General features: G+C 31.5%; 49 protein-coding genes (1 of these 49 only partly in view). 11 read left to right on the top strand and 38 right to left on the bottom strand.

Features of this window, described 5'->3' with window-relative positions:
- The 6 genes in view from IDG66_RS10565 to IDG66_RS10540 are tightly spaced (at most 20 nt apart) and all read right to left on the bottom strand, a layout consistent with a single transcriptional unit that may run on beyond the window.
- On the bottom strand, positions 1 to 1,543 hold the 5' portion of the coding sequence (locus IDG66_RS10565; RefSeq protein ID WP_000395164.1) for a monovalent cation:proton antiporter family protein. Its footprint begins 302 nt before the window's first position; 1,543 of the gene's 1,845 nt are visible here — the first part of the coding sequence; it begins with the start codon at positions 1,541 to 1,543; the stop codon falls past the left edge of the window.
- Between the two features lie 9 nt (positions 1,544 to 1,552).
- A complete protein-coding gene (gene mgtE / locus IDG66_RS10560) occupies positions 1,553 to 2,938 on the bottom strand; it encodes a magnesium transporter (RefSeq protein WP_000062407.1) in 1,386 nt (461 codons plus the stop codon).
- 20 nt (positions 2,939 to 2,958) lie between these two features.
- A complete protein-coding gene (locus IDG66_RS10555; protein WP_000669935.1) occupies positions 2,959 to 3,813 on the bottom strand; it encodes an RluA family pseudouridine synthase in 855 nt (284 codons plus the stop codon).
- The gene (locus IDG66_RS10550; protein ID WP_001270834.1) at positions 3,810 to 4,619 is read right to left on the bottom strand and encodes an NAD kinase; all 810 of its coding nucleotides are present in this window, start codon (positions 4,617 to 4,619) and stop codon (positions 3,810 to 3,812) included. Before IDG66_RS10550 ends, IDG66_RS10555 begins: the two co-directional genes overlap by 4 nt.
- Positions 4,620 to 4,635: 16 nt before the next feature.
- Positions 4,636 to 5,271, bottom strand: a complete 636-nt coding sequence (gene yjbM / locus IDG66_RS10545; RefSeq protein WP_001077683.1) for a GTP diphosphokinase — start codon at positions 5,269 to 5,271, stop codon at positions 4,636 to 4,638.
- A 16-nt stretch (positions 5,272 to 5,287) separates the two neighbouring features.
- Positions 5,288 to 5,635, bottom strand: coding sequence for a UPF0738 family protein (locus tag IDG66_RS10540; RefSeq protein ID WP_001242102.1), 348 nt, complete (start codon positions 5,633 to 5,635; stop codon positions 5,288 to 5,290).
- A 185-nt stretch (positions 5,636 to 5,820) separates the two neighbouring features.
- On the opposite strand from IDG66_RS10540, the gene IDG66_RS10535 reads away from it, so the two are divergent.
- The 3 genes from IDG66_RS10535 (at position 5,821) to yjbH (ending at position 7,712) form a co-directional block, all read left to right on the top strand.
- Positions 5,821 to 6,414, top strand: coding sequence for a CYTH domain-containing protein (locus tag IDG66_RS10535; RefSeq protein ID WP_000224612.1), 594 nt, complete (start codon positions 5,821 to 5,823; stop codon positions 6,412 to 6,414).
- Between the two features lie 103 nt (positions 6,415 to 6,517).
- Positions 6,518 to 6,883 (top strand): truncated hemoglobin YjbI, encoded by a 366-nt coding sequence (locus tag IDG66_RS10530; RefSeq protein WP_000214070.1) that lies wholly within the window; start codon positions 6,518 to 6,520, stop codon positions 6,881 to 6,883.
- Positions 6,884 to 6,905: 22 nt separating this feature from the next.
- On the top strand, positions 6,906 to 7,712 hold the full coding sequence (gene yjbH, locus IDG66_RS10525; RefSeq protein WP_000896697.1) for a protease adaptor protein YjbH: 807 nt from the start codon (positions 6,906 to 6,908) through the stop codon (positions 7,710 to 7,712).
- Between the two features lie 459 nt (positions 7,713 to 8,171).
- On the opposite strand, the gene pepF is transcribed toward yjbH, so the two are convergent.
- The 4 genes from pepF to spxA all read right to left on the bottom strand — a co-directional run bounded on the left by pepF (position 8,172) and on the right by spxA (position 12,620).
- Positions 8,172 to 9,980, bottom strand: a complete 1,809-nt coding sequence (gene pepF, locus IDG66_RS10520) for an oligoendopeptidase F (protein ID WP_000082725.1) — start codon at positions 9,978 to 9,980, stop codon at positions 8,172 to 8,174.
- Positions 9,981 to 10,027: 47 nt separating this feature from the next.
- Positions 10,028 to 11,014 (bottom strand): competence protein CoiA, encoded by a 987-nt coding sequence (locus tag IDG66_RS10515; protein ID WP_000959293.1) that lies wholly within the window; start codon positions 11,012 to 11,014, stop codon positions 10,028 to 10,030.
- Between the two features lie 120 nt (positions 11,015 to 11,134).
- Positions 11,135 to 11,854, bottom strand: coding sequence for an adaptor protein MecA (gene mecA, locus IDG66_RS10510; protein WP_001217728.1), 720 nt, complete (start codon positions 11,852 to 11,854; stop codon positions 11,135 to 11,137).
- A gap of 370 nt (positions 11,855 to 12,224) precedes the next feature.
- A complete protein-coding gene (spxA, locus tag IDG66_RS10505; RefSeq protein ID WP_000258003.1) occupies positions 12,225 to 12,620 on the bottom strand; it encodes a transcriptional regulator SpxA in 396 nt (131 codons plus the stop codon).
- Positions 12,621 to 12,914: 294 nt separating this feature from the next.
- On the opposite strand from spxA, the gene trpS reads away from it, so the two are divergent.
- Positions 12,915 to 13,904: a tryptophan--tRNA ligase gene (gene trpS / locus IDG66_RS10500; protein ID WP_000448934.1), complete on the top strand. Its 990-nt coding sequence runs from the start codon at positions 12,915 to 12,917 to the stop codon at positions 13,902 to 13,904.
- Positions 13,905 to 13,945: 41 nt separating this feature from the next.
- Here the strand turns inward: trpS and opp4C are convergent, their stop codons facing one another.
- The 10 genes from opp4C to opp3b form a co-directional block, all read right to left on the bottom strand.
- Positions 13,946 to 14,827, bottom strand: a complete 882-nt coding sequence (opp4C, locus tag IDG66_RS10495; protein WP_001180274.1) for an oligopeptide ABC transporter permease — start codon at positions 14,825 to 14,827, stop codon at positions 13,946 to 13,948.
- Positions 14,828 to 14,838: 11 nt separating this feature from the next.
- Positions 14,839 to 15,801 (bottom strand): oligopeptide ABC transporter permease, encoded by a 963-nt coding sequence (opp4B, locus tag IDG66_RS10490; protein WP_000239820.1) that lies wholly within the window; start codon positions 15,799 to 15,801, stop codon positions 14,839 to 14,841.
- Complete coding sequence (locus tag IDG66_RS10485; RefSeq protein WP_000427769.1) at positions 15,794 to 16,774, bottom strand: ABC transporter ATP-binding protein; 981 nt, start codon at positions 16,772 to 16,774, stop codon at positions 15,794 to 15,796. Before IDG66_RS10485 ends, opp4B begins: the two co-directional genes overlap by 8 nt.
- Before the next feature lie 2 nt (positions 16,775 to 16,776).
- Positions 16,777 to 17,763 carry an ABC transporter ATP-binding protein gene (locus IDG66_RS10480; protein ID WP_001067042.1) on the bottom strand — a complete coding sequence of 329 codons (987 nt, stop codon included), beginning with the start codon at positions 17,761 to 17,763 and terminating at the stop codon, positions 16,777 to 16,779.
- A gap of 50 nt (positions 17,764 to 17,813) precedes the next feature.
- A complete protein-coding gene (gene opp4A / locus IDG66_RS10475; protein ID WP_103143732.1) occupies positions 17,814 to 19,529 on the bottom strand; it encodes an oligopeptide ABC transporter substrate-binding protein in 1,716 nt (571 codons plus the stop codon).
- Positions 19,530 to 19,740: 211 nt separating this feature from the next.
- The gene (locus tag IDG66_RS10470) at positions 19,741 to 21,396 is read right to left on the bottom strand and encodes a peptide ABC transporter substrate-binding protein (RefSeq protein WP_103143733.1); all 1,656 of its coding nucleotides are present in this window, start codon (positions 21,394 to 21,396) and stop codon (positions 19,741 to 19,743) included.
- Between the two features lie 18 nt (positions 21,397 to 21,414).
- Entirely contained in the window at positions 21,415 to 22,356 is a 942-nt protein-coding gene (locus IDG66_RS10465; RefSeq protein WP_000786736.1) for an ABC transporter ATP-binding protein, read from the bottom strand.
- The gene (locus IDG66_RS10460; protein WP_000140050.1) at positions 22,346 to 23,428 is read right to left on the bottom strand and encodes an ABC transporter ATP-binding protein; all 1,083 of its coding nucleotides are present in this window, start codon (positions 23,426 to 23,428) and stop codon (positions 22,346 to 22,348) included. Before IDG66_RS10460 ends, IDG66_RS10465 begins: the two co-directional genes overlap by 11 nt.
- A 15-nt stretch (positions 23,429 to 23,443) precedes the next feature.
- Positions 23,444 to 24,514, bottom strand: a complete 1,071-nt coding sequence (opp3C, locus tag IDG66_RS10455; protein ID WP_000829645.1) for an oligopeptide ABC transporter permease — start codon at positions 24,512 to 24,514, stop codon at positions 23,444 to 23,446.
- Positions 24,514 to 25,440 (bottom strand): oligopeptide ABC transporter permease, encoded by a 927-nt coding sequence (gene opp3b / locus IDG66_RS10450; RefSeq protein WP_000521533.1) that lies wholly within the window; start codon positions 25,438 to 25,440, stop codon positions 24,514 to 24,516. The genes opp3C and opp3b overlap by 1 nt, the downstream gene beginning before the upstream one ends.
- A gap of 242 nt (positions 25,441 to 25,682) precedes the next feature.
- Between opp3b and IDG66_RS10445 the strand changes: the two genes are divergently transcribed.
- Positions 25,683 to 26,054 (top strand): DUF3899 domain-containing protein, encoded by a 372-nt coding sequence (locus IDG66_RS10445; RefSeq protein ID WP_000915155.1) that lies wholly within the window; start codon positions 25,683 to 25,685, stop codon positions 26,052 to 26,054.
- Between the two features lie 54 nt (positions 26,055 to 26,108).
- On the opposite strand, the gene fabF is transcribed toward IDG66_RS10445, so the two are convergent.
- Both fabF and IDG66_RS10435 read right to left on the bottom strand, forming a co-directional pair.
- The gene (gene fabF, locus IDG66_RS10440; protein ID WP_000081240.1) at positions 26,109 to 27,353 is read right to left on the bottom strand and encodes a beta-ketoacyl-ACP synthase II; all 1,245 of its coding nucleotides are present in this window, start codon (positions 27,351 to 27,353) and stop codon (positions 26,109 to 26,111) included.
- Between the two features lie 11 nt (positions 27,354 to 27,364).
- A complete protein-coding gene (locus tag IDG66_RS10435) occupies positions 27,365 to 28,306 on the bottom strand; it encodes a beta-ketoacyl-ACP synthase III (RefSeq protein ID WP_001100525.1) in 942 nt (313 codons plus the stop codon).
- Positions 28,307 to 28,600: 294 nt separating this feature from the next.
- Here IDG66_RS10435 and IDG66_RS10430 point away from each other — a divergent pair, with 294 nt between their 5' ends.
- On the top strand, positions 28,601 to 28,786 hold the full coding sequence (locus IDG66_RS10430; RefSeq protein WP_000682089.1) for a YjzD family protein: 186 nt from the start codon (positions 28,601 to 28,603) through the stop codon (positions 28,784 to 28,786).
- A 256-nt stretch (positions 28,787 to 29,042) separates the two neighbouring features.
- Here the strand turns inward: IDG66_RS10430 and IDG66_RS10425 are convergent, their stop codons facing one another.
- From IDG66_RS10425 to IDG66_RS10405, 5 genes are all read right to left on the bottom strand, one after another.
- A complete protein-coding gene (locus IDG66_RS10425; RefSeq protein ID WP_000769689.1) occupies positions 29,043 to 29,477 on the bottom strand; it encodes an MAP domain-containing protein in 435 nt (144 codons plus the stop codon).
- A gap of 310 nt (positions 29,478 to 29,787) precedes the next feature.
- Positions 29,788 to 30,303 (bottom strand): YbhB/YbcL family Raf kinase inhibitor-like protein, encoded by a 516-nt coding sequence (locus IDG66_RS10420; RefSeq protein ID WP_000695342.1) that lies wholly within the window; start codon positions 30,301 to 30,303, stop codon positions 29,788 to 29,790.
- Complete coding sequence (locus IDG66_RS10415) at positions 30,287 to 31,405, bottom strand: MFS transporter (protein ID WP_001037436.1); 1,119 nt, start codon at positions 31,403 to 31,405, stop codon at positions 30,287 to 30,289. The genes IDG66_RS10420 and IDG66_RS10415 overlap by 17 nt, the downstream gene beginning before the upstream one ends.
- Positions 31,398 to 32,039, bottom strand: coding sequence for an L-threonylcarbamoyladenylate synthase (locus IDG66_RS10410; RefSeq protein ID WP_000404422.1), 642 nt, complete (start codon positions 32,037 to 32,039; stop codon positions 31,398 to 31,400). The genes IDG66_RS10415 and IDG66_RS10410 overlap by 8 nt, the downstream gene beginning before the upstream one ends.
- Entirely contained in the window at positions 32,023 to 33,168 is a 1,146-nt protein-coding gene (locus IDG66_RS10405; RefSeq protein WP_000619360.1) for a LeuA family protein, read from the bottom strand. The genes IDG66_RS10410 and IDG66_RS10405 overlap by 17 nt, the downstream gene beginning before the upstream one ends.
- Positions 33,169 to 33,277: 109 nt before the next feature.
- Between IDG66_RS10405 and IDG66_RS10400 the strand changes: the two genes are divergently transcribed.
- On the top strand, positions 33,278 to 34,147 hold the full coding sequence (locus tag IDG66_RS10400) for a LysR family transcriptional regulator (RefSeq protein ID WP_001047066.1): 870 nt from the start codon (positions 33,278 to 33,280) through the stop codon (positions 34,145 to 34,147).
- Between the two features lie 58 nt (positions 34,148 to 34,205).
- Here IDG66_RS10400 and clpB read toward each other — a convergent pair whose 3' ends face one another.
- The 3 genes from clpB to IDG66_RS10385 form a co-directional block, all read right to left on the bottom strand.
- Entirely contained in the window at positions 34,206 to 36,815 is a 2,610-nt protein-coding gene (gene clpB / locus IDG66_RS10395; RefSeq protein ID WP_000353955.1) for an ATP-dependent chaperone ClpB, read from the bottom strand.
- A 202-nt stretch (positions 36,816 to 37,017) separates the two neighbouring features.
- Positions 37,018 to 38,832 (bottom strand): acyltransferase family protein, encoded by a 1,815-nt coding sequence (locus IDG66_RS10390; RefSeq protein ID WP_032099325.1) that lies wholly within the window; start codon positions 38,830 to 38,832, stop codon positions 37,018 to 37,020.
- 547 nt (positions 38,833 to 39,379) lie between these two features.
- Positions 39,380 to 39,688 (bottom strand): metal-sulfur cluster assembly factor, encoded by a 309-nt coding sequence (locus IDG66_RS10385; RefSeq protein ID WP_000390575.1) that lies wholly within the window; start codon positions 39,686 to 39,688, stop codon positions 39,380 to 39,382.
- A 113-nt stretch (positions 39,689 to 39,801) separates the two neighbouring features.
- Between IDG66_RS10385 and IDG66_RS10380 the strand changes: the two genes are divergently transcribed.
- Together IDG66_RS10380 and IDG66_RS10375 are read left to right on the top strand one after the other, a co-directional pair.
- The gene (locus IDG66_RS10380) at positions 39,802 to 40,626 is read left to right on the top strand and encodes a Cof-type HAD-IIB family hydrolase (protein ID WP_001182436.1); all 825 of its coding nucleotides are present in this window, start codon (positions 39,802 to 39,804) and stop codon (positions 40,624 to 40,626) included.
- A gap of 51 nt (positions 40,627 to 40,677) precedes the next feature.
- Complete coding sequence (locus IDG66_RS10375) at positions 40,678 to 41,994, top strand: CoA-disulfide reductase (RefSeq protein ID WP_001124511.1); 1,317 nt, start codon at positions 40,678 to 40,680, stop codon at positions 41,992 to 41,994.
- A gap of 171 nt (positions 41,995 to 42,165) precedes the next feature.
- Here IDG66_RS10375 and IDG66_RS10370 read toward each other — a convergent pair whose 3' ends face one another.
- The 8 genes from IDG66_RS10370 to IDG66_RS10335 all read right to left on the bottom strand — a co-directional run bounded on the left by IDG66_RS10370 (position 42,166) and on the right by IDG66_RS10335 (position 54,593).
- The gene (locus tag IDG66_RS10370) at positions 42,166 to 42,555 is read right to left on the bottom strand and encodes a YisL family protein (protein ID WP_000902805.1); all 390 of its coding nucleotides are present in this window, start codon (positions 42,553 to 42,555) and stop codon (positions 42,166 to 42,168) included.
- Between the two features lie 328 nt (positions 42,556 to 42,883).
- Complete coding sequence (locus tag IDG66_RS10365) at positions 42,884 to 43,786, bottom strand: fumarylacetoacetate hydrolase family protein (RefSeq protein WP_000670752.1); 903 nt, start codon at positions 43,784 to 43,786, stop codon at positions 42,884 to 42,886.
- A gap of 165 nt (positions 43,787 to 43,951) precedes the next feature.
- A complete protein-coding gene (addA, locus tag IDG66_RS10360; RefSeq protein ID WP_000154931.1) occupies positions 43,952 to 47,605 on the bottom strand; it encodes a helicase-exonuclease AddAB subunit AddA in 3,654 nt (1,217 codons plus the stop codon).
- Positions 47,606 to 51,082, bottom strand: coding sequence for a helicase-exonuclease AddAB subunit AddB (gene addB / locus IDG66_RS10355; RefSeq protein WP_000172347.1), 3,477 nt, complete (start codon positions 51,080 to 51,082; stop codon positions 47,606 to 47,608).
- A gap of 159 nt (positions 51,083 to 51,241) precedes the next feature.
- The gene (gene lepB, locus IDG66_RS10350; protein WP_000711896.1) at positions 51,242 to 51,817 is read right to left on the bottom strand and encodes a signal peptidase I; all 576 of its coding nucleotides are present in this window, start codon (positions 51,815 to 51,817) and stop codon (positions 51,242 to 51,244) included.
- A gap of 15 nt (positions 51,818 to 51,832) precedes the next feature.
- On the bottom strand, positions 51,833 to 52,357 hold the full coding sequence (gene lepB, locus IDG66_RS10345; protein ID WP_000758209.1) for a signal peptidase I: 525 nt from the start codon (positions 52,355 to 52,357) through the stop codon (positions 51,833 to 51,835).
- Positions 52,358 to 52,361: 4 nt separating this feature from the next.
- Entirely contained in the window at positions 52,362 to 52,937 is a 576-nt protein-coding gene (locus IDG66_RS10340; RefSeq protein ID WP_000007967.1) for a TVP38/TMEM64 family protein, read from the bottom strand.
- 324 nt (positions 52,938 to 53,261) lie between these two features.
- The gene (locus tag IDG66_RS10335) at positions 53,262 to 54,593 is read right to left on the bottom strand and encodes a glucose-6-phosphate isomerase (RefSeq protein WP_000148855.1); all 1,332 of its coding nucleotides are present in this window, start codon (positions 54,591 to 54,593) and stop codon (positions 53,262 to 53,264) included.
- 350 nt (positions 54,594 to 54,943) lie between these two features.
- Here IDG66_RS10335 and IDG66_RS10330 point away from each other — a divergent pair, with 350 nt between their 5' ends.
- Together IDG66_RS10330 and argH are read left to right on the top strand one after the other, a co-directional pair.
- Positions 54,944 to 56,149, top strand: a complete 1,206-nt coding sequence (locus IDG66_RS10330) for an argininosuccinate synthase (RefSeq protein WP_000660041.1) — start codon at positions 54,944 to 54,946, stop codon at positions 56,147 to 56,149.
- Positions 56,139 to 57,518: an argininosuccinate lyase gene (gene argH / locus IDG66_RS10325; protein ID WP_000066067.1), complete on the top strand. Its 1,380-nt coding sequence runs from the start codon at positions 56,139 to 56,141 to the stop codon at positions 57,516 to 57,518. Before IDG66_RS10330 ends, argH begins: the two co-directional genes overlap by 11 nt.
- Positions 57,519 to 57,671 lie beyond the last annotated feature (153 nt).

Genomic DNA, 57,671 nt, shown 5'->3' with positions numbered 1-57,671 from the left:
TGAAAATTTCAATACCTGAATCAACTAACTCTGTATCGTCCGTTGTGCTTTCAAGTCTGCAAATGACACGCTCAACTTGATGTGCTTTGGCTAATTTAGCAACTTTTCGGTTAATATCATCGTCATTCGTGGCACAAACAACTATGTCTCGGTCAAACAGACCTAGTCGTTCTAAAACATCTTGTTCATAATCAGCAATTTCTATCATCGTGATATCATCCGACAATTGACGACGATCACTCAAGTCTTTGCGATAATATAATGTCACGTCATATAACTGAGATGTTAAATTTTGCGCTATAGGAATCGTTAATTGATTTTTACCAATTAAACTAACTTCAATTTTACGGTTAAACTCATCTGGAACTGGAAACAGTTTTTTGAAAATAATCGGAACGAATACACATGTAATGACTGCGCTTAAAATTAATATACCTGACGTTTCAGCTGAAATAGCATTTAATCTTTCTGAAATTTTGGCTGCAGCTATCACGAGCGATAATGTTGATGTTAATAAAAATGCTGATGCAATCGTTGTTTTCATATCAAACCAACGTCGAATAAACATGACTGGAATTAATTTTGAAACGATAAATGCAACGATTAAAATCGGTATGATAATTAGTAATTTCGGTTCTTTAATTAATGAAGGTATGTTTAAATCTACACCAACCATTATAAAGAAAATAGGAATAAAGAACCCATAACCAAATGAGTCTAACTTTTCAACCATTTCTTCATCTGGATTTAATAATGAAACAACGACACCTGCTAAGAATGCACCTAATATATTTTCTGCGCCAACTCCCTCTGCTAGGGCTACTAATAATATTATTAATGCAAATACCGCACGAATACCGATTTGCGTCGTACCATCCATCAATTTTTGTAAAAATGACATTCTTTTAAATTGAACACCTAAAATATATGAAATTGCTGTGAAAACAACTAATATACCTATTAACCATATTGTACTGCCGCCTTGACCATTGATTGCACCATAGACCGTTAATAAAATCATAGTTACTAAGTCCGCAAGTACTGCTACTAATAGGATAAATTGCCCTATAGTTGTTCTCATAATATTCATTTCTTTTAAAGTTGGAACAACTACGCCTAAGGAAATAGTTGAAATGATAATGACCATTAATAACACATCATCCACTAATCCAAGCCATTTAAATACATACGCTAAAAGAATCGAAATAATCATAATAAATGCAAATACAGTTAACGCTAGATTAAGATGCCCTGGAATTGAGGATTCATCATTATTTTGTCCTTGACGTGCGCGTTTATCTTTTTTAAAAGCTTTAAAATCAATTTCTAAACCACTTAAAAACATTAAAAAGATAAAGCCTAATGTTGATAAAATATTTAGAATTGAATCCCTTTCTACTATATTTAGAAATGAATTTCCAATCACAATCCCCATCAAAATTTCTGCAACAACAACTGGCAAGAAATTAATATTTAATCGATTGACAATTATTGGAGTTAAAAACGCTGCTAAAACAACAATAACTAAAGATAAAAACTCCATAACTCCTCCTTAAATTAAGTAAGCCATAAATGATGTAGCTAAACCAAAATAAATCAACATACTAATAATATCATTAATTGTTGTAATAAATGGTCCACTAGCCACTGCTGGATCGATATTTAATTTATTCATCAATAATGGAATCATCGAACCTACAAACGTCCCCACCGTCATCGCACAAGTTAAACTTCCTGCAACGATTAATGCTAAAAGTGGCTGATGATATATTGCAACAATAATTGTAAATAATATTGTTGAACATACAACACCCGATAATACACCACTTCCTGCTTCTCTTAATGCAATTCTAAATTTACTTTGCTCATTAATTTCCCCTGTCGTAATGTTACGAACTGAAACGGCTAAAGATTGTGTACCTGAATTTCCTGACATACCACTAATAATAGGAATAAACGCTGCGAGTAGCGCTACATTTTCTAATGTTTTTTCGAATCTCCCTAAAATTGTCGCAGTAATCATTCCTAAAAATGTTAAAATAATCAACCATGGTAAACGTTTTAATGCTGTTTTAATGATTGAATCATTAGTCGAATCGATATCTGATACCCCGGCTAAACGAGAGTAGTCTTCACTAGCCTCTTCATCCATAACGTCTAAAATATCATCAATCGTGATGATACCAAGCAAATGTTCTTGGTAATCTATAACAGGTACAGCCATGAAATCATAGTCTCTCATAACTTGAGCAACATCTTCTTGGTCGTCTGCTACATTCACACTAATGACACGTTCATTCATAATATCTTCAATATAAGCATCATTTTCAGCTACAATTAAATCTCTTAGCGATAAAACACCTACTAATTTACCATCATCATCAACGACAAATATAACATATATTGTTTCTGCGTCTGGTGCTTGCGCTTTGACCAATAATAATGCTTCTTTAACAGGCGTATGCGCTTTAAGTGATAAATACTCCGTCGTCATAATACCGCCGGCCGTATCCTCATCATAGTGAAGTAATGCTTTGATTTCATTCGCGTCATCTTTATTCATCAATGTTAAAAGACTAGCAACTTTTGGTTTAGTCAACTCATTTAAAATATCTACTGCATTATCGTATGACATTTCTTCTAATATGTGACTTGCGTATGTCGCATTCATTTTATCAAATAGCAACTCATATTCATCGTCATCAATATCTAATTGATCAAAGAAATTTGCAACCTCTTCAGGTGATAAATATTGAAAAATCTTTTGTCTATTTTCATCGGTAGTATCTTCAAAATACTCACTTTGTTCATATGTGTGTAATGCTAGAAATTCATCTCTAAATTGATCAATATCATCATTTTCTAAGTATTGATCTAATAATGTCTCATCATATAATTCCTCTTGAACACGCTCTTTTTCATCTGTGTTCATTGACATACTTACACCCCCTGTGTGAATTAGAGTTGATTGAATAATTTAAGTAATTGCTTATAATCAATTGTAATATAAATATTGTTCTTATTGATTGGATGAACAAAATATATTTGCGTACATTGCAGTACTTGACCATGAATTTTGTCATGAAAACCATCATACAAAGAATCTCCCACAATTGGATGCCCAATATGTTGAAAATGTACACGAATTTGATGTGTACGTCCCGTATGCAAATGAACTTTGCATAAACTGTATTTATCATTCTGATTTATTACTTCATAAGATGTTTTAGCGTATTTACCATCCGAGGCAACTTCTCTAGTTATAATACTATCCTTTGACCGTCTAATATTAGCTTCAATAATACCAGATGTATGGGTTTTACCATATACAAGGCAAGTATATATTTTTTTCAAGTTTACTTTAGAAAATAAATGATGGATATATCCATATTTAGCGAATATCACAATACCAGTTGTATTACGATCTAGACGCGTAACAATATGTGGGTTAATATTTTCACCATTTTCCTGACAATGATATAGTACTTGTTCGATTAAACTTTCATGAGGATGTTCTCTCGAAGGTGTACAATTTTGATTGTTTGGTTTAGTAACTATGATGATAAAAGCATCTTCATACAATACTTCTAGCTTACGAGCATAAGGTATTAAATTAACACTCGGTATTTCTCGTGGTAAATGAATTTCTAATATATCATTTGGCATTAATTGCTTACGCACTGTGACTGGTTCATCATTAACAATTAAAGCGCCATTATTTTTAATGGCGCTCACTGTCTTCTTAGAAAAATCATGTCGTGCTAAAAAAGTTTTAACAGTTTCCTGTTGTGATATATGATACTTAAATTTCATCGTTCTTCATCACTTGATATGAAAGAATCGTGTACACGTTTCCAGAATGGGAATGGTCTAAAACGTGCAAACCTCACTTTTTCATTTGCTACACGGTATTGTATTGAATTAACATTTTTATGTTTGATACTAACATGATCTATCGTCATTCTAATGGTATCATGATTAACTGGTGATATTAAACATGTATGATGCTTTGGTAATACAAGTGGTGATCCTACCGTTCTAAACACACGATTATTTATTGAGGCAATTTCTGTAATTTGCATTGCTTCAAGTGAAGGATGTATCAGTGCGCCACCTAGCGCTTTGTTATAAGCCGTTGAACCCGAAGGTGTTGATACACATAATCCATCGCCTCTAAATCGCTCAAAGTGTTTCCCTCTTAAGTTAACATCCACAACAAGTGTTGAGCCATTTTCAGTTTTCATCGTTGCTTCATTTAATGCTAAATACCTTGTTTCATAGCCGTTGTCGTTGTATCTCATAATAATTTCAAGCAATGGATATTCAATGACCTGAAACTCTGAATTATTAATTTCGATGATTAATTTTTCAACTTCATGAGGTAACCAATCCGCATAAAATCCTAAATGACCTGTATGAACTCCAACAAATGCCACTTTTGATAACATGTGGCTATACTGATGGAATGCTTGTAGTAATGTACCATCACCACCAACTGAAATAACAATTTCAGGATTTTCACTATCCTCAATCATGCGAAAATCTTTCATATAGTTCATCATTTTATGCTTTAAGGCATTAGACTTGGAGTCACCTTTAGTTAAAATTGTATAACGCATGATTTATAACACCTCGTTAATCATTTTCATGTTTTTTAGAACGTTTTTGCGTGTAATATTTTTGAGCTTCCTGAATTTCATCTTTAATTTCAGACATCTCTTCATCAAGTAAATACGCTGCTTCTGCCGCTCTTTCCAAACGATGTTGAATTTCATCCGGATAAGCACCATCATATTTATATCGTAAAGTATGTTCAATCGTTGCCCAGAAATTCATTGCTAATGTACGAATCTGAATCTCAGCCAATATAAATTTTTGGCCTTGTAATGTTTCAATTGGATATTCAATAATGACATGATACGAGCGGTAACCACTTTCTTTAGTGTTACGAATATAATCTCGTTCTTCAATTACTTTAAAATCTTTTCTTTGTCTTAAAATATTGACGACAACATCAATATCTTCAACAAATTGGCACATCATTCTTAAACCAGCGATATCGTACATTTCTTCTCTTAACCTATCAAATGGTATTTGTCGTTTGTTTGCCTTATCTATAATACTAGCGATTGGTTTAACACGACCAGTAACAAATTCTATTGGCGACGCTTGTTCACCAACTTCATATTGTTTGCGCATGCCTTTAAGTTTCACTTTCAACTCATCAACCGCTTGCTTATAAGGTGTTAAGAACTGATCCCATTGATTCATAGTGCTTCACCCCGCTTTATTCAATGTCGAATGTTTCTTCAACGGTTGCAACAAATTCCTTACCATAATTATTATTCCCTTTTATGTTGTCTAAAATATAAGTAAGTTCTTGGTGGAATTCAGTCAATTCTAGTTCATCATTGATAATAATTTTTTTAGTCATGTTTTCATGCAACATCGTCCATGTTTCTTGTACGAAAATGAGATAAGCATACGCTTTACCATCATCTAATGTATACGCAAAGGCATAATTATCACTATCAACGAGCATTTGTCCTACTTCAGATAATCCTTTAATAGAATCTTCTGTATAACAATAAAGTATGTCATCTTTAATTTTAATTTCATTAATATATAAACGCATGCTTAATCCTCCTCTTATTCCATAACATTTTAACACAATTCAATAATACAAAACACTTACGAACACTATTTTTAATGGTCAAATTAACATTGATAATAGATAAAGGAAATTGCTTTTAAAATTCAACTTTGTCATTCATAATATAGTTAAGATAAATTGAATTTGATACGAGGTGTATACATATCATGGCAACAAATCATGAAATAGAATTTAAACAAATGATAACTGCATCAATCTATAATAAATTGCAAGAGAAATATTTTAAAGACAGTGTGCTTTTTAAGCAAATCAATTACTATATTGATACACCCGATTTCAAATTAAAGGAACATCGCTCTGCACTACGCATAAGAGTTAAAGACAATCAATATGAAATGACTTTAAAGACACCAGCAAAGGTTGGTCTATTAGAATACAACTATATCGTCGACATTAAACCAGAGATGAACTTGATTATTTCAAACGACAATCTTCCAGATGACATTCGTCAAATTATAGTTGAACAGTTTGGTGTAAAGGATACAACTTTATCAATACTTGGTGCATTAACGACATATCGCCAAGAAACTAAATATAAAGGTGATTTACTCGTTTTAGATAAAAGTGAGTATTTCGATACTACGGATTATGAGTTAGAGTTCGAAGTTAAAGACTATAATCAAGGTTTACAAAAGTTCCAATCTTTATTAAACGAACTAAACCTCGAACATCATCAACCTTTAAATAAAGTTCAACGTTTTTTCAAGAAAAAAGAAACACTTTCAAACAATATAAATTAAATTGGCAAATATGCATATTTCTTTCAAATGTTTAAAATCATGTTATATTAGTTATATATTAACTTAAGTTCGTAACAGTAAATTTTTGAAAATGGGTGATTAAATGACAACAACACCATATGACATCATTGGTAAAGAAGCGTTATACGATATGATTGATTATTTTTACACCCTTGTAGAAAAAGATGAACGACTTAATCACCTGTTTCCAGGAGATTTTGCAGAAACAAGTCGTAAACAAAAACAATTTTTAACACAGTTTTTGGGCGGTCCAAACATTTATACCGAAGAACACGGACATCCTATGCTAAGAAAAAGACATATGGATTTTACAATCACTGAATTTGAAAGAGATGCATGGTTAGAAAATATGCAGACAGCAATTAATCGCGCTGCGTTTCCACAAGGTGTTGGAGATTATTTATTTGAGCGCTTAAGATTAACTGCTAATCATATGGTGAATTCCTAAAATTAATTGTAGGTGAATAAACATGGCTGGAGAATTACGAATAATGGAAAATAAGAGTCGTGAAGATATTAATCTATCACCTGTAAGTAAAATCGAAATTTATTCATTTTTCGATCCATTTAGCTCCGATTGCTTCAAATTATCAGCAATCTTATCCAAATTAAGAATTGAATATAATCAATATATACGTATCAGACATATATTAAATCCTTCGTTAAAAGTATTAACGAAATGCCAAGCTCAAAGTACATCCAACTTTGATAACATCGCCCTAGCTTATAAAGCAGCTGAGTTACAAGGTCGTGTACGTGCCGAACGATTTATACATTTAATGCAAAATGAAATCATACCTAAAAGAGATATTATTACAGAATCAATGATTTGTGACTGTATTCAAAATGCAGGTATTGATTTAGAAGTATTTAAAGACGACTTACAAAAAAGTAAACTAACCGAAAGCTTGAAAATTGATTTGCATATTGCAAGAGAAATGGAAATCGAACAAGCCCCTTCTCTCGTTTTCTTTAGTGAAGATGTTCATGAAGAAGGTTTAAAAGTCGAAGGATTATACCCATATCACATCTATACTTATATAATTAATGAATTGATGGGTAAACCTATCGAAAAGAATCTTCCTCCTAAATTAGAAACTTATATACAGCAACAACAACTTGTAACGATGGAAGAATTACTTACTATTTATGAATGGCCAGAAAAACTTTTAAACAAAGAGTTAAAGAAGTTAGCCATTCAACAAAAAATTGAAAAACTTAAATATCCAGATGGCGATTTCTGGAAATCTAAAATGCCTAAAATCAAATCAAAATAAATAAATTAAAGACCTCGTACACCATAAATGTAACGAGGTCTTTTTACTGACTCTTAATTTTGCAACATTAAATTATTAGAACGTAATGTTACACATCGATCTAAATATATTAGTGATATTTTCCGAATTTAACCAGTTCGAAAATTATACAAATTATAAATTTGGTACATAATAGACTTATATTAATCGTTAATGTATAAAAAGTGCATATTTAATACATTTTTATACAACTTCACTTCCCTCTTATTAAAAAAGAACATAAAAAAACGTCGTGTCTGAATACACGACGCTAAACAAAGGGGATGGGAGAAATTTTTCACTTCAAACAAAGGGGTATGTTTGTTATGTGATTAATTTCATGTTCATAATATAACATGCTATCTCTACCATTTCAACCTTTTAATAGTACTTAATTTAAATTGTCACAATCTGTTCATAATGTAAGCGAATACAATAGTACTAAGCTTTCATTAATTTTTCAAAAGCGTTCAATTTTTGTTCAAAAACTTCACAAGCTTGTTCAATTGGTTCAGGTGTTGTCATATCTACACCAGCATTTTTTAATATCTCAATTGGATAATTTGAGCTACCTTTTTTCAAGAATTCATTAATATATCTATCTACTGCTGGCTTACCTTCTGTTAAAATTTGATGACTTAAGCTTTGAGCTGCACTGTAACCAGTTGCGTATTGATATACATAATAATTCATATAGAAGTGTGGAATACGTGACCATTCCTTACTAATATCTTCATCAGTTTCTACAGAATCACCGAAGTATAATTTATTTAATTTGGCATATTCTTCATTCATTCTAGTTGGTGTTAAAGGTTCACCTGCTTCTTCAATTGCATGAATTTTATGCTCAAATTCTGCGAACATTGTTTGTCGGAATAATGTAGCTCTGAAACGTTCTAATTCTTGGTTTAATAATAATAAGCGTTTTTCATCATCAAGATGTTTATCCATATAATCACTTAAAAGTGCTTCGTTACAAGTTGATGCAACTTCAGCGACAAAAATAGTGTAGTCACTAGAATTTGACGGTTGGAATTTTCTACTGAAGTAACTATGTGCTGAATGCCCAAATTCATGAACTAATGTGTATAAGTCTGAAATAGTATTAGACCAGTTAAGTAGAATAAATGGATTAGTTAAATGTGCACCTGATGAATAGCCACCTGAACGTTTACCTTTATTCTCATAGACATCGACCCAACGATTGTTTAAGCCTTCTTTAACTACATTTAAATATTCTTCACCCATTGGTTCTAAAGCTTTTAACATCCACTCTTTAGCTTCTTCATAAGGCATTTCAAACTTAATATCTTTAATTAATGGTGTATATAAATCATACATTTTCAAGTCATCTAAACCTAGCAATTCTTTGCGCAATTCAGTATATCTATGTAGCAATGGTAAATATTTATGTACAGTTTTTACTAGATTGTCATATACATTTTCTGGAATATGATTATTACTCAATGCTTTTTCTCTTGCAGTTTTGTAATTGTGTGTACGAGCATTAAATACATTTTTCTTCACTTCACCTGCTAGCGTAGCGCCAAGCGTATTATTATGAGCACCATATGCTTTATATACATTTCTAAAAGCACTTTCTCTTAGTTTGCGATCATCTGATTCTAAATACTTAATAAATGTACCTTGTGTTAACGGGTGTGCATTTCCATCTTTATCAATCGCATCTTCAAATACTAAATCAGCGTTGCTAAACATACCGTATACATTTGATGGCGTTGATAACGCGTCCTGCGCTTCTGTTAATAACTTTTCAGTTTCAGCATCTAAAATATGAGGACGTTTTTCATTAATCAACTTCAAATCAAATGCGAATTTTTGTAATTTATCATATGAATTTACAAATGATTGAATTTTATCTTCATCAATTTGTAAAATCTCTGGCACTAAGAAACTCCATGCCGAGCTAAATTTAATAATTAATTGATGTGCTCTTGACTCCATACCAGTATACTTGTCGTTCGTTGTATCTTGGTCTTGTTTTAGGTGCGCGTATACATATACTTTTTCTAATTTAGTACCTAATGTATCTTCTAATTCTAATGCATTGTATAATGTCTCAGCACTATCACCAATGTGTCCTTTAAATTGTTCTTCTTTGCCTAACTCATTTTCAACTTCTTTAAATGCAGCCTCAAAAGCTTCATCATCTTTGAAAATTGTTGTTAAGTCCCATGTATATTCAGGATATTTACGTTCCTGTTCTTCTCTAGATAATTGTTGACTCATATGTAGTAAACCTCCTAATAAAATATAATTGATATAATTTTCTCATTTTAGAACAAAATTTGCACGTCATTACCTCTATCTGAACAAATATTTAAATAATTGTTAATAAGTTTTTCTATAATTGCTGTTTTACTTTCTAGACCAACAATAAACTTTTTCAGTTTAAAATAATTAAGATTGTCATTTACTAATTTGCTTTTTCCATTCTTTAACCATAAATCAACTTGTAATTGCCACTCAATAGGATGATTTTTAATATAAATTTGCTCTGGAAAAATATAACCATAATTGTGCACTACTTCTTGATCAGTTAACTGTAATTGATACATTGCACTTAAAGTGGGTTCTAAAACAGAATTTTGCCAGCGACAATATTTGATATATTGATTAATTGCGAACTTTGATAATTTATAAACAGCATGATAATCACAAGGCGCCTCATTAAACAACTCACTAATTTTGGCATTTCTTTTTTCAGCGACATATTTGTGCCCGCCTAAATATTGTATTTGTTGAAACATCATTATTTGTTTTTTCTCTAAATTGAACGTATGAAGTTTTCGAGTGAATGGATTAATAAACATACTTTGAAAATGATTGAACTTCACTTTATTATGACAATAATCAACATCATTTAATAACCAACTTACTTTATATCCCATTTTCTTTAAACCTTCCGTTCGTTGAAGAATCTGTTTATAAGGAATTGGCGAATACTGTAGCTCAATAACATATTTATTATTAATCAAAATATCCGGAATTTGTTTTATTTCTTTTAAAAATGGCTCTATCTCTACTTTAAATCCTTGTTGCTGTATCATCTGTGCTAAAATCAATTTACTTTTATAATGTTTAATCGTTTCATTATTAAAACATTTTTGTTCCGCTAAATGTTTATGTGCAAAATGACTAATTACTTTGAGCCCACGCTTTAAAATAACTTGCTTGCCACACACCGGACAAAAATATTGTGTCTTTCTCAATGCAGTAGTTGCTAACACACGTTCCTTTTCTTCATTTAAAGCTACTAACATATCTTCACCTCAAAATATTACACGTAAGTTTAACTACTATTACTTTTTCAGCTTTTGAAATCAATAAAAAAAGAGACTCCAAAGAGTCTCCTTTCATAGTGCGTTGCTTAATTAATATCGTTATTCAGTTGTCTCTGGAAAATAACGTCGAACTTGAGCTGTTACGTTATGACTCATAATTATTTTAGCATAGTCATTTAAATAAACTTCTGTTCTGTCTGTTGGATAAGCAAATTCAAGCAATTGACTGTAACTATCATTAATGACTTCTTGATCAACATGACTATCAAAATGTACAGCATAATAATAAGTACCATCAACCATATATAACAAATCTTCAAACTCTGTAGTTATTGGATTGCTATGATATGCATAATTAATAACATCTTCTAAATCGTTAAATTTCACAATAATTGTTCTTGTATTTTTACGTGCTGAAGACTTTTGACGTTTAGAACCTTGAGCTTCTTTTTCTTTTGTTCGTTGCTCGAATAATTCTTCTAATTGATCTTCACCTTCTAATGTTTGAGCTAACAATTCTTGAACTTGTTCATCAAATTGATCAGTTGCATCATCATCAGACATATTCATCATATCTTCATTTTTAGATTTAGAAATTGTGACTTCGACACCTTTTTCAAAGGCATGTACTTGAATCCATAATGGACCTTCTACAACAAAATCTTCTTCTTCGTTAATTTCATCCATCATTGACCAAAAGAATTCTTCGCCACGTTTGCGATTTGTCCATAAATCTTCACGACTAAATCCACGGGCCTCGATATCGCTATATGTTATAAACAATTTTACAGTTGTATCATCTACTCGTTCTATTCTCATATCATCTCACTCCTTACAGTCGATGAATAGTATCCACATTGTATTAAAGCATCAAACAAAATACAATTTATTTGTTTGATTTCTTTCTCTAAAATATTTTGGTAACTTATAATAACATATTCGTTGTAGCAAAACTATTTAAATGATTTATACAGTTAAAGCATTAAAGCACTTTCTTAATTTAATTTTACCTTATCATAGCAAATGTTTCATCCAAAACACTCTAATATAGAGCTATATTAACAATTGCACATTTGATTTAAAAGATACTAAGCAATTATTGTAAAATTAAAACCAAAAAAGCAACACTATAGAAATAGTGTTGCTTGACATATCTTTTAGTAAAGTATGACACATAGTTAAATGGTTATTAGTCAACCATACGTTGTGCTTCTTGTAATTGGAACGTACGAACTTTTCTAGGTAAGAAACGTCGAATCTCGTCCTCATTATAACCAACTTGTAGTCGTTTATTATCTAAAATAATTGGACGACGTAATAAGCCAGGATTATCTTGAATGATTGAATATAAGTCTTGTAATGGTAGTGAATCAATATCAACATTTAATTTTTGGTATGTTTTAGAACGTGTAGAAATGATTTCATCAGTACCGTCTTCAGTCATTTTTAATATTTGCTTAATTTCATCAATTGTTAAATGTTCAGAAAAAATATTACGCTCCGTATACGGAATGTCATGTTCTTGTAACCATGCTTTCGCTTTACGGCAAGATGTGCAACTTGGTGAAGTAAATAATGTTACCATACATCTCACTCTCCTATTTGAATGAATAAAATTCATTGCTTAAAATTTAGTTATAGATCAAGAAAAAACATTTTTTTCTAAAATTCTTAATCGTTACTATTTATTATAACTATCTAACATTAAAATTAAATGAGAAAAACCTAATTTTTCAGATAAGTTTCTACACTTATAAAAAAGATTATTAATCCCTTTGTTAGTAGTAAGTTATACGTATATTCTAACACATCTTACATTTTTAAGAAATACTGTTATAATGATAATTATTAAAATATTACTAAGAAAGTAGGCATTTAAATGGAGACATTATTTTCAGGCATCCAACCTAGTGGAATTCCTACTATTGGAAATTATATTGGCGCACTAAAACAATTTGTTGATGTGCAAAATGACTATGATTGTTATTTCTGTATCGTAGATCAACATGCAATTACAATGCCACAAGATCGTTTAAAATTACGTAAACAGACCAGACAATTAGCAGCGATTTATTTAGCTTCTGGTATAGATCCAGACAAAGCAACATTGTTCATACAATCTGAAGTCCCTGCACACGTACAAGCAGGATGGATGTTAACTACGATTGCTTCTGTTGGAGAATTAGAGCGTATGACGCAATACAAAGATAAAGCTCAGAAAGCAGTTGAAGGTATACCTGCTGGTCTATTAACATATCCACCTTTAATGGCAGCTGATATTGTTCTTTACAATACTAATATCGTTCCAGTTGGAGATGACCAAAAGCAGCATATCGAATTGACTCGTAACCTTGTAGATAGATTTAATAGTCGCTATAATGATGTGCTTGTGAAACCTGAAATTCGTATGCCTAAAGTTGGTGGACGTGTCATGAGTTTACAAGACCCAACAAGAAAAATGAGTAAGAGTGATGATAATGCTAAAAACTTCATTTCATTATTAGACGAGCCGAATGTTGCAGCTAAAAAAATTAAAAGCGCAGTAACTGATTCAGATGGTATTATTAAATTTGATCGTGACAACAAGCCAGGTATAACAAATTTAATTTCAATATACGCTGGATTAACAGACATGCCAATTAAAGATATTGAGGCAAAATATGAGGGCGAAGGTTATGGTAAATTTAAAGGTGACCTTGCTGAAATAGTTAAAGCATTTTTAGTAGAATTCCAAGAAAAATACGAAAGTTTCTATAACTCAGATAAACTTGATGATATTTTAGATCAAGGTAGAGATAAAGCACACAAAGTTTCATTTAAAACTGTCAAAAAAATGGAAAAAGCGATGGGTTTAGGACGTAAGAGATAAAATAAAGAGGTACTAGAATTAACTAGTGCCTCTTTTATTATTTAACGTCTACCTCTAGGATTAAAAGCATCTTTAAGCCCTTCCCCTACAAAGTTTATACTTAATATAGTTAATGTAATCATTATAGCAGGTGGCATCCATATCCACGGTTTACCACTTATAACATCCCCTTCTTGAGCATCACTCAACATATTACCCCAAGATGGTATTGCTTTACTAATTCCGAATCCTAAAAAGCTCAATCCTGATTCCACTACAATCATACCGGCAAATAACAATGTTGCTTGTACGATAACTACACTTAATATATTCGGCAAAAGATGTTTCAAAATAATTTTATATGTGGGTGTACCAATTGATTTTGCTGCCAAAAAGTATTCATTTTCTTTTTCTTGAAGTACTTTACCACGAACAAGTCTTGCAATACCTCCCCAACTTAATACGATAATAACTAGAACAAGAATTATGGCAGATCCATAAGGATTTTTAATTTTATCTCCAAGTGCAGCATTTAATACAATTGCAAATATTAAAAATGGAAATAACATAACAAATTCGGTTATTCTCATTAATAATGTATCAACAATACCTCCAAAATAACCAGAAATCACTCCAACTGTAATTCCAATCAAAAGCATTCCTATTGTAGATGTAATTCCAATGGATAATGAAATACGACCTGCATATAACAAACGACTAAAGTTATCCCTACCACCAGAGTCTGTACCAAGAATGTTTTGTGCTGTCATTTCACCTTTTATATTTAATAAATCTTGTTGGTTCACTGGAAAAGGAGCTATTAATGGCGCTATAATTGATATAATAGTTATGATTAATAAAAAAATAATCGATAACATTGCAATTTTATTATGAATAAATCTAGACAATGCAATTTTAAAAGGCGATTTTGACTTATTTTGCATTCCAATCCCCCCTAGTTACTTCTAATTCTTGGATCTATAAATCCATAAGTAATATCAGAAATCAAATTACCCAGTAAACCTAAAAATGAGAAAAACAACGTTAATGCCATCATTAATGGATAGTCTTGACCTATTACCGATTCTAAAAATAATTTACCGATACCGTTATATGAAAAGATAGTCTCAGTAATCACAGCTCCACCTAAAATACTTACAATATCAGCACCTAAAAATGTAATAATAGGTATTAAAGAATTTCTCAATATATGTTTATTATAAATTTTATTCATAGATAATCCTTTTGACCTTGCCGTCAATACATAATCTTTTTTAGAATTTTCAATAATATCATTACGTAAATATTGAATATAACCAGCAGTAGATAATAATCCTAAAGTTAATGCAGGCAAAAATGTATGATAAATTTTACTCATATAATATTCAAAAGTACCTTCTTTAAGGTTAATATCAACAGAACCTTGAAACGGAAACCATTGTAATTCAAAAGAAAAAATAAAAATTGCAAATACTCCCGCAATAAAAGATGGAATAGCTAACATCAAATAATTAAATATTTGCACAGTATAATCAGTCAAACTGTAAGAATATCTACCTGACGTTATTCCTAAAGCAAATGAGATAATATAAGTAATAATTAATGACATAGCACCGAGTAATATTGTATTTGGAATTCTTTCCTCAATAACATCAATTACCGGCCTTTTATATTTGATTGACTCCCCTAAATCACCATGTATAACATGATTGACCCATCTAATGTATTGATGTGATATAGAGTCGTTGAGGCCTAACTTTTCCCTTTGTGCATTTATCGCTTCTTGTTTTATTTTTCCGTTTTGTAAATCTGAAAATGGATCTCCTGGTTGAATGATAGCTAATGAAAATACAACAATAGAAATTAAAATTAGTAACGGAATCATTAAACCTAATCTCTTTAATATTAATTTAACCATTTAAATCACCTACTTTATTTACATAAAAACAAGCAACTTGATGTTCATCACCAATGTCCTTTAATTGTGGTATATTTTCTTTACATTTATCTTTTGCAATCGGACATCTTGTATGAAAAGGACAACCTTGCGGCGGATTACTTGGCGAAGGTAATTCTCCTTTTAATATAATTCTATTGTTATTATGTTTATCAATTTGTGGTATTGATGAAATCAACGCTTTTGTATATGGATGTTTGGGATTTTCATAAATTTCTTTATCAGATGCGATTTCAACTATATGACCTAAATACATAACTCCAATGACATCACTTATATGTTTTACTACACTTAAATCATGTGCGATAAATAAATAGCTTAAGTTAAATTGTTCTTGTAAATCTTTTAATAAATTCAGTACTTGAGATTGAACAGATACATCTAATGCACTTACAGGCTCATCAGCAACAATTAAACTCGGACGCAAAGCCAATGCTCTTGCAATTCCCACTCTTTGTCTCTGTCCACCTGAAAATTCATGTGCATATTTATAATATGCATCTTCACTTAGGCCAACACATTTTAATAAATATAGTACTTCTTTTTTTATTTCTTCTTTTGGCAATTTTTTATAATTTAAAATAGGTTCTGAAATGATATCTCCAACCATTTGCATCGGATTCAATGATGCATACGGATCTTGAAATATCATCTGATATTGTTGTCGTGATTTTCTGAGTTTTTTACCTTGTAATCTTGTTATATCTTCACCATTAACAATTATTGAGCCTGAAGTTGCATCTTCAAGCCTGATAATCACTTTACCTAACGTTGACTTACCACAACCCGATTCTCCTACTAATCCAAAAGTTTGTCCTTTTTTTATTGAAAACGATACGTCATCAACAGCTTTAACGTACTGAGTTTTTTGTAATAATCCAGTTTTAATTTTGTAGTATTTTTTTATTTGGTTGACTTCTAAAATATTTTCCATTCTTATATCTCCTTATATTCATTTTTGTACAAATGACAACGTACAATGACGTCTTCACAAACATGCATTTTAGGAGATTGATTATTACAAATATCCATTTTTTTGTTACATCTATTTGCAAATCTGCACTTATTAACGTGAAATGCTTGGATTGATGGCACAATTCCTTCTATCGTTTCAAGTCGTTTCTGCTCTTCTTTAAGTTTTGGAATTGTTGATAATAATTTTTGGGTATAAGGATGTTTCGGATTGTGTAGTATTTCTTTTATGCCTCCAAATTCTACAATTTGACCTGCATACATAACTAAGACTTTATCGCAAAACTCAGCAACTACACTCAAATCATGTGTAATCATCATAATTGCCATTTGCGTTTCCTTTTGCAATTCTTTTAATAAGTCTAATATTTGCGCTTGAATCGTGACATCCAATGCTGTTGTAGGTTCATCAGCAATTAATAATTTAGGAGAACATGAAATGGCCATTGCAATCATTACTCTTTGTCTCATACCACCAGATAATTGATGAGGATAGCTATTTAATATTTCATCTTGTCTAGCAATTCCAACTTTTTTTAGTAAATCTTTTGCTAAGTTATTTGCTTCTTTTTTAGAAATTTTTTTATGTGATTTTATAGATTCCACAAGTTGATTTTTTATGGTAAATACAGGATTTAAAGCAGTCATAGGTTCTTGAAAAATCATAGCAATATCATTTCCTCGAATATCTAGCAATTGCTTCTCATTGAGCGTATCGATTCGTTTACCATCAAATATAACTTCTCCATTACTTAGTTTAGATATCTTTTCTGGTAATAATTTAATAATTGACTTACTTAATATGGACTTACCGCAACCAGATTCCCCTACTATACCCAAAACTTCTCCTTTAGATAATTCAAAAGAAATATTTTCAACAGTTGCTAACCATTCATTATTTATTTTTAATGATGTTTCTAAATCTTTAACCTCTAACAATACATTATTCATAACATCCCCCCATATAAGTAAACCTCGACAAAATCGTCGAGGTTACATTACTAAGCTTCTTTAGTTAAATTATATAAACTTTGATCAGTTCCAATTTCAATGTCTAAGTTTCGTACTTTATCATTAACTATAGTTATCGATTTACCTTGGAACATTGGTAATCCAGGTAACTCATCATTCATATATTTTTGCCATTTAACATAAATATCTTTACGTTTCTTTTCATCAATGCCTACTTTATCGAAGTCTAACGCATCATCTAAATATTGATCTGATTTTGGTAAAACTGTTCTCATTTCATTTTGAGGTCTATCAGTGTGGTATAAATCTGATGGGTCTGGATCTGTACCACCTGCCCATGATCTGAAGTACACTTCCATATCTTTTGATGCATTTGCTAAGTCTTCATTATATTTACCGAATTCTACTAACTTCACATTTGTTTTCAAGCCAACTTTTTCCCAGAAATCTTTTATCGCAGCAGTTCTTGGTTCAAAAGTAGGATTTGAACCTGAATAATGTTTAAAGTTAATCTCAAATTTATTACCTTTAGGATCTTCTCTAAATCCGTCACCATCTCGATCTTTATAACCTAACTTATCTAAGATTTTTTTAGCTTTTTCAGGATCATATTTATAATCGTTTAGTTCCTTAGGATCAGCTGCTATCCAATGCATTGATGGTACAAAACTATTTATTTCACTAGCGTAACCATTGAAAAATGCTTTGATCCATTTTTCTCTATCAATTGCATAAAGCATTGCTTTACGTAATTCTTTGTCTTCATATTTTGGTCTCACTTTACCAGTTTTATTAGCTTTTTTATCGTAATCATGAGATACGAATCCTATTAAACCGTAGTCTAAGCTTGGCGCAGATAATACCTTGAGACCAGCATTAGATGACTTAGCATCTTTTGCCATTGCACCGGTAGCATCATTCGTAACATCAATATCGCCTTTTTCCATTGCCTTAATAATTTGAGCTTGATCAATAACTTTTAAATTGATTTTGTCTAATGCAGGCTTACCTTGCCAATAATCATCAAATTTAACAAGTTGAACAGCCTCACCTGGGACGATTTTCTTAACTTTATATGGTCCAATACCAATAGGATATTTTCGGATTTTATCTGATTTCGCTAAATCTTTAATTGGTACATCTGATAAATATTTTTTACTTAATAAAGGTCCAGTAATAAATCCTGTTAAGTAATTTTCTTGCTTTTTATCAAATGTAACCTGCATTGTGTAGTCATCTATTTTCTTCAATCCGCTAATATGATCAGCTTTTCCTTCATGATAATCTTTTGCACCTTGGATATTTTCTACACTTGGATAATAAGCACCTTCGTAATCCTTGTTAGCTAAGACTTCAATTGAATAAATCCAATCATAAATTTTCAATTCATTACCATCATGCCATTTAATACCTTTTTTAATTTTAAATTCTATTTTCTTAGCCGGCTCGATGTCCTTCCATGAAGCAATATATGATTTAGGACGTATTTTTTTATCAATTGTTAATAAGTTTTCATTAAAATATCCTTCAACTACAGCATCCGCATGTGTACTATTTAATAACGAAGAATAAACACCACTTGGCGGTGCTGTTAACGCTACATTTAGCGTACCACCTTTATGTTTTGACGCTTCTGTTTTAGTAGCATCTTTTACTCCTTCATCTTTATTACTGCTTTTTCCGCAAGCGCTCAACACTAAAACGACAATAAGAAGTATTGAAATATATTTAATAAGCTTCCCCATACATATGCCTCCTACTTTCAATCTAATTTTTTCTTTTTAGTTTACTCATAGAAAAAATTATTACAAGTTTATTTTTAGAATATTCAGTTATTTATGCATTTAATCAATTTCAGTAATTTAAAAAACGACTTATTTTAAATTTTTATTCCCAAAGTTTTTATCCAACACAAAAAGACTGGAGATATGTCTCCAGCCTAATTTACAAAGCATATTATTTTTTCTTCTTACCTGTTTCTTTATCTATCGATTTATCAATATATACATGTTTAAGTGAGTTATTTGGACCAAATTTATGGTAAATTAATCCTTTTACTTGAGGATTTGTTAAATGTGCAACACCTTTTTGATAAATTGGTGCTACCGGTGCATCTCCTAGGAACATTTCTTCTGCTTTTTTCAAGTTTTCATATCGTTCGTTCGGTTGAAGTGCCAATTTGGTTCTTGCTACTTTAAGTAATTGATCATATTCTTTATTACCCCAGTCTGTATTATTTTGTGCGCTACCTGTGGTCATTGTTTCTAAATAAGCCATAGGATCAGGGTAATCTGCAGACCAACCACTAAGTGATGCTTCAAAATTGTTACTCAGTTCTAGTGATACTCTTTGTTTAAACGGTAATTGCTTAATTTTCAAAGTAACTCCTGGTAAATTTTTCTCAACTTGCGATTTGATATATTCAGCAGATATTTTTGCATCTGGTGTATCTTCTGTGTTCATTGAAAATGTCACTTCATTTTTACCTAACTCTTTTTTAGCTTTGTCCCAGTGTGCTCTTGCTTCTTTAGGATTATATTTTAAAGGCGAATTCATGGTACTCGCATAATCTTTGCCATTAGGCGCTTTCGCAATTCCTTTGGCTGTTAGTGTATCGGAAGGAATTGAGCCATTGTTTTTCACTGAATCAACGTATCCTTTTTTATCTATTGCTTGTGCGATAGCCAGTCTTAAATTTTTGTTTTTAAAATCAGGATATTGTTTTTCATTCATTTTTACAAAAAATGTCCCAGTCGTTAACACAAAGTTTAATCCTTTGTTATCTTTATATTTATTTACTTGATCTGCAGTAATAACTGCGTCATCTACTGATTCAGTATCATACAATGATGCACCGGCTTGTAAGTCTTTAATAACTTTATAATTCACTTTATCTAATTTTACATTCTTTTTATCCCAATAATACTGATTTTTAGATAGTAACGTTTTATCTTCTTGTTTCCAATCATCAACTTTAAATGGACCATTGTATACCGCTCTATCAGCTGCCGTACCGTAATTTTTACCATATTTTTTGGCAACTTTTTCATTTTGAGGTGCAAAGCTATTAAGTGCTAATAATTGATTAATATATGGAACCGACTTTTCTAAATCAATTTGTAATGTTTCATCATCTAATGCTTTGATACCTAATTGCTCTACAGGTTTCTTACCAGTACTAATATCACTCGCATTTTTAATGTCCCCCATAATGTATGCAAATTCAGAACCTGTTTTAGGGTCAACTGTTTTTCTCCAAGCATAAACAAAATCTTGCGCAGTCACTTTGTCACCATTGCTCCATTTAGCATCGCTTCTTAATTTAACCTTTAAAGTTTTACCACCTTTACTCTTTTCAGGAAAAGCTTTCGCAACACCTAACACCGGTTTGTCACCTTTTCCTAATGTGTATAAACCTTCGAATGTTTGCGCAGTCACTTCAGAAGATATTTCATCCGTTATTAATGATGTATCAAGGGATGTTAAGTCTGATGACAAAATTTTTCTGAATACTTGACCTTTATCTGAATAAATACCATCATCATTAGCACAACCACTTAATGCAATTGTAGCAATCAAAATTAAAATAAGTGTTCTAAATTTTCTCGTCATTGCATTTCCCCCTTCCCCTTAATTTTGTGTCACCAATTTATTTTCTCGTAGTTGTGCCGCTTCTTCTTCAGTACTAAAGACAAAATGCTGTGGTCTTATTTCATGTAATTGTCTTAAATGATTATTTGCTTCATCATGAATATAACTAAATCGTTTGCGACTGCGTTCTGATTCAGGATCAGGTTGTGGAATGGCTGATAATAAAGACTTAGTATAATCGTGTAATGGATTTTGATAAATTTCTTCTGCCGGTCCAATTTCAACTATTTTCCCAAAATGCATCACTGCAATACGATCTGAAATATACTTCACCATTGATAGATCATGAGCTATAAATAGGAACGTAATCCCTCTTTCACGTTGTAATTTTAATAATAAATTAACTACTTGAGCTTGGATTGAAACATCCAATGCCGATATTGGTTCGTCCGCGATAATAAATTCTGGTTCAACGGCTAATGCACGGGCAATTCCAATACGTTGGCGTTGTCCACCTGAAAATTCATGAGGATAGCGATTGGCATGTTCTTTACTTAATCCAACAGTTTCAAGTAAATCATAGACACGTTTTTTACGGTCACGTTTATCAGTTGCTAAATGATGGATATCAATACCTTCAGCTACTATATCCATTACTTTTAACCTAGGATTTAAAGACGCATATGGGTCTTGAAAAATCATCTGTATCTTTTTATTAAATTTAAGCAAATCTTTACGTTTACGAATCTTTTGTATATCAATACCCTCATACAAAATTTCTCCACTTGTAATATCATTAAGTTTAATAATTGATTTACCAGTTGTAGATTTACCACACCCCGATTCTCCTACTAAACCTAATGTTTCCCCTTTGTATATATCAAACGAAATATTTTCAATCGCTCTCACTTCGTTTTTCTTTCCTGCGTTAAAATATTGCTTTAAATTTTTAATGGATAATAGCACTTCATCATTTTTCATTGAACGACACCCTTTCTACCTTGAGTGGTTTTTCATAATTATTAGGCATCGGTTTCATACGTTGTTTTACCAGCTCGGGTAGTTCAACTTTTGGTGCACGTGCGTCTAATAACCAAGATTTCACAAAATGTGTCGGTGAAACTTTAAACCACGGTGGTTCTACTTTAAAATCAATATCTAATGCATATTGACTACGTCTCGCAAATGCATCACCTTTAGGTGGGTGTAATAAATCAGGTGGCGCTCCAGGAATCGCTAGTAATGGTGTGTCATTTGTTGTTGATAAATCAGGCATTGACGATAATAATCCCCATGTATATGGATGCTTTGGATCATAAAATATTTCGTTAACATCTCCTGTTTCAACCATTTGACCACCATACATAACTGCCACTCTATCAGCAATATTCGCAACAACCCCTAAATCATGCGTTATAAAAATAATTGCAGTATCGATTTTTTGTTGTAGTTCTTTCATTAAATCTAAAATTTGTGCCTGCATCGTTACGTCTAATGCAGTCGTTGGTTCATCAGCAATGAGCACTTTAGGTTCACAAGCTAATGCGGTTGCAATAACAATTCTTTGCCTTTGTCCACCTGAAAATTGATGTGGATATGCTTTAAATCTTTTTTCTGCATTTGGTAAACCTACAAGATTTAGTATTTCCAATGCGCGCTTTTTAGCTTGTGCTTTACTATAATTTTTGTGCTTAATTAATGGTTCCATGACTTGTTTACCAATTTGCATAGTTGGGTTTAAAGATGTCATTGGATCTTGAAAGATCATTGAAATATCTTTGCCACGTAATTTAATTAACTCATTTTCAGGTTTTTTTGCTAAATCTTCCCCTAAAAATAAAATTTCTCCCTTTTTAATTCTTCCTGTGTCCCCTTGGAATAATTTTGTAATTGCTTTTGTTGTTACAGATTTACCTGAACCTGATTCACCAACAATTGCCAATGTTTCCCCCTTGTTTAAATAAAAATCTACACCTCTCACTGCCTGCACTTCCCCTGCTGTAATATCAAAGGAAACATGCAAATCATTTACTTCTAATATTCTTTCAGTCATATGCTATGCCCCCTTTTATTTACGCATTTTCGGATCAAATGCATCACGTAATCCATCACTAAATAAGTAAAAGAATAGAATTAATAAACTTAAAATCATTGCTGGTATAAATAATTCATGTGGATAAATTAATAACATTGCTCGCCCATCATTTACTAATGACCCTAACGATGTTTGAGGTGCGGGTACACCTATACCAATGAAACTTAAAAATGCTTCGAAGAAAATAGCACTAGGTACTGTAAACATTGATGTAACCACGATAGCACCTAATGTATTAGGTAAAATATGCTTAAATATCAATTTGAATTTTGAAGCCCCCAATGTTTTCGAAGCCATGACAAACTCTTGATTTTTTAATTTTAAAAATTCTCCACGTACAACTCTGCTCATGCCTAACCAGCCTGTGATAGACATAGCCAATATAATTGTCCAAATGGATGGTTCAAAAATTAATACAAATAAAATTACGACAATTAAATTCGGAATAGATGCTATGACTTCAAGTATACGTTGCATAATCGTATCGACACGTCCACCGAAGAATCCAGAAATCGCACCATATACAACGCCAATAAAAATATCTAACATCGCTGCAACAACACCGATAAACAATGAAATTTGAGCACCTTTCCATGTTCTTGTCCATAAATCTCGACCCAACTGATCAGTACCAAACCAATAATTTTCTTTAGCATTTGCTGCTTTATAAGCATCCTTGCCATCTGCATCTTTACCATCAAAAGGTAAAAATGGAACTTTGTCTAATACAGGTATTTTTGCCGGAAGATTTCTATGTTCTACATTTTGTTCAGCATAATCATGTTTATTTATAACTGGACCGATAAAAGCAAATATTACAATGATAATTAAACCTATCATACCGACAACAGCTAACTTATTTCGTTTTAACTGAGCCCAAGCATCTTGCCAAAAGTTTTTGCTTTCTCGTTGCATTTCAGGTTCCTGATTCAAATCTAATTCTCTAATAATAAAATCAGATGATGAGATAGCGTCAGAGGTATGCGTCATAGCTGCATTAGAATGATCGTCGTTAATCGACAAATTGTTTTTATTTTCAGCCATTATTTTTTACCTCCTTGAACACGAATTCGTGGATCTATCACACCGTACAAAATATCTACAATAAAAATAGAAACGATAAACAGTGTGCTAAATAATAGTGTGATTGCCATGATTACTGAGAAATCATTTGTTGTAATTGAACGTACGAATTGATCCCCTAATCCAGGAACCCCAAAAATATTTTCAATTGTTAAAGTGCCTGTTAAAATACTTGCTAACATGGGAACGATAATTGTAATAATTGGAATTAAAGCATTTCTAAGTGCATGTCCAAAAAGTACACGCATTGTCGAATTACCTTTAGCTCTCGCTAATAAAATATAGTCTGAACTTAATACCTCTATCATCTCTGCTCTTATGTATCTGGCGACAGTTGCTAAAACAGCTGCAGATAATGCAAGTGACGGTAATACCGCGGTCGAAAAACCTTCCCATCCAGCTACTGGGAACCATCTTAATTTAACTGCAAATACATATTGTAAAAGTACAGCAAGTACAAAAGATGGTACAGATACTGCAATAACTGAAATAACTGTAGTTGTATAGTCAACCCAAGAATTTTGTTTAGTAGCTGCTGCAACACCTAAAATAAGTCCCAGTATCACACCGATGAACATTGCTGTAAGACCCATTTCAAAAGAAGGTAGTAGTCTCGGTTTAATCAAATCCCACACAGGTTGATTATGATACTGGAATGAATTACCAAAATCGCCTGTAACAACATTTTTTAAATAATGTAAATACTGCGTAGCTACAGGATCATTTAATCCATATTTTTCATTTAAAATTTCTTTTTGTTCAGCATTTAATTTAGCATCGTTAAATGGCGAACCTGGCATTAATTTCATTAAGAAAAATGTAATTGTAATAATAATAAATAAAGAAATAAGCATATAAATAAATCGTTTGAAAATATATTTCCCCATCTAATCCCCTCCTCTAACAAATTCCGATTTCTAAATTTCCATTCCCTTCAAAATTTTCTGAAATCTTAACTAATATTATATATACAATATTTACTATATATCAATATTTTTTTGCTTTAAACTAATGAAGAATGATTGATTTTAGAATTTCAATAAAGCTGAAGAAATTAAAAAATCATTCCTCAATGTCTGATTTTAATGTAAACTATGCGTAAGAGTTTTCTATAAGTGGGAGTGATCAAATGTTGAAAAAATGGCTTGGAATGGCACTAATAACGCCAATATTAACGTTTATTATATGGCTTTTTAATAGCCATACTATCATTACATATTTAAATATATTGTTTTATGTTTCATTAATTATTTTTATTAGCATATTTTTGATTTTACTTGTACAAGAAGGCATTTTTGATGCGACAAGTTATGGTTTTAGAAGATTAAAGTATCAAATGTCATCTTCGAAAAAGAAGAAGTCTATCTCTGATGATCCATTTTTCAACCCACAAGAGGTAAAAAAAGAGCATTACTTTGTTTCTACATGGATAATCCCTTTATTATTAATAAATATTTTATATTTTATTATGACGATTGTGCTGTCGCTCATCTTAGTATAAAGAAACAGAAAAAATCTTCAGTAACTAAAACAACGTTACTGAAGATTTTTATAATTATGCTTCAAATTTCTTGAATACTAATACTGCGTTATGTCCACCGAATCCTAAGCTATTACTCATTGCATAAGTAATATCAAGGTCTTGCGCTTCATTTGGAACAATATCCAAATCACATTCTGGATCTGGTGTTACCGCATGAATTGTCGGTGCGACTTTAGAGTCTTTAATTGAAAGCGCTGAGAAGATTGCTTCAATTCCACCTGTTGCACCAAGTAAGTGACCAGTCATTGATTTTGTTGAGCTAACTTTTAAGTGTTTAGCTGCTTCACCAAATGTATTTTTAATAGCTTTAACTTCATTTAAGTCACCAACAGGAGTACTTGTACCATGGGCATTTAAGTATTGTACATCTTTAGGTTCAATACCAGCATCATCCATAGCTGCTTGCATTGCTCTAGAACCGCCTTCACCTTCTGGAGCTGGCGCTGTAATATGATAAGCATCACCTGTAGTACCATAGCCAACTATCTCAGCATAAATATTGGCACCTCGAGCTTGTGCTGATTCTAAAGATTCAATTACTAAAATACCAGCACCTTCACCCATAACAAAACCATCTCTACCTTCTTGGAATGGACGACATGCTGTTTCAATGTCATCATTTGTAGAAAGCGCTCGACTTGCACTGAAACCAGCAATTGCCATATGAGTAATTGGTGCTTCTGTACCACCAGTAATCATTGCATCTGCATCACCGCGTTGCACAATTTTAAATGCTTCTCCGATTGAATTTGTACCTGTTGCACATGCTGTAACTGTTGCACCATTTGGTCCTTTTGCACCTAAGTCAATTGATACTTGCCCAGTTGCCATATCAGGAATTAACATTGGTACGAAAAATGGACTCACACGTCTTGGGCCTTTATCCATTAATTGTTTATGTGCAATTTCAAATGTTTCCATACCACCGATACCAGAACCAATCCATACACCGATTCGATCTGCAGTATTTTCATTGATATCTAATTGCGCATCTTTAACAGCCTCTCTAGCTGCTACAATTGCATATTGAGTAAATCTATCCATACGACGCGCTTCTTTTTTGTCGATATGATCTTCAATATTAAAGTTTTTAAGTTCTCCTGCTAAGTGAACGCTATAAGGTTCAGTATCGATACGTGTAATTTTATCGATACCATTTACGCCTTTTAGAGCATTCTCCCATGTTGTTTTGACATCATTACCGATTGGAGAAAGGGCTCCCATACCTGTAATAACTACTCTTTTATTTTGACTCATTCGTTATCCTCCTATTTTCCCCATTTTATTGTCATTGCGCCCCAAGTTAGGCCGCCACCGAATCCGACAAGAACAATTGTATCATCATCTTTGATTTTACCATTTTTTAATTCTTGATCGATACTTAAAGGTATTGACGCAGCTGAAGTATTTCCATATTTATTTACAGAAACACTCATTTTGTCTTTTGAAATACCTAAGCGTTCTCTAGCTGATTCCATAATTCTAATATTAGCTTGATGAGGAATAAATAAATCTATATCATCTGATGTTAAATTCGCTTTTTCAACTACACGTGTTGATGCATCACCCATAATTCTAACAGCAAATTTAAATACTTCTCGACCATTCATTTTCAGTTTACCAGTATCTTTATCTAAATATAAATGTTTACCACCTGTGCCATCAGAACCCATTTCATAACTTATAATACCTCTGCCATCTGAAACTTCACCGATGATAACCGCACCTGCACCATCTCCAAATAGAACTGCAGTAGAACGGTCAGTTAAATCTGTTATTTTAGATAATTTATCTGCACCGACAACTAAAATGTTATGATAATCTCCAGATTGAACATATTGTTTAGCTGTAATCATTGAATACATAAATCCAGAACATGCTGCAAGTTGATCCATAGAGGCAACTTTGCCCGTCCCTAAACGTTCTTGCAACATATTTGCGACAGTTGGAAATGGCATATCTCCAGTTGCTGTGGCAACAATTATCATATCTATATCTTCGGGCTGAATACCAGCGTCAGCGATTGCTTTTAAACTTGCTTCATATGCTAAATCTGAAGTATCTTGATCATCATCTGCCCAATGTCTTTCTTTAATTCCAGTCATCTTAGAAATCCATTCATCAGATGTATCTAAAAATTGCTCAAAATAGGCATTGTCAATAATCTTTTCTGGCGCATATGCACCAAAACCTTTAATACCCACGTTCATAGTTGAACACCTTCTTAATAAAATTTTTAATACCAGGTATTAATTTAACATAGATTACTTTTTAAACTCAAGTCAGAGGTAGGAATATTGACTAGTTAATAAAATTTTAATGCTTTATTATCGTCAAATTTCAGTATGAAATTGGTTTTAATGCGCTTAATTTAGAATAGCCATTCAGATAAAATCATTTATTTAAACTGTATAATATGGTCAAAATATATGAGATGTTACTATACAAATTTCTAACTTTCACTTAAAATAAAATATATATAATTAAAGTGGAGGTAGAATGACATGAAACACCTCGTAACATTCTTTTGGGCATTATTATTAATGCAAATGGTTAACTTTGTACTTAATAGCCTAGTAGGTGGAGACAGCTTAAATGTAGTGAATCCAATTATCATGGCAGTATTGTTCACGATTTTCACAGCAATTTTTGCTGCAGTAATTAAACCGCCGAAAGATTCATCACAATAACTATTTAGTATAAAATGAAATATGTCTTTCTTATTATTGAAGCTGCCCAGATAAAGGCGGCTTTTATTTTTGGCCATTAATGTTTTGTATTTTGAATATTTTAAAGCTCAATGACCTCTAACCCATCACTTTTAAATTTAGAAAAAGCCTTAATACAAAGATGTCATTTACGAGTAATCTTTGTATCAAGGCAATTATTTTATAATCATCACTGTAAAATTAAATGCTTCATGTTGAATTTGATAATTTTAAGTGTTTATTTAGTTTTTACATTAATATCAATTTGTTTAATTGAATTTGAATCAAACAAGTTTGCTGTGTAGCTATCTTTCTTAAGATCCACTTCTTTTTTACTACCATCTTTCCAAGTAATCGTGTAAACGGCAGATTTTGCATTTCGAATCTTCTCAGGTGTTACACCGCGTTCATCATATAACAAAGCTTTAACTTTATTTCCTAAATCTAAATATGATAATTGGCTATCTTTTGGTAAATTTAAGTAAGATTGATTAAAAGCCATAATGCCATCTACTGCAATTGTATATGGAACATTTTGCATTTCTTTAGCTTTTTGAGTTGCCGGTAGTTTGTCCTTTTCTGCTGCAGATACCTCATTACCTGCCACAGTAGCGCCAGTCGTTGCGATCATGCCCAGTGCCAAAGTTACAGTTATAAATGATTTTAATTTCATATAATCTCTCTCCTTTGTGAGTTAAAGTATCTTACAAAATCAATATAACACAAATTGAAAAGTTTCAAAAATTATAAGTATGTAAATTGTTTACTTGTTTTTAAAAATAAATTTTAATTAATGTAAAAGCTATAATTGTTAATACTTTCTATTTTTTCAAATAAATTCACATTACAATAACTAAGTTTACATTTCTTAAATTTAATTACTTCTTTGCATTATAGCGAACGCCGTACCTAATATATAAATTAAAACCTTTGTTTCTTTGTACTTTTAATTGAACAATTTTATATTGATGAGATATTTAGTATTAAATTTTTCTTCCTATAAGGTTAATACTTGTTTGATCAATTTTATGTTGATTTACTTCTTTTAAAAATTCATTCAAGTAGAACCCATTCTTCAAATTTAAAGAATGATCTAACGCATAAACTGTTAATTCATATTGATGATCTTGATCAGGTGGTGTAGGTCCTACATAGTGATTTTCTATTTCTGAAAAATCTTCAGCCAACAACCCACTAGTAAAGCTATTTTTACCTTGTACATAGTCACCCTTTGTTCTTGATAAATCTGCTTTTATAGAAATTGAATTGCCACTAACACTTACATTAGCTACACTCCAATGAATCCAAGCAAAGCCACATACAGGAATTGCATCATAGTCAATTAAAGACCAAGCAAGATATTTAGTCCCTTCCGGTAATTCAATTACTTCAAATGGAAATGACTTAATTGGATTCCCGTTAATAGAATCACTCACATCTGCACCTGCTGCGTATTCATATGGTATATTGTTCCCTTTAAATTCAGTTTTTATTTTCATGTTGCTCTCTCCTTGTAAAATAAAATATTATTATTAAATATATAAAAATTAATAACGAAATAAATAATATTAAGTATTGAATAGTTCCTATTGTATATAAGTAACCACCCATAAGTAAAAATGCGATATTAAAAATAAAATATAACGTTTCTGCATAATTAAGCATCACTCTTAAGTTACTACTGCTAGAAAGTTTATTTATAGTTTGTGGACGAGTTAACCCTGAAGAAATACCTAAAAATATCATAGAAATAGTAACTGCTATGAAACTTTGATATGTATATATTATTAAAAATATTACTAAACAAATTTCTGACACAAACTTATAATTCAAGTATTTAGTTAAATAACGTGAAGATACAAAACCCATAACTGTGTAACAAGTTAATACTGAAATAAATTGTAAATTATTCAGTTTTAAATCATTATATATATTAATTGGAATAAATCCTATAAAAAATCCTAATATTAACGCTCTTAAAAAAGAATAATGCAATATCCAAAACTTCTCTTCTGGTAGAAATTTCTTTATCTTTCCCTTTGTTTCTCCTATTAAATTTAATTCCCTATTTTCAACTAATGTGCATCGAATAATTATAATTGTTAGAATTGAAAATATACCAGTCATTATTATAGGCCATTTAATATTTATTCCATAAAGATAACTACCTATAATCCCTGAAATTAATAATGATAGGAACATATAGCTATTTGACTTATTTTGTACGTATTTCTCATTTGTTATATTTCTTTTAATTATTGCGGTATCAACACCCGCCATCATTGAGTAACTTAACCCTAATAATATTTGTGCCACTACTAAAATTAAATATTGATTTTGATATAATAACAACAATAAACCGATGATTTTGAATATTTCACTAACAACTAATTTATTAGAATCTTTTAAGTTACAAATTTTAAAACACTTCTCTTTGTATAGAGAGAATAAAAATGCTGCAATGCCATAAGACGCCATTAATATTTCTAATTGTATTATGGAATAACCTTGAATCAAAAAGTAAATTAATAAAAACGGTAAATAAAAGTATGCTCGTGAAAAAATTCGGTATAAATAAATCCCAAGTATTAACTTATTCATAAATAATACCTGTACCTAGTCTTTCTTTTATTTCTTCAAACTTTATATCTCCTTCTCTTAATAATTCAATTTTATTATCTGTCACTTTAATAATCGTACTAGATGTTTTATAGTTAGTTTTATTTTGACTTCTTAGCATATATCTTACATTTTCGCCCATGTGCTTAATTGCTTCATTTTCAGTTATTAAAATATCATCGGCAGTTCCAGATATATTTGCTGAAGTAATTGCTATAGGTGAATTAATATATGAAATAAATCTTCTCATCGTTTTATTTTGTACACATCCTATAGCTATACTATCTGAATTATTGAGCATATAATTATAGCTTGTTTTATTTTTTAAAATAATATTTAATGGTCCAGGCCAAAATATTTCAACTAGTTTATCAACTATTTCCGTATTTTGATTATCTCCATACAATTTCCAATCCTCTGGCTTATCAATAAATAATGATAATGGCTTATCTTTCGATCGCTTTTTATATTCAAATATTTTATCGATACAAAGATCGTTGTTAGGTAAACTACATAAATTATAATTAGTATCAGTAGGAACAATCACTGGAAAACCATCTTGTAATTGTAAATAAAGTTTTTCAAAACTTTTTACAGAATCATTTAAAATTTCCATCTTTACTCCTCCTTTTTATTATCTGAAGTAAATCCACTGTATCTTCAGGTGCTACTTCAGGTGAAAACTTGTTCACAAGTTTATAGAAAGAAATATTTTCATCAATTTCTTCAGTGTTAACTATTGATTTAAATTTATTGTGCAAGATTTTCTTACTAGAAATATTACTTATTGGAAACTGAACAACTTGTGAATTTTTCAATCCTAAATCACTAGGAACTAAATATTGATACATATTTATATTTTTTTTAGTACCATCTTGATGAATTCCTGATTCATGTTTAAATATATTTTCACCAATTATAGGTTTGTTTTCTGATATTTGAAAATCGAGAATTTTAGAAATATTAATACTAGTTTTATATACGTCGGGTAAAGTGAATTCCGTACTTTCTATTTGTTTTTTTGTCAAAATAGTAATTATTTCCTCAATAGGAGCATTACCCGCTCTCTCACCAATTCCCAAAAATGTAGTTTCTATTTGCTTTGCACCATTTAAAATTGCAGCTAATGTATTTGCAGTAGCCAACCCTAGATCGTTATGACAATGAGCAGAAAAAATTATGTTAGAATATTTTTTTACAAAGTAATTAAAAATATCTCCGTATTCTAATGGTGTCGAACATCCTACAGTGTCCGCAAATGTAACTGTTCTAACTTGATATTTTGAAATAATTTCCATGTATTCTTTCAATTTTTCTCTAGAAGTCCTTGTTGCATCTTCAAAACAAATATCTACTCCTTTTTTATCTTTCTTTAATATATCCAAGCAGTCTTTGATTTTCTGAATATAATATTTATTTGAAAAATTAAGCTTTTCTTTTATATGCAAGTCAGATATTGGCAATAGTATTTTTACCACTAAATTATGAATTTTCAATTTGACTATTTTTTTTATTTCTTTTTCATTAAGCCTAGTCAATACTACTAATTCTTTTTCAGGACTTAAAATGTCTCTGAATTGATGAATATTAAATTCATCCTCGATAGTTGTACACATGCCTACTTCAACAGAATTTATATTTAACTTGTTAATTTGTTTCAATACTTCTTTTTTTATAATTAGACTTTTTCGAACATTACTTTGTTGCATACCATCCCTTATTGTATTATCTTGAATTCGAATCATATTACTTCACCCCCTCGATAACCTCTGATATAATATTAATATTATTTTTATGCAATAAAAATTAAATATTATCTAATGAATTATTAACTTTTTTGAAAGAGGTAAGTTCATGAATTTAGATTGGTACTATACATTTGTCATTTTAGCGAAGACGTTAAACTATCGATTAGCTAGTGAAGAAATTAATCTCACTATACCTTCTATACATAAGCAAATTAAAAATTTAGAACAGCATCTCAATGTGAAACTATTTGAAACTTATAAAAATCAAATTATCTTGACTGAAGATGGTCATACATTTCTTCCAATTGCGCAAAGTTTTATTGAACAATATGAAAGTGGCATCAAACATATCCAACTTAAAAAAACGATGTTTCAATCGAAATTAAATGTTGTCGTGTCTTCATATATCGCGACATTCATTATGCCCAAATTTTTAAAATCTTTCTTTAACGAGCATCCTTTTATCGATGTTTCTCTTCATGTCAAAAATGAAAATATTGAAAAAGATATTAATAATCATACGTATGACATCGGGATTAGCAGAAATCAACCTAAACTAAGAGAAGTTCATTCTGAAAAAGTATGCGAAGGTAAAATTGTATTGATTGCTCCCAATAAAGAGAATAATCATCTTCTAACTGAGGCATCTTTATTTGAAAAATACAAAATAATAAGTGATAACCATCCAGAATATTGGTCATCACTTAAAAATAATATTTTAAATATTTATGAAAAAGCACAATTTCTATCTATCAATGATGTGCATACTTCAATTAAATTAATCGAAATGAATCAAGGTATATCATTCCTGCCTCTTTATATAACAACAAATAGTGATTACAATATTTCGGTTATTAACACGAAAATTTTACAAGCACCTATTTCATTTACATATATATACAGCAAAAAAGAAAGCCCAGAAATATTGGTGTTTATTAAATCATTTAAAAAGTATATTGCCAATGAACAATTATAATAAATTTCAAATCTAAAAAACCAAGAATGCGATTAATCATCACATTCTTGGTTCAATTTTATTCATGAATTTTTTCAACATTAAACGTTAAGTTATTGTCTGAATTTAAATTAACTTTAATCGTTGTACCTTCTGGGAATCCCTCTTTAATCATCATACGTGCTAATGGTGTTTCAATTTGGCGTTGTACAAAACGTTTTAATGGTCTTGCACCGTATTGAGGTTCATAAGCTTCTTGACCTAGCCAAGCTTTAGCATCATCAGAAACTTCAATTGAGATTCGTTGTTCTAATAATCTTATATTTAATTGCGTTAAGATTTTATCTACAATCATACTCATGTCATCAATAGATAATGGTTTAAATAATACGATATCATCCATACGATTCAAAATTTCTGGTTTGAAATATGCATTTAAACTTGTCATAACAGCTTTTTCTGTTGATTCTGTAATTTCACCAGTCTCTTTTACGTTTTCTAATAAAACTTGAGATCCAATATTACTTGTCATAATAATAATAGTATTTTTAAAATCAACGCTACGTCCTTTAGAATCAGTTAAACGGCCTTCATCTAAAATTTGCAATAATACATTAAAGACGTCAGTATGCGCTTTTTCAACCTCATCTAATAAAATAACTGAGTATGGATTACGACGAACCGCTTCAGTTAATTGACCCCCTTCATCATGTCCAATATATCCTGGAGGTGCCCCTATCAATCTTGATACTGCATGTTTTTCCATATATTCACTCATATCAATACGAATCATATGTTTTTCAGAATCAAATAATGATGCAGCTAATGATTTAGCTAATTCAGTTTTACCTACTCCAGTTGGACCTAGGAATAAGAAACTACCAATAGGTCTGTTTGGATCTTTAATACCTGCTCTTGCTCTAACTACTGCATCTGAAACCAGGTCAACCGCTTTATCTTGACCTACAACACGTTTATGCAAGATGTCACTTAAGTGAAGTAATTTTTCACGTTCTGTTTCAACTAATTTTGAAACTGGTATGCCTGTCCATTGGCTGACAATATCGCCAATTTCTTCGTCTGTTACAACTTCACGAATCATTCGATCTGTATCTTCACCTTGCTCATCTTGGAAATTATCCTCTAATTCTCTAAGTTCTTTTTCCAATTGAGGAATTGTTCCATATTGTAGTTCAGCAGCTTTTTCTAAATTGTTATTTGTTTGTGCATCTTCCAACGCTTGTCTACTTTCATCTAGTTGCGCACGTTTTTCTTGTAAATTTGCTATTTTTTCTTTTTCTGATTCTACACGAGATTGAAGTGCTGCTTGTTTCTCTTTTTCATTGGCAAGCTCTTCTTGTAGTTCTTGTAATCTCTGTTTGCTCGCATTGTCAGATTCATTTTTAAGTGCGCTTTCTTCAATTTCTAATTGCATGACACGTCTATTAACTTGATCCAATTCAGTTGGATTTGATCCCATTTCCGTACGAATTGTTGCACATGCTTGGTCAACTAAATCAATCGCTTTATCTGGTAAAAAACGATCAGTGATGTAACGATCAGACAATTCAGCGGCAGCAACTAAGGCTCTATCTTGAATACGCACACCATGATACACTTCATATCGTTCTTTTAAACCACGTAAAATTGAAATTGTATCTTCAACATCAGGCTCACTAACTGCTACTTTTTGGAAACGACGCTCTAATGCCGAATCTTTTTCAATATATTCTCGATATTCATTTAAAGTTGTTGCACCAATACAATGTAACTCTCCTCGTGCTAACATTGGTTTTAGCATGTTGCCTGCATCCATGGCACCATCTGTTTTACCAGCACCTACAAGCATATGGATTTCATCAATAAATAATATAATTCTACCATCAGACTCTTTAACTTCTTTTAGGACTGCTTTTAATCTCTCTTCAAATTCACCACGATATTTAGCGCCCGCTACTAATGCGCTTAAATCTAACTCAAAAACAGTTTTATCTAATAATGATTCTGGCACATCTTTCTTAACTATACGTTGCGCTAATCCTTCAACAATTGCAGTTTTACCAACACCTGGTTCACCAATGAGCACAGGGTTGTTTTTAGTTTTACGACTTAAAATACGAATCGTATTTCGAATTTCTTCATCTCTTCCTATAACAGGATCCATTTTACCTTGTCTAACTTCTTCTACTAAGTCGCGGCCATATTTAGCTAATGCTTCGTAATTAACTTCTGGATTTTGTGATGTCACGTGATTTCCCCCTCTTACTTTTTTAATAATTTCTTTGATAACTTCTACTTTATTATTTATATAATGTTTTGTTGTTTGATCAATGTCCATTGCCGAACGTAAAATATGCTCCATTGAAATATATTCATCTTCATATTCTTTCATGTATGATTCAGCCTTAGTTATCAATTGGTTTGCTTGTTGGCTAATATATTGACCATATTGTATATTGTCACCTTCTACAGATGCATACGTGTTTAGTTTGTCTTCATAAGCTTTGTTTAATTGATCTACCTCAATATTTGCTCGTTCTAAAATACTTTTATATAAGCTTTCACTTTCATTTAAGGCAGCGCTTAAAATTGCCTCAATTTCTATATTTTGTAATTTATGTTGCTGACTCAGTTCAACTGCTTGTTGTAAAGCACTTTGAACAGCATATGTCATTTTATTTATATCCATATAATTTCACCTCTAATTTGTAGAGTTGGTCAAGTTGCACTTTTGACTTTGACTTTCTTTGACCTTAATTATATTATAGTCCCAATATAATCATTTATCAACTCTTTTACACTTAAATTTCCTAATATTTGTAAATATTTTTTTGAATAAAAAAATCTAGCTAATGTTACGTTACACATTAACTAGACTTATTAAACATATGTTATTTCTTTTTAAGTGCTTTTAATATTTCATCTTTTAAAGCTAGGACTCCTTTGTACTCTAAATGTACACCGTCTGGTGCAAAATATTCACTATGTCCTTGTGATCGCTTATTCCAATCAATTAATGTGACATTGGACTTTCGTTTCGCCGCGTCAGCTAATAATCGATTTACATTTGCCTCATAAATTCTTGGAACACGTGTATTAACTAAATAAATCTTGGCTTTTCCAAATTGATTAAGTAAATCGTCGAGCTGTTTGACAGTAAAGTCGCCATTTGTACCTAATTCTAATACGACTTGATCAGATGATTTTTTATATTGTGAATAATTCGCTTTAACTAAAGGTAAGGTTTGATACAATTGACGCCCTACTTTTCCATCAATTCTAGACTTAGGAACTGATGACTTAAATGACTCACCGATATCAACCATTACTGAATCACCGATTAAAAGAGGTTTAATATTATTATATACGTCGGAAGATTCCTTTTTCTTCTCACTTACTAAGCCATCAATGTGAATGTTATCAATTGGTGCTATCCGCATTAAATAATTATCTTCAATAGTGGTATCAAAGCTATTCGCTTTTTCTCCAATAATGTCTTTACCATATTTATTGAATGCACCTACTAAAATCAACATAAATGGAATTAACAAGGTTACTACAATTGCCATTCTTATAAATTGTGGTATATAAGAAGGTCGCCAATTTAAAGCTTTAATACCTTCTTTTCTAAATGGAGTTTCTATAAAGCGATATGATAGCTCTGCAAATATAATTGTTAAACTTATATCTATAAAGTACACATATACAGGTATCTGTCCATCTACATAGTAACTATGTACGAAACTAATTACTGCAAAATGCCATAAATATAAACTATAAGACCTTTTCCCGATAAATACTAACACTTGATTTGAAAATATCTTCGCTATCCATGTAGATGGATGAACGACACTGGCAATAATAAATAACGTTAATATGGATATTAAATAGAAACCACCATCATATATCCAATTCGTCTCATCATTAATAATGAAAAATAATAATATAAGTACTATAAATGATAAACTACCTATGCTATCAATAACATATTTTACAACTTTAGGTGGATCATTTTTCAATTTAAACGGTGGCCATAAAAAAGCTAAAATAACACCCAGTAACAATGTCTGTAATCTAGTATCTGTACCAAAATACACTCGTGAATGATCCCCATTAATACTGTAGATAAACATCATTAACCCTAAAGAAATTATTGATACTCCCCAAAAAATAAATCCTATTTTGTATCGCTTTTTAATTGTTAACAATAATGTAACCAAAATAACTGGGAAAAATATGTAAAACTGTTCTTCAATTGCTAAAGACCATAAATGCTTTAATGGCATAAATGAAAATTGCTCAAAATAATTAACATCTTTTGCTATATACCACCAGTTTGATACATAAAATATCGCAGCAATAATATCATGTTTAACCCTAATGATATTATCTGATTTTAATAATAAGGTTGCTGTCCCTACAACCATTAATAAAACTATGACTGCTGGTAATAAACGTTTTAAACGACGTATCCAAAAGCTTTTCAATTTAATGATACCTGTGTCATCATACTCTTTGAGTAATAAGCTTGTAATTAAATAACCAGAGATCACAAAAAATGTATCCACACCTAAAAAGCCACCTGTCAACCATTGCTTGTTTAAGTGGTAAATAATAATTCCTAGAACAGCGATTGCCCTCAAACCATCGAGCCCTGGCATATATCTCATTTTCTTATACTTTGTAAAACCCTTTGTTTTGTTCATTTTTGCATTCTTCCCTTTTAAAACTGTTCTTCTTAGATGCTTAATTAAATTTAGTTATGCTGTTTAAAAGAATATTGAAATGCATATGTATATTATTGAATTACGACATCATCAAAATCATATTGACTAAAATACTGTTAAATTAAAAAAATTACCAATGATGATTCTTACTTCGAAATCCAATTTGTAATGCAACTCGGCAACTTAAAAACTATGAAGTATTATGTATTGTAATATAACTGTAATATAAATTCAATTTATTATAAAAATTTTCAAGAAAATATTCAACTAGAAAATGAATTGCGCACTCTTAGAAGTGCAAGTCACTGTCTTAATTCATATTTTTTGAAACAAGTTAGATATAAATTTTCAAAATGAAATCAGAACCTAGAACATAAATAAGGCTCCCTTCAAAATTTTCATTTTTCAATGTCTACTTTGAAGGGAGCTTATTCACAATGAATTATACTCTACAATGTTATATTGACTGCGGGGACCCAACACAGAGAATTTCTAAAAGAAATTCTACAGGCAATGCACGTTTATGTTAGCTCACACCAAGTGCAATCTTAGCGTAACGTGACATCATATCTTTTGTCCAAGGTGGACTCCATACGATATTCACTTCAGTATCCTGTATTTCAGGAATCTCTGCTAATACTGTTTTAACTTGATCAATAATTTGAGGTCCCATTGGACATCCCATTGATGTTAAAGTCATATCAACTGTACATACGCCTTCATCATCAACATTCACTTTGTATACTAAACCTAAATTAACGATATCAATTCCTAATTCAGGGTCAATTACCATTTCTAATGCACCTAAGATACTATCTTTCAATGCCTCTTCCATCCATATCACCTCTTTAATGTCATATTATTCATAATATATCAAATATCCGACAAAACGCCAATAAAATGCTATGATGTATCTATATGAACTAAGCAACTTATGAGGAGAGAGATATGCAACCACATTTAATATGTCTAGACTTAGACGGAACATTATTAAACGATAACAAAGAAATTTCATCATATACTAAACAAGTATTAAATGAATTACAACAACGTGGACACCAAATTATGATTGCGACTGGCAGACCTTATCGTGCAAGTCAAATGTATTATCATGAATTAAATTTAACGACACCAATTGTTAATTTTAATGGCGCTTACGTACATCACCCTAAAGATAAAAACTTCAAAACTTGCCATGAAATTTTAGATTTAGGCATCGCACAAAACATTATTCAAGGATTACAACAATATCAAGTATCGAATATTATAGCAGAAGTGAAAGATTATGTTTTCATTAACAATCATGATCCAAGATTATTTGAAGGTTTTTCAATGGGTAATCCAAGAATTCAAACTGGTAATTTACTTGTCCACTTGAAAGAATCCCCTACCTCAATTTTAATTGAAGCCGAAGAAAGTAAAATACCTGAAATCAAAAATATGCTTACTCATTTTTATGCCGATCATATTGAGCATCGACGCTGGGGCGCACCATTCCCTGTCATTGAAATTGTAAAACTTGGTATTAATAAAGCAAGAGGCATTGAGCAAGTTAGACAATTTTTAAATATTGACCGAAATAATATTATTGCATTCGGTGATGAAGATAATGATATTGAAATGATTGAGTACGCCCGCCATGGTGTTGCTATGGAAAATGGTTTGCAAGAACTTAAAGATGTAGCGAACAATATTACATTCAACAATAATGAAGATGGCATTGGTCGATATTTGAATGATTTCTTTAATTTAAATATTAGATATTACTGTTAATTTATAACTAATCATTTTATAATATTTTAAAACAATAGGAGGTAAGTTACGATGCCCAAAATAGTCGTAGTCGGAGCAGTCGCTGGCGGTGCAACATGTGCCAGCCAAATTCGACGTTTAGATAAAGAAAGTGACATTATTATTTTTGAAAAAGATCGTGATATGAGCTTTGCTAATTGTGCATTGCCTTATGTCATTGGCGAAGTTGTTGAAGATAGAAAATATGCTTTAGCGTATACACCTGAAAAATTTTATGATAGAAAGCAAATTACAGTAAAAACTTATCATGAAGTTATTGCAATCAATGATGAAAGACAAACTGTAACTGTATTAAATAGAAAGACCAACGAACAATTTGAAGAATCTTACGATAAACTCATTTTAAGCCCTGGTGCAAGTGCAAATAGCCTTGGCTTTGAAAGTGATATTACATTTACACTTAGAAATTTAGAAGACACTGATGCTATCGATCAATTCATCAAAGCAAATCAAGTTGATAAAGTATTAGTTGTAGGTGCAGGGTATGTTTCATTAGAAGTTCTTGAAAATCTTTACGAACGTGGTTTACACCCTACTTTAATTCATCGATCTGATAAGATAAATAAATTAATGGATGCTGACATGAATCAACCTATACTTGATGAATTAGATAAGCGGGAGATTCCATACCGTTTAAATGAGGAAATTGATGCTATCAATGGAAATGAAATTACATTTAAATCAGGAAAAGTTGAACATTACGATATGATTATTGAAGGTGTCGGTACTCACCCCAATTCAAAATTTATCGAAAGTTCAAATATCAAACTTGATCGAAAAGGTTTCATACCGGTAAACGATAAATTTGAAACAAATGTTCCAAACATTTATGCAATAGGCGATATTGCAACATCACATTATCGACATGTCGATCTACCGGCTAGTGTTCCTTTAGCTTGGGGCGCTCACCGTGCAGCAAGTATTGTTGCCGAACAAATTGCTGGAAATGACACTATTGAATTCAAAGGCTTCTTAGGCAACAATATTGTGAAGTTCTTTGATTATACATTTGCGAGTGTCGGCGTTAAACCAAATGAACTAAAGCAATTTGACTATAAAATGGTGGAAGTCACTCAAGGTGCACACGCGAATTATTACCCAGGAAATTCCCCTTTACACTTAAGGGTATATTATGACACTTCAAACCGTCAGATTTTAAGAGCAGCTGCAGTAGGAAAAGAAGGTGCAGATAAACGTATTGATGTACTATCGATGGCAATGATGAACCAGCTAACTGTAGATGAGTTAACTGAGTTTGAAGTGGCTTATGCACCACCATATAGCCACCCTAAAGATTTAATCAATATGATTGGTTACAAAGCTAAATAAATGAATCATGCGATTCAATCTAATCTTAATTGTCTAGGTTAGAATTATGTTGGACTGGTACTACTATCCAGTCCTTTTTTTATGTTTAAACATTTTTAGAATCAAAAAAGACATAAGGTCTTGGACTAATAATTGTCCATGCCTTATGTCATATACTATATGTCTTATCAATTAGCCAATACCGAATAATTTTGATATAGGCCCTAACGGTAGAATGACACCTAATACCATTGTGATGATAATTAATGCCATTGTTATCCAAAACATTTTGTGACTTTGTTCATGTCTCTTTCTTTTAGCAATCGACACTTCCATCAATCCAACTACTGCAACACCACACAGCATTTTCAATGTAAGCAACATATGATTTGCCCCGCCATTCATAAATGACTGAATTAATATCCAAAATCCTGAAATTAACGTCAACAGCATAAATAAGCGTAAAATCATGTGCAACGGTTTGAAAAATGGTGATCCGCCTTGATTTTTTGAAATGTTTAAGTATGTAGCGATAAATAAAATAATCGCTAATACCCAACTTAATATATGTAAATGTAACATACTGATTCCCCCCACTTTAATTATTTATATTATTAAATTAAAGCTTCTTGGGATTAATACCCACTTGCTTGTAATTTAATCATGATTTGATTATACACGAATATATATTCTACCACACTTCTATATTTGAGAGGAAGAACATGACATTTTATTCCTTATTAGAATATTGTGAATCTGCTGTAAAATAATCAACTACTTCTTAATATCAATATTTCACTTTCATCTCAAAATGGTAACATTATAAATAATTTATCTTTAACACCTTTTTAGAAAAGCAAGAAAAAACTAACCAATCTATATAAAGACTGGTTAGCTTTTTAAATGATAATTATTTAGCGATATAAGTTGTCAGCGTTCCAATATTATCAATAGTCACTTTAACTTCATCACCTGGTTGTAAAAATTTAGGTGGTTGCATACCTGCACCAACGCCTGCTGGTGTACCAGTTGCAATAATATCTCCCGGATGTAGTGCAACATATTTTGAAATTTCTTCTATTAATTCATCAATTTTAAGAATCATTTCGCCAGTGTTACCATCTTGTCTAATTTCATTGTTAACTTTTGTAACAATATTTACATTTTCAGGTAATGGTAGTTCGTCTTTAGTAACGATATAAGGACCCATTGGGCAACCGCCAGTTAAACTTTTTGATAAAAATGCTTGATCTTGTTCACTTTGTGCTTTGCGATCAGTGATATCGTTAATAATTGTATAGCCGTAAACATAATCTAAAGCTAATGCTTTTGGAATCTTTTCACCAGACTTACCAATAACAATACCTAATTCACCTTCATAATCTAATTGATCAGTAATATCTTTATGATTTGGAATTGTTGCATTATCTCCTGTTAAAGATGACGCTGCTTTTGTAAATACATATAATTTTTCTACTTCATGATTTAATTCGTTCGCATGATCTTTGTAATTTCTACCAAAAGCAATCACATTATTCGGAGGTGTTACTGGTGGTAAGAATTCAATGTCATTAAATGAAATTTTATAGTCTTCAGCTTTGCCGCTATCTTCTGCTGCTACAACTGCTTTACGTACTTGTTCTTGAAAATCTAAAGTATGATTTTGTTGTAAACCAGCTAACAATGTTTTAGGATGGAAATCTCCTTCTGCAAAGTCAGCAAATACTTGTGTTAAATCCCATACAGCATCTTCGCGTTTTACTTTAACGCCATATGAAGTTTTGTCATTATACTTGAATGATAAGAATTTCATTCATTCTCAACTCCTCATCTTTATCTTAATTCACATTATAACTTTTTTCGTTATCAAATAACAAATAAATAAGTAAGACAATTTTGAAAATGAGTTATGTTCATTCTGCTACAAGGGCTTTGCACTTAATCGAAATTATTTTTTATTCTTTTGAAAATCAAAATACTACAGTTGCAATGTACCAAATTTGAAGAAGTATAAATAACCTTTAACTTCTTTATTAAGTATCGTTTGAAGCGTATTTTGATAATATTTCATCTGTATCTTATATTTATTTTTTAATTGTGTACCAATTTCTTCATCTGTCATCCCACGGCGACGATTAAATGCATCGGTTTTATAGTCTACAAAATAATGCACACCATCTTTAACAAAGATTAAGTCAATCATACCTTGAATAATTGAGACGTCTTCGTCTCCTTGTGGCAATTGGTCAACTAATGCTTGGTTAACTACAAACGGTAATTCACGATAAACTTGCTCTGCTTCAGCAATAATCGAATATAACTCACTATTGATAAATGTCATTATTTCATCCATACGGATATCTTTTTTCGCATCTGCTTCGATAATATGTTTATCGATTAATCCATCGATATACTGATGTAACTCAACTTCAGATATGCGTTCTTTTTTGAATGGTAAATGTTGCATCACTGTATGCATTAACGTACCAATTTCATTCGCTTTTCGTTTACCTTGTTCACTTAGAAATTTAGGTCGTTCATACGTTGAAAAACCGATACGATATTGTCTTACTCGTTCGTAACTTGTGCCACTTTCTTCTGTTTCATATTGCCTTTTCAATTCAGAAACAGATTGTTTTGATGGCTTTTTAGTATCATTTACATATGGATATTGATAATCAAGTTGGTGTTTAATTTGTGCTTTAACATCCTCATTACCATTTTGCATAGTTTCTAATTGATTAACCGAACGATATTCATTATTATCTAAAATGGTTTCTGTAGACACATCTTCAAAGTATATAATTGAAATATTTACATTCGGACGACTACTATCTTCAACTTGTGCTATATCTTTTTCAAATTTTAAATCATCTGGAATTGACGCAGATTGATGTTTAGATAAAATACTATAAATAAGATGGAACGGATTTGGTGAAGTTAATCGTTCATTGACAGCAATGTGCTCACCAGAAATAGACAATTGCTCTAGTTCTAGTAATGATTTATCATTTTTCACTCTACCAATTAAATAAAGTTGTTCTTTCGCTCTTGTTAATGCTACATAGACTAATCGCATTTCTTCTGACACAAGTTCTTTTTCGGCAACAGCTCTATATGCAACCGAAGCTAAAGATGGAAATGCCATTTCTTTATCCACATCAAAATAATCCATTCCGAGACCAAATTGCTGATTTAAAATAACTGGTTGTTTCAAATCACGTTTATTAAAATCTTTTGACAATCCAGAATAAATGACAAATGGAAACTCTAGACCTTTACTACTATGAATTGTCATCATTCTAACGACATTATCGTTTGGACCAACTACATTTTCCTCACCAAAATCTTTGCCTCTTTCAATCAATTCATCGATAAAACGAATAAATTGATATAAACCTCTAAAACTTGAATTCTCAAACTCGATAGCTTTATTAAATAAACCATAAAGATTTGCACGTCGTCCACGTCCACCAATAAGTCCACTAAAGTATTGAATAACATAATGATCATTATAAAATTTATCAATTAACTGATACACCGGATGATCTTTACTATATTGTTGGTAACTTTGAATATCTGATAAAAACATTTTTAATTTATCAACTAAAATTGCATCTGCTGCTTCGTCATTAATGTAATTTACAATCGATTGATAGAAGTAGTCATCATTTGGACTCAATATTCTAATTTGAGCTAATTCGTCTTCTTTGAACTGATATATAACGGAGCGCATTAACCCAACTAAATAAATATCTTGTAATGGATTATCTATCGCTCTTAAAAATGATAATACTAAGCGGACTTCTGTTTGTTCAAAGTAACCTTCACGACTATTCACATGGAATGGAATATCTTCATTTTTAAAGGCTTGTTGTAAATTGCGAGCTTGTCCAAAGCTGCGTTCTAGAATAACGATATCCTTGTATGTCGCACTTCTATAGCTTCCTGTTTTCATATCATAAACTTTTTGATGTTCTAAGATATCTTTAACTTGTTCTACTATAAAATGCGCTTCTTGTTCACTACCAGTTAAATCACTATGTTCTTGATCCGCTTCAACAAGGACTTTTAAGTTTACTGGATGGTCCGATTCATCATATGGTGCACCATAATACAACTGTGCCGCTTCATCATATTTTACTTCACCGACTTGTTCATCCATCATATGTTTGAATATATAGTTAGTCGTTGACAGTACTTCTTTTCGAGAACGGAAGTTTTGCGACAAATCAATTCGACGTCCAGTGCCATCTCCATCTATAGTAAAGCGTTGATACTTTTCAATAAATAAACTTGGATCAGCTTGTCTAAATTTATAAATGGATTGCTTAACATCTCCAACCATAAATAAATTACCATTATGTTCATCACCCGTTTTGATGCAAGATAGTATTTTCTCTTGAACTCGGTTCGTATCTTGATACTCATCGACCAATATTTCTTGGAAGTGTTGACGGTATGATTCGGCAATTTCTGAAGGCGAACCATCCTCATTTGTTAAAATTTGTAATGCAAAATGTTCATAATCAGAAAAATCCAAAATATTTTTGCTACGCTTTTTTCGATTGAATTCTGACATAACATCTTTCACAATACGCGCAAGGTACTTTACTCGTGGCGCCAATTGTTGCATATCAGCTTTCAAATCATCAGCTTCTCTTGAAAAGTAATCACTCTTCACTTTATCAATTAATGATTTATATTTTTTATACTGAAGTTTAGCATCTTCTAAGGCATCGACCATCATTTCATTTGCTTCTTTAATTTTCGCTGTTACATTAGGCAAACGCGCGCCAAATTCGTGACCAGTTAAATAAGGTATATCAATAAAGCCACCTTCTAAAACACGCCCCATTAAACGTCGTTCATCTTCTATAACAGCTAAATGTTTATCGACGCTATCCATCATACTAAACAAATCATACGCCTTATTTAAAGCATCATAAGCAGCTGTGATAAATACTTTAGATAAGTCTGTTAGTAGTTGAATAAGTTGCGCTTGTTGTGCTTCTTCTTCGTATGGTGTCACCAATTGATCCAACCAATTTGTAGGATTTGGATTTGCAACGCTAAAGAAATACAATTGTTTAATAATCATTCGAAACTGATCATCACTTCTATCTGAAGACAATTGCTCTGTTAATTCAATAAAAGCAGGATCAAGGATATCGTAATGTTGTTCTATGACCTCATCTATCGTTTGTTCTAATAATAAAATATTTTCAGCTTCACTGCTTGTTCTAAAGTTCGGGTCAATATTTAATACATCATAATGCTGTTGAATTAATTTCAAGCAAAAACTATGGAGTGTAGATATTTGTGCTTGATGAATTTTGATGCGTTGGTTTTTCAAGTGTGCATTTGCAGGATCAGCAATCGATGCCTCTTGAATACGTTGGTCTACACGATGCTTCATTTCACGTGCGCTTAAGTTTGTAAACGTTACGACTAAAAGTCGATCGACATCAATGCCATCACGTAAAATCTTTTGGATAATACGCTCAACTAGTACAGCTGTTTTACCTGAACCTGCCGCGGCTGCAACAAGTACATCTTGTCCAGTTGCGTAAATACTTTGCCATTGCGCGTCAGTCCAAATCACGCCTTGTGGTTTCTCTGGAATTGTCATCTATTGCTCACCCCCAAATTCATCATTAATGTTAATATTTTGAATTGCTTCAATTGGATTTATTGTTTCATCTACAGTTCGATATCGCTTACTATCAATCATGCCATCTACATGACATACCGATTGATAACTACAAAAAGCACATGGCAATTTTTGTTTGTACTTTAATGGTGCAACTTCAGTATGTCCATCCATAATATTTGAAGCTGTTTCTATAAAATTCTCTTTGTTATGTTGGATGAATTTATAAATCGTTGCTTCATCTGCCACTTGGCTGCCTCGTTTACTCAAAGAGCCATCTTTATTCAAACCAACTGGTACAATATCTGAAGTGAATTTAGGTTCTAAACGAATATCCAATGCATCAATAACAGTTTGGTCTGCATTAACTAAACCACTCAACTTAAACTTTTTAATTAAATCTTGTTCTAGTTTATCTTCATCAATATCAGACCATGATTTAAATTTAATTCTAGGTTCATGTACATGGAAGTATAATAATCCACCTGGTTTCACAATATCTGTTAATCCAAGGCGTTGTTTATTTTGTAAAACGATATCCATGTATGTCATCATTTGCATTTGCATACCATAATATACTTTCGTTAAATCAAGTGTCGCACTACCTTCAGAGGATTTATAGTCAATGATATTAACAAAACTTGTATCATTCTTTGTATACGTATCGATACGGTCAATTTGCCCTCTAATATTAATTGGAATACCTTGAGTTGTCGTTAATGTTTGTGCAATTAATTCGTCATTTGTTCTTGGTTTCCTTCTAAAACTTGTCTCAAAATGTTTTGGCATAAACTTTGAATACGTGCCTTGATATTTTAATGCGCTTAGTGTTGTTTCTACAATAGCGCCAATGCGTCTTGATAAATAACGATAGTAAGCTGAAGAATTTAATAAATTAAACTGAACTTTAGGTAAAATTTCTTCCAATGCTTCATTCGTTAATTGTCTTATTTTTTTCAGGTCTAATTGTTTAAAATCGCCATTAATACGTTCAGATATATATTTTAAAACAGAATGGAAAATATCACCTAAATCAAAGTTTTGAAGTTCATACTTCGTTCGCTCATTTAGTTTCAGACCATGTGACGCATAGTGTTTAAATGGGCATTGTTGATAACCTTCAAAACGGGATACACTGGCATTGATTTCCTTACCATATAAATCTTTAGACAACGTTTCACCTAATTTTACAGTTTCATTGTCAAACGTTAATGCTGACATTAAATAATCTAAACCTTGATTTAAATGATCGCTATCTCTAATTACTTGATAAGCATCTAACCAACTATCAGCCACAATTTCATCATATAACCAAGCACGCAATGCTTCAAATAATGTAATTTTGGTTTGCTTAGCATGTTGCATTAGTGACAATGGGTTAACTTCATGGTATTGAGGAATGTTAGTAATTTCCAATTGGTTGAACAATGATTGAATTTGATTTAAAAATGGGCTGATCTCCTTATCATCACCACTTGATCCCATTAGTCTGTAAGAAAATGTAACATCTTGTCGCGCTCTTGTCATAGCAATATAGCAAACAAATGCTTCATCCATCTGTAAAATATCTGATGTTGGACTTAACTCGACATTAGCCTGCTGTTCAAAGTATTTCTTTTCTTCATCTGTAATCAAGCTTGACGCAGTTACTGGTTGTGGCATCGTACCATCATTCATACCTACTAAGAAAACATGTTGCTTATTATCGACTTTAGCCAAATCCATCGTACCAATACTTACTTGGTCCAATGTTTGCGGAATCATAACAAATTCTAATTGTTCTAAACCAATATCAAATACTTCTAAGAAACGTTCCATCGACATTGGTTCATCTCCAAATACTAGAACTAAGTCATCAAGGATTTGAATTAAGCCATTCCATATTTGATCAATTTCCTCCGCCTTTTCATGATTACCATTTAAATCAAGTTCATCTCGCTCTGTCATCAATTGATTTGGCAGTTCGAAATATTCCATACTTTCATAAAAAGCAGTTGCAAAATCTTTTACAGTTTCCGCTTGTGACATTTGCTTTTCAAAATGTAAAATTTTATCAATGACATCTTTCTTTAACTTAACGACTTGTTCAAATGTGTTACGTTCATCTTCGGTCAGTTTATGCGCTTTACGCCCCATTTTGCTAAAATGTTCGACATTAAATAGCTCATCATCTAACCAACGTTTACCGTATATACCACGTTCAAGTACAAAATTTTCAAGTAAATCAACTAAGTATGCACTTTTTAGATATGATGCCGTTAACACATCAGTCTTCAATAAGCGTAGCATTGGATTCACTTGCCAATTAGATTGAATAACTTCAATCAATGAACGAATCATTTCCATGACCGGATGATGTGTCATCGAACGCTTTGTATCAATATTATAAGGAATATTATAAAGCGGTAATATGGAATCAAATAAATAAGCATAAGATTCATCACGATATAAAATAGCAATATCTTGATATCGTAATTGCTTATCACGAATATCAACGATGATACGTCGCGCAATTTCATTTATTTCCTCTCTCATAGTCGCAGATTCTAAAATATTGATATGACCTTGACATGCCACTCGATTGATTTGAAGTACATCAAATTCTTGTTCAAGATGCTTTAAATCTTGATTATTGAAGCGATATAATTGGTTGAAATATTGACGTTCAATAGAAATATTGAGTTCATTTGCTATTTCTTCAATATGTCGTAACACTTCCGATGGTTTTCTAAATAAACTAAATTGATCGTGGTTACCATCTGTCGTCAATATAATTGTGACACTCTTCGCATATTTAATTAATCCTTTGATTATTAAATACTCAATCGTTGAAAAGTTGTGAAAACCATCAATATATATATCAGCACGTTTTAGCCACTCTGATTTCGGCATACAATCAATAAAATATTGTAATGAATCCTCACCAGTAATAAACTCGTTTTGAATGCGTTGTTCGAACTCACGGTATATTAAAGCAATATCCTCTAACTTATTTTTAGTTCGAGTTTGCATATTTTTATCAGCAATAAAGTGTTCTAAATGTTCAGGCGTTACTGCATATTTTTTAAAATCTTGAATTTGTTCTGTTAATTTTTCACTAAACCCATAATATTTTGCTTGTGATTGATAAAGTTTTAAATACTTTTGTTGTTCTTGAACAATGTTATAAATCATCATTTCCGTTGCAGCTTTAGATAACTTTTGTTCGCTATAACTACCAACTTCTTGGAAAATACGATGACTTAATCGTTCAAAATGCAACACTTCTGTTCTTAAACTACCATTTAATTCCGGATCATTGACAAAGGCTTGTTCTAATTGAAATGTACTTTGAGTTGGCGCAATTAAAATGATTGGATCTCCAAGCGGATCTGCTTTCATTTTTTGTTTTATTTCGGTCAACATTTTCGTAGACTTACCTGTTCCCGCTCTACCTAAATAAGCATGTAATGTCATGACAAACCCTCACTTCCTTTGACACATATTTTAACACAAAGTGATTGTGATTGATTTATTATAAGTTCATTTCGAACTTAGCTTTTATTGTGGTACTAACAAAATAAAACATCGTTTATCAGTATTAAAACCGACAAACGATGTTGTATTTGTTTCATATTAATTTTTAGTATTTTCAGGATTGAAATTATGTTTAAATTCACTAAATGGCCAGAATCTAAATGAAACTTTACCAACAATTTGGTCTTCATCAATGAGGCCAAACGCACGGCTATCTTTACTTACTTCACGATTATCTCCAAGAACTAAATATTTACCTTTTGGAATGACATTTGATTTAGGATTCGCATTCGGTAAATCTTTAACTTGGAAAGTCCCAGTAATGTAATCACCTTGTTTATGTTTTAAATTATAGTTTAAATATGGTTCATCTTGTTTTTTACCATTGACATATAATGTATCATTTTTATATTCTACTTTATCACCAGGAACACCGATGACACGTTTAACATAGTCATCATTTTTGTTTGCATGGAAGACAACTACATTACCTTTTTCCAAACCACCTGTTTTATATCCAATAATGTTTACAGCTACTCGCTCGCCATCTTTCAAAGTTGGATCCATTGATTCACCTTTAATTGTATATGGTGTAACAATAAATTTACCTACTATAAATAAAATGACAAAAGCGACTGCAATTGAAATAATCCATTCCAATAATTCTTTTTTCAATTTTGACACCTCTTTTTAAGATTTGAACTGAATCGTCCATTTTGAAAAAGGATAATATCTCAAACTTATATTACCAATAATATCCTTTTTATCAATTAAACCAAATTGTCTAGAATCATGCTGATTGTTATCATGATCATTTAGCACAACAAAATTGTTAGGCGGTATAATATCTCCATCTAATTCTTTAAAATTGCGCAAACTAAAATCTTTAATTTTTCTGTTCTTGGCATAAGATGCGTCAACCGGTCGGTCATCACGGTATAATTGTCCCTGACGAAACGCCATTGATTGACCAGGTTTGGCAATAATTCGACTAGTATATATCTCGTTACCACGCCTATATGTAATGATATCACCATTATTCAATTGATTAAATGTAACTTTAATTTTATTTACAATAACACGATCCCCTTTGTTAAGGGTTGGTGACATATCATTATTCGGAATGACATGACCAACTATTACAAAAGTTTGTACGAACAGTACAATGATAATAGCAAGTATCAATGAAATCAAATATTTTACAACTTTTTTCACGATGTCACTCCTTTTTCGATCCCATAAAATGCTGTTCTAACTTTTTTCCAACAATCCAAAATACAACCAACACAACTAACATTAATATCCCTCTTAAAGGATGCGTTAAAATTGTAGTAATTTCCTTACCTAAATAACCTAAAATAATTGTTGAAACTAACTTTGATGATGCCAAAACAATGAAATAATATTTAGGTCTAATATGAGATAGACTCGCTACAAAATTTATTAATGTATTTGGCGTAAAAGGAAAACAAAGTAAAATAAACAATGGGATTAATCCTTGGCGATCAATAAAACTAATCAAGCGTTGAACAGCAGTACGTTGTTTAATTCGCTGCATCCTCTCAGTGTTCACCAATCGTTTACAGATCAAATAGACTGTAAATGTTCCAGAAATTAATCCAAGCCAACTAATCAATATACCTAAAATAGGTCCATAAGCTTGAATGTTAATTAAAATATAGAGTGCTAAAGGAAATACTGGAATTATCGCTCTAATATATAACAATATAAATCCAGGTAAATAACCAAACTGTCGAAATATCTCAAACCATTCTTCTACTTGATGAAACGACAAATCATCAATCCCTTTCTTTGGTTGAAGATAATTATTCTTACATTATAAAGTTAATTACTAAGTAAAGAAACATTAACATGTAATCATGCTAATAAATCAGTCTCTAGTAGTATAACAATATTATTGTATGACAGATGTTATTTTTTCTTTAATTTTCTCTTAACATCTTGTCACATTAGCTAGTAACCTAGTTCTTGCATATAAATAAAAACGAGGTTGTCATTACATTTTTACATTTGTAATGACAACCTCGAAAATATGCTTTAAATAGTTAACGTCTAGTTCTATCTTTTCAAACTTCACTAATCATTGAAGTAATGTATTTTATAAACGCTCTTCTAATTCTTTTTTCAAGTCTTCAAAACCAGGTTTACCTAATAATGCGAACATGTTTTGTTTATATGCTTCTACACCAGGTTGGTTAAATGGATTTACACCTAATTGGTATCCACTCATTGCACAAGCAAGTTCGAAGAAGTATACGACATAACCGAAAGTTTCTTCATCTAATTGTGGAATGTTCACTACCATGTTAGGAACACCACCATCAGTATGCGCTAATAATGTACCTTCGAATGCTTTTGTGTTAACTTCGTCGATTGTTTTACCAGCCAAATAATTTAATCCGTCTAGATCATCACTATCTTTTTCAATAGTAATATCATATTTAGGATGATTTACTTTTACCACTGTTTCGAATAAGAAACGACGGCCTTCTTGTACATATTGACCTAAAGAATGTAAATCAGTTGTGTAGTTGGCACTTGAAGGATAGATACCTTTGAAGTCTTTACCTTCTGATTCACCAAATAATTGTTTCCACCATTCATTAAAGTATTGCATAGATGGTTCATAGTTAATCAACATTTCTGTTGTATAACCTTTTGCATATAAAATGTTTCGAATTGTCGCATATTGGTATGCAATGTTTTCTTCTAATTTATCTGAAGATAATTCTTCACGTGCTTTTGCAGCACCAATCATCATAGCTTCGATGTTAATTCCAGCAGTTGCAATTGGTAATAATCCTACTGCTGTTAAAACAGAATATCTTCCACCTACATCATCAGGTACGATAAACGTTTCATAACCTTCGTTTGTAGCCAACTGTTTTAAAGCACCTTTTTCTTTATCCGTTGTTGCAAATATACGTTTTTGTGCTTCTTCTTTACCGTATCTTTCTTCAACTAATTGTTTGAACAATCTAAATGCAACTGCTGGTTCTGTAGTTGTACCAGATTTAGAAATAACGTTTACAGAGAAATCTTTGTCTGCTAAATAATCAACTAACTCTTTCGTATATGTTGATGATAAGTGATTACCAACAAATACAATTTCAGGGTATTCATTGCTGTTTCTAAATGATGACGTTAACATTTCGATTGCTGCACGTGCACCTAAGTAAGAACCACCAATACCGATGACTACTAAAACATCAGAATTTTCTTTAATGCGTTTTGATGCTTCAACAATTCTTGAAAATTCTTCTTTGTCGTAATCAACTGGTAAATCAACCCAGCCTAAGAAGTCACTACCTGCACCAGTACCTTCATGAATTGTTTTGTGAATTGATTTAACAATTTCTTGTTGTTGTTTTAATTCGTGTTCACCGAAAAATTCTAACGTTTTACTAAAATCTAATTGAATATGAGTCATCTATAAAAGCCTCCTGTTTCATTTAATATCTTAATTTTACTAAGTTTACGTTTGCGATTCAATTCACAAGTTTGTACTTAATCAATAAAATTGATATTTATGTGACGTTTCACACCTATTTTTCAACAAACATTTCAAACTGGCGTCAAACACTCAAACATTTTTTATACAATTTGCATGTTTTTTAAAATACTTTTAAACATTGATAAATAAGCATTTATACTTACAACTCTAACTATCTCTATCGTATTTTATGAATAAATATGTAAAATAATGGTTTTATTTTCACTAAAAGTTTGCTATCATGTGTTCATACGAAATATTCAGATAACTACAATGAGGTGAATTTTATGAAAGAGAAAATTGTTTTAGCATATTCAGGAGGACTAGATACAAGTGTGGCCGTTCAATGGCTTATCGACAAAGGATACGACGTTGTAGCTTGTTGCCTAGATGTTGGTGAAGGTAAAGATTTAGACATCGTTTATAAAAAAGCTTTAGATATGGGAGCAGTTGAATGTCATATTATTGATGCAACAAAAGAATTTAGTGATGAGTATGTAAGTTATGCAATCAAAGGAAATTTAATGTATGAAAATGCATATCCATTAGTTTCAGCTTTATCAAGACCATTAATCGCTAAAAAATTAGTAGAGATTGCTGAGAAAACAAATTCAGTAGGTATTGCACATGGTTGTACTGGTAAAGGGAATGACCAAGTACGTTTCGAAGTTGCCATTAAAGCATTAAACCCATCATTGAAAGCATTCGCACCTGTACGTGAGTGGGCATGGAGTCGTGAAGAAGAAATCGATTATGCAATTAAACATAATATCCCTGTATCAATCAACCATGATTCACCTTATTCTATCGATCAAAATCTATGGGGCAGAGCGAATGAATGTGGTATTTTAGAAGATCCTTATGCTGCGCCACCAGAGGATGCGTTCGATCTAACAAATGCTTTAGAAGAAACACCAGATGCTGCTGATGAAATCATTTTAACGTTTGATAAAGGCATCCCAGTTCAAATTGATGGCAAAACATATGAATTAGACGATTTAATTTTAACGTTGAATGCATTAGCTGGTAAGCATGGTATCGGAAGAATTGACCATGTAGAAAATAGACTTGTAGGTATCAAATCAAGAGAAATTTATGAGGCACCTGCTGCAGAAGTTATTTTAAAAGCGCATAAAGCATTAGAAACGATTACGTTAACGAAAGATGTCGCACACTTTAAACCAATCATCGAGAAGCAATTTGCTGAACAACTATACAATGGACTTTGGTTCTCACCTTTAACTGATAGCTTAAAATTATTTATTGATAGTACTCAGCAATACGTAAGTGGTGATGTCAGAATTAAATTATTCAAAGGTAATGCCATCGTAAATGGTAGAAAATCACCTTACACATTATATGATGAAAAATTAGCAACTTATACAAAAGAAGATGCATTTAATCAAGACGCTGCTGTTGGCTTTATCGATATCTATGGTTTACCTACTCAAGTAAATTCGATGCTACATGGAGGCTATAGCAATGAGCAATAAAGCTTGGGGCGGTAGATTTGAAGTACAACCTGAAGAGTGGGTTGACGACTTTAACGCATCCATTACTTTTGATCAAACGCTCATAAATCAAGATATCGAAGGCAGCATTGCACATGCAACTATGCTTGCGAATCAAGGCATTATTAGTCAACAAGACAGCGAACAAATTATACAAGGACTAAAATCTATTCAACATGATTATCATCAAGATCAAATTCAATTTAGTGCATCATTAGAAGATATTCATTTAAATATTGAACATGAATTAATTAAACGTATTGGTGATGCTGGTGGTAAGTTGCATACTGGACGCAGTAGAAACGATCAAGTTGCAACAGACATGCACTTGTACACTAAGAAACAAGTGCAAGATATCATCGCATTAATTAAGTCGTTACAAAGTGTAATTGTAGACATCGCTTCCAATAATGTTGATACAATTATGCCTGGTTATACTCATTTACAGCGTGCACAGCCAATTTCATTTGCACATCATATTATGACTTATTTTTGGATGTTACAACGAGACCAACAACGATTTGAAGATAGTTTAAAACGAATCGATATTAATCCTTTAGGTGCAGCAGCCTTAAGTGGTACCACATACCCTATCGATAGACACGAGACAACAGCATTGTTGAACTTTGGCAGTCTCTATGAGAATAGCCTAGATGCTGTTAGTGACAGAGACTATATTATTGAAACATTGCATAATATTTCTTTAACGATGGTTCACTTATCACGCTTTGCAGAGGAAATTATTTTCTGGTCCACAGACGAAGCTAAATTCATTACATTATCAGATGCATTTTCAACTGGCTCATCTATTATGCCACAAAAGAAAAATCCTGATATGGCAGAATTAATTAGAGGTAAAGTTGGTCGAACGACTGGTCATTTAATGAGCATGCTTATGACTTTAAAAGGATTACCTCTAGCATATAACAAAGATATGCAGGAAGATAAAGAAGGTTTATTCGATGCTGTCCATACAATTAAAGGTTCTTTACGTATTTTCGAAGGTATGATTCAAACGATGACAATTAATAAAGAACGACTCAATCAAACTGTTAAAGAAGATTTTTCAAATGCAACGGAACTAGCAGATTATTTAGTAACTAAAAATATTCCATTTAGAACTGCACATGAAATTGTAGGAAAAATCGTCTTAGAATGTATACAACAAGGTCATTATTTATTAGATGTTCCTTTAGCAACATATCAACAACATCATTCTAGTATTGATGCCGATATTTACGATTATTTGCAGCCTGAAAATTGTTTAAAACGACGTCAAAGTTACGGTTCAACAGGTCAATCATCGGTCAAACAACAACTTGATGTTGCTAAACAATTACTATCACAATAAATACGTTAATCTACCTACCCACAATGTCTATTAAAATTACATTGTGGGTATTTTAATGCTCTCTTCGTCTTGTTGAACATCACATTTTTAAGATTCCTAAAATGTTTGATAATTCTTTTAAATTTATATTACAAAAATGTTATAAATTGTAAA

It is taken from the genome of Staphylococcus sp. EG-SA-18, from assembly GCF_017151825.1.
GTDB classification, from domain to species: domain Bacteria; phylum Bacillota; class Bacilli; order Staphylococcales; family Staphylococcaceae; genus Staphylococcus; species Staphylococcus aureus.
Note: the sequence above shows the minus strand (reverse complement) of the source record. Positions and strands in the feature narration are given on the sequence as shown.

Excerpts from the sequence above, each read along its gene's own strand:
- IDG66_RS10425 (WP_000769689.1), bottom strand. The coding sequence starts at position 29,477 with ATGAAATTAAAATCATTTATAACTGTAACTTTGGCACTGGGCATGATC.
- IDG66_RS10370 (WP_000902805.1), bottom strand. The coding sequence starts at position 42,555 with ATGTTACATTTACATATATTAAGTTGGGTATTAGCGATTATTTTATTT.
- mecA (WP_001217728.1), bottom strand. The coding sequence starts at position 11,854 with ATGAGAATAGAACGAGTAGATGATACAACTGTAAAATTGTTTATAACA.
- IDG66_RS10485 (WP_000427769.1), bottom strand. The coding sequence starts at position 16,774 with ATGGAAAATATTTTAGAAGTCAACCAAATAAAAAAATACTACAAAATT.
- opp4B (WP_000239820.1), bottom strand. The coding sequence starts at position 15,801 with ATGGTTAAATTAATATTAAAGAGATTAGGTTTAATGATTCCGTTACTA.
- IDG66_RS10480 (WP_001067042.1), bottom strand. The coding sequence starts at position 17,763 with ATGAATAATGTATTGTTAGAGGTTAAAGATTTAGAAACATCATTAAAA.
- IDG66_RS10430 (WP_000682089.1), top strand. The coding sequence starts at position 28,601 with ATGAAACACCTCGTAACATTCTTTTGGGCATTATTATTAATGCAAATG.
- IDG66_RS10385 (WP_000390575.1), bottom strand. The coding sequence starts at position 39,688 with ATGGAAGAGGCATTGAAAGATAGTATCTTAGGTGCATTAGAAATGGTA.
- IDG66_RS10460 (WP_000140050.1), bottom strand. The coding sequence starts at position 23,428 with ATGACTGAAAGAATATTAGAAGTAAATGATTTGCATGTTTCCTTTGAT.
- fabF (WP_000081240.1), bottom strand. The coding sequence starts at position 27,353 with ATGAGTCAAAATAAAAGAGTAGTTATTACAGGTATGGGAGCCCTTTCT.
- opp4C (WP_001180274.1), bottom strand. The coding sequence starts at position 14,827 with ATGCAAAATAAGTCAAAATCGCCTTTTAAAATTGCATTGTCTAGATTT.
- IDG66_RS10410 (WP_000404422.1), bottom strand. The coding sequence starts at position 32,039 with ATGGAAATTTTAAATGATTCTGTAAAAAGTTTTGAAAAACTTTATTTA.
- IDG66_RS10535 (WP_000224612.1), top strand. The coding sequence starts at position 5,821 with ATGGCAACAAATCATGAAATAGAATTTAAACAAATGATAACTGCATCA.
- pepF (WP_000082725.1), bottom strand. The coding sequence starts at position 9,980 with ATGAGTCAACAATTATCTAGAGAAGAACAGGAACGTAAATATCCTGAA.
- IDG66_RS10335 (WP_000148855.1), bottom strand. The coding sequence starts at position 54,593 with ATGACTCATATTCAATTAGATTTTAGTAAAACGTTAGAATTTTTCGGT.
- opp3C (WP_000829645.1), bottom strand. The coding sequence starts at position 24,514 with ATGGCTGAAAATAAAAACAATTTGTCGATTAACGACGATCATTCTAAT.
- IDG66_RS10420 (WP_000695342.1), bottom strand. The coding sequence starts at position 30,303 with ATGAAAATAAAAACTGAATTTAAAGGGAACAATATACCATATGAATAC.
- IDG66_RS10445 (WP_000915155.1), top strand. The coding sequence starts at position 25,683 with ATGTTGAAAAAATGGCTTGGAATGGCACTAATAACGCCAATATTAACG.
- IDG66_RS10380 (WP_001182436.1), top strand. The coding sequence starts at position 39,802 with ATGCAACCACATTTAATATGTCTAGACTTAGACGGAACATTATTAAAC.
- IDG66_RS10530 (WP_000214070.1), top strand. The coding sequence starts at position 6,518 with ATGACAACAACACCATATGACATCATTGGTAAAGAAGCGTTATACGAT.
- trpS (WP_000448934.1), top strand. The coding sequence starts at position 12,915 with ATGGAGACATTATTTTCAGGCATCCAACCTAGTGGAATTCCTACTATT.
- yjbM (WP_001077683.1), bottom strand. The coding sequence starts at position 5,271 with ATGAATCAATGGGATCAGTTCTTAACACCTTATAAGCAAGCGGTTGAT.
- opp3b (WP_000521533.1), bottom strand. The coding sequence starts at position 25,440 with ATGGGGAAATATATTTTCAAACGATTTATTTATATGCTTATTTCTTTA.
- addA (WP_000154931.1), bottom strand. The coding sequence starts at position 47,605 with ATGACAATTCCAGAGAAACCACAAGGCGTGATTTGGACTGACGCGCAA.
- mgtE (WP_000062407.1), bottom strand. The coding sequence starts at position 2,938 with ATGTCAATGAACACAGATGAAAAAGAGCGTGTTCAAGAGGAATTATAT.
- argH (WP_000066067.1), top strand. The coding sequence starts at position 56,139 with ATGAGCAATAAAGCTTGGGGCGGTAGATTTGAAGTACAACCTGAAGAG.
- clpB (WP_000353955.1), bottom strand. The coding sequence starts at position 36,815 with ATGGATATAAATAAAATGACATATGCTGTTCAAAGTGCTTTACAACAA.
- spxA (WP_000258003.1), bottom strand. The coding sequence starts at position 12,620 with ATGGTAACATTATTTACTTCACCAAGTTGCACATCTTGCCGTAAAGCG.
- IDG66_RS10415 (WP_001037436.1), bottom strand. The coding sequence starts at position 31,405 with ATGAATAAGTTAATACTTGGGATTTATTTATACCGAATTTTTTCACGA.
- IDG66_RS10365 (WP_000670752.1), bottom strand. The coding sequence starts at position 43,786 with ATGAAATTCTTATCATTCAAGTATAATGACAAAACTTCATATGGCGTT.
- IDG66_RS10405 (WP_000619360.1), bottom strand. The coding sequence starts at position 33,168 with ATGATTCGAATTCAAGATAATACAATAAGGGATGGTATGCAACAAAGT.
- IDG66_RS10435 (WP_001100525.1), bottom strand. The coding sequence starts at position 28,306 with ATGAACGTGGGTATTAAAGGTTTTGGTGCATATGCGCCAGAAAAGATT.
- IDG66_RS10470 (WP_103143733.1), bottom strand. The coding sequence starts at position 21,396 with ATGACGAGAAAATTTAGAACACTTATTTTAATTTTGATTGCTACAATT.
- IDG66_RS10390 (WP_032099325.1), bottom strand. The coding sequence starts at position 38,832 with ATGAACAAAACAAAGGGTTTTACAAAGTATAAGAAAATGAGATATATG.
- IDG66_RS10465 (WP_000786736.1), bottom strand. The coding sequence starts at position 22,356 with ATGAAAAATGATGAAGTGCTATTATCCATTAAAAATTTAAAGCAATAT.
- IDG66_RS10540 (WP_001242102.1), bottom strand. The coding sequence starts at position 5,635 with ATGCGTTTATATATTAATGAAATTAAAATTAAAGATGACATACTTTAT.
- IDG66_RS10375 (WP_001124511.1), top strand. The coding sequence starts at position 40,678 with ATGCCCAAAATAGTCGTAGTCGGAGCAGTCGCTGGCGGTGCAACATGT.
- IDG66_RS10400 (WP_001047066.1), top strand. The coding sequence starts at position 33,278 with ATGAATTTAGATTGGTACTATACATTTGTCATTTTAGCGAAGACGTTA.
- IDG66_RS10515 (WP_000959293.1), bottom strand. The coding sequence starts at position 11,014 with ATGTTAGTAGCTTTAAATGAAGAAAAGGAACGTGTGTTAGCAACTACT.
- IDG66_RS10550 (WP_001270834.1), bottom strand. The coding sequence starts at position 4,619 with ATGCGTTATACAATTTTAACTAAAGGTGACTCCAAGTCTAATGCCTTA.
- opp4A (WP_103143732.1), bottom strand. The coding sequence starts at position 19,529 with ATGGGGAAGCTTATTAAATATATTTCAATACTTCTTATTGTCGTTTTA.
- addB (WP_000172347.1), bottom strand. The coding sequence starts at position 51,082 with ATGACATTACATGCTTATTTAGGTAGAGCGGGAACAGGTAAGTCTACG.
- IDG66_RS10330 (WP_000660041.1), top strand. The coding sequence starts at position 54,944 with ATGAAAGAGAAAATTGTTTTAGCATATTCAGGAGGACTAGATACAAGT.
- yjbH (WP_000896697.1), top strand. The coding sequence starts at position 6,906 with ATGGCTGGAGAATTACGAATAATGGAAAATAAGAGTCGTGAAGATATT.
- IDG66_RS10555 (WP_000669935.1), bottom strand. The coding sequence starts at position 3,813 with ATGAAATTTAAGTATCATATATCACAACAGGAAACTGTTAAAACTTTT.